We start from the raw sequence: 44656 nt of genomic DNA, 5'->3' as shown, positions 1-44656 counted from the left end.
GCGTGCCCCAAGCCGCGGACACCAACGTCGGGGCGCTCAACACGCTCTCCGGCAATGGCGCCGTGTTCCACATAACTTGAAGGGCGCTCGATGGCCGACCCCACCCCTTATGCCGTGAGCTACTCGTTCTCCGGTTTCCAGGCGACGAGCCCCAACTCTCCGCTCCCGGCGCCGAGGGTCGACGACGAGTACGCCAACATCGCCACGTCCATCGGAACGCTCGTCGGGGCCGTAACGGACGTCCGGCGCGAGGACGGCGCGCTCAAGAACAGCATCGTCACCGTCGACAGCCTGCACCCCAGCGTCGGCGTGCGGCTGGGTGTCGCCTACGCCAACGCCTACGAGGTGGCCGTCGCCGAGGGCTACGAGGGCACGGTGACGGAGTGGCTGGCGACCCTCGCCGCCAACGTGACCGTCGGCAGCGTCACCACCTCCGACCCCGGCAGCGACGCCGAGGTGGTGGCCACGGGCACGCCGCCGAACATGGTCCTGAGCTTCACCATCCCTCGCGGCAACCCCGGCCCGTCCGGCGACGGCTCCGGCGACATGGTGGCCTCGGTCTACGACCCCACGGGCGTCGAGGGCGATGCCTTCTCGATGTCCAACATGGTCGAGGGGTCGAACGCCAAGGTGCTCACCGGGTCCGAGCGCACGGCGATCAGCACGATCGCCTCGAAGCTCGGTACGGGCGACGTGGCGTCCGCGGCCAACATCCGCGCCAACATCGCGGCGAAGGTCGTCGACACCACGGGCGCGTGGGGCGCGACAGAGATGGTAACCCTAGCCGACGCACCGACCATCGCCGTCGACATGAGCACCTTCGTCAACGCGCAGGTGACGCTCGGGGCCAACCGGACCTTGGGCGCCCCCTCGAACGCCAAGCCCGGGCAGTCGGGGTGCATCAAGGTCACCGCGTCCGGCGCGACGCGGACGATCGGCAAGCACTCGGCCTACAAGTCTTCGGCCTCCTTCCCGGTGAGCATCGCCAGCGGCGAGTCCGCGTACCTCTTCTACTTCGTCGTCTCGGCCTCCGAAGTGCTCCTCAACGTCGTCGACGGGGTGGTCTGACCCGTGCTGCCCTTCCTCGCCCTTCCGATGATGGCCGACGCGCGGCACACCGTCGCGCAGGTCGATAGTCGGAACGTCCACTCGAGCGGGGCCGCGACCTACGCTAGCGTGAACTTCGGCGCTCCGGCGGCGACGCGCGGCATCGTGGTCTTCGCGTGGATGGCGGATGTGACGACGCCCGACGCATGGCCCTCCCCGGCCTGCACCATCGCGGGCGTGACGGCGCAGGGCGCGCGGTATCGCACGTGGTCCGGCGCAGGCCGGGCGGTCGGTGTCGCGATCTTCGCGAAGATGTTCCCGACCGGCACGTCCGCGTCCGTGTTCGTGGATATGGGCGGGCCGATGCAAGGCATAGTCGTTCTGCGCGTGACGGGCTACGACCTGTCGGCTCCGGTAGGGCTGTGCGACACTGCCGGGGCGTCCGACGCCATCGAAGTACCCGAAGGCGGGCTTCTGCTCGCCGTCAGCGGCCGGCGCGGACCGAATACAAACGCCGTGGATTTTAACGGAGTGGTGCGGCGCGGCTCCGATGTGGTCCAGGCTAGGCGGGACTGGGGCTGGAGCCATCGTCTCCCGGCCAGCGCGGCGCGTCCGCTCTCATTCTCCCCATATAGCGGCACCCATGGCGACCAGGCGTGGGTCGCCGCCAGCTTCGCGCCGCTGTGAGGATGGAGAGGTGGCCGAGGACAGCATCGAAGTGAAGGTCGCGAGGCTCGAGGAGCGGATGGAAGCCATCGGCGGCCAGGTCACGGTGATCGGCCGGGACGTGCGCGAGGTGCGCGACACGGTGCTGCGCCAGCGCGGCTTCATCGCGGCCGTGTCCGCCGTGTGGGCGGTCGTCGCCGCGGCCGGGCTCGCCTTCTGGAACCACGTCGTCTCGGGGTGGTCGTCGTGACGGCGGCAGTAAAGCAGTCTCGGGCGGGGCGCACGGTCGCAGCCAAGGAGGCGGAACTCCGCGCGCAGCTCGCGCTCATCCGGCGGCAGGAGAAGATCCAGGCCGCCCGGGAGAACCTGCTCGACTACATCGAGTTCACGATGCCGGACCCTGACGCGCCGAACGACCTGACGCGCTCGCAGTACCAGGCCGCGAAGCATCACCGGGCCGTCTGCCAGGCCGTCCAGACCTTCGTCGAGGGAGGCTACGAGGGCTACGACATCCTGATCCTGACCATGCCGCCGCGGCATGGAAAGTCCGAGATCGTCTCCCGGCGACTCCCGGCCTGGTTCTCGGGCAAGTACCCCGACAAGAACGTCGTGGTCGCCTCCTACGGCGACGAGTTCGCCGCGGATTTCGGCGCCGAGGTCCGGCGCATCCTCTTCACGCCGCAGCACAAGCAGGTCTTCCCGAACCACAAGCTCACCCGCGGCGGCACGGCCAAGGACCGCATGAACACGACGGACGGCGGGCTCCTGTTCTTCGTCGGGCGCGGCGCGGCGCTCACCGGCCGCGGCGCGCACCTGTTCGTGGGCGACGATCTCATAAAGGACGACAAGGAGGCCGCATCGCAGGCCATCCGCGACCAGGCGTGGAACTGGCTCACCCGCGTCGCCATGACTCGGCGCATGGGCAAGAAGCTGATGATCCTCACCTTCACGCGCTGGCACAGCGACGACCCGATCGGCCGGCTCACCGACCCGGAGAACCAGTACTTCCGCCGCGAGATCGCCGAGAAGATCAAGGTCATCAACCTGCCGGCGCTCGCCGAGGAGGACGATCCCCTCGGCCGGGAGCCCGGGGAGGCGCTGTGGCCGGACGGACCCGACAAGTTCGACGAGAAGTACCTGCACGACTTCCGCATCATCGACCCGCTGGGCTTCGCCTCGCTCTACCAGCAGCGGCCGACGCTCGCCGAGGGCGACCTGTTCAAGATGGAGGGCGTGCGCCTCTACGATCCGGCCGATCTCCCCGACAACCTGCGCTGGTACGCCGCGTCGGACCATGCGCTCTCGACCGACCACCGCCGCGACCCGTCGTGCTTCGGCAAGGGCGGCGTCGACGAGGCGGGGCATCTCTGGCTCGACGAGCTGTTCTGGCAGCGCGTGCCGCCCGAGGTCGCGGTCGAGACGATGCTGAGCATGGGCACCGGGAAACGGCAGCCGCTCGTCTGGTGGGCGGAGCGCGGGCATATCTCGAAGTCGATCGGGCCGTTCCTCAAGAAGCGGATGCTCGAGACGAACCGGATCTTCAACGTCGTCGAGGTGACGCCGATTGGCGACAAGGCCAGCCGCGCCGCGTCGGCCGTCGCGCGCTGGAACCTCGGGATGATCCGCCTACCCTCCAACGCGCCGTGGACGGAGCGGTTCATCGCCGAGCTCATGGCGTTCCCGAACGGCAACCACGACGACGCCGTGGACATGCTCTCGCTCCTGTGCCTCGGCCTGCGCGTGCAGACCCCCGCCTCGGCGCCGGCGAGCACGGCGAAGGAGCCGAAGTACGGCACGTTCGGGTGGCTCAAGAGACAGCAGCAACGCGACGAGGACGAAGCCCGGCGGCTTCGGTTCGGAGGATTCTGATGGACTACGAGGACGAAGGCGCCAGTGAGGCCCCGATCACCGAGAACGGCACGGCCTCCGAGGAGAAGCCGGGCAACCCCCCGATCTCCGAGGAGGACGCGAAGCTCGTCAAGCGCCTGCTAAAGCGTGTCGAGGCCGATCGTGCGCACCACGAGAAAGCCTTCAAGCGGATGCGCGACGACATGGTGTACGCCCGCGTCGGCGCGACGAAGGAGTGGGTGGACGGGGGGAACTACACGGCGAACATCACCGGCCGGCACATCCGCCAGCAGGTCTCGACGCTCTACGCCAAGAACCCCAAGGCCGTCGCACGCCGGCGCCCCCGGCTCGACTTCCAGGTGTGGGACGAGGATGAGCAGTCGCTTGTCGCCGCGATGCAGATCGTCCAGCAGTTCCATCTGGCGTCCGCGGCCGCCGCAGCGGCCGATCCGCTCGGGGCGGCGATGGGCGTGCCGCAGATCGTCCCGCCCGAGGTCATGCAGGCGCAGGCGCTCGTCGAGGACTTCCAGGCGGGCATGGCCGAGCGGCAGACCATCGACAAGGTGGGCAAGACCCTCGACGTGCTCTTCTCCTACTTCATGAACGAGCAGAAGCCCGTCGCCTTCAAGACGGCGATGAAGCAGCTCGTCCGGCGCACCTGCACCACGGGCGTCGGCTACTGCGAGATCGGCTTCCAGCGCGCCTACGAGGACGCCTCGGCCGCCCCTGCCAGCGGCCTTGCCGACGTGCGCGGGCAGCTTGCTCACGGCCGGTCCCTCGCGCGGGAAGTGCAGAACGCCGACGACGCCGAGGATGTCGACGCCAAGGAGCGGGAGCTCGCCCTAACCGCCGAATCGCTGCAGAACCAGGAGTACGTGCTGGCGCGCGAGGGGCTGGTCTTCGACTTCCCCGAGAGCACCCACGTCATCCCCGACTGCCGCACCCGGAACTTGACCGGATTCGTCGGTGCGCGGTGGCTGACGATCCAGTACCTCTACACCCCCGACGAGGTGCGCGGCCTGTTCGGCGTCGACCTCGGCCGGGACTACAGGCCCTATTCGCAGGACGGCAAGCATCGCGACGACCCCGGGATGCGGGACGGCGAGAAGGAGGCCGAGGAGTACGCCTGCGTGCTCAAGCACTACGACCGGCAGTCCGGGCAGTGCTACTACCTCTGCGACGGCTACAAGGGCTTCCTGCGGCCCCCCGCGCCGCCCGATGTCTACGTCGAGGACTTCTGGCCGGTCTACGCCCTGACCTTCAACGAGGGCGAGGACGATCAGGAACTCTTCCCCCCGTCTGACGTGGCGCTCCTGCGCGACATGCAGAACGAGTACAATCGCTCGCGACAGGGGAAGCGGGAGCACCGCAAGGCGGCCAGGCCGCGCTTCGCGACCCGGCGGGGCTCGCTCGACGACGAGGACAAGAAGCGGCTCGGCAGCGCCGAGCCCTTCGAGGTCGTCGAGGTCAACCCGCAGGGCGACCAGTTCGACATCGCGAAGGAGATCCAGGCCGTCCCGATGCCCGGCGTCGACCCGAACCTCTATGACGTGGGCGAGACCTACACGGACATGCAGCTCGTCGTCGGCACGTCGCCCACGGGCGTAGGGGCCACCCCGCGCTCCGGCACGGCGACCGGGGAGGCGCTGGCGGAGGACAGCCGCACGATGGCGGCGGGCTCCTCGGCCGACGACCTCGACGCTTTCCTTTCGGCCGTGGCCCGCGCATCGGGGCAGGTGCTCCTCCGCGAGATGTCGGCCGAGTCGGTGCGGAAGATCGCCGGCCGCGGCGCCGTCTGGCCCGAGATGACCCTCGAGGACATCGCCGGTGAGATCTACCTCGAGATCGAGGCGGGCTCGACGGGCAAGCCCAACGCGGCGCAGGAGATCAGGAATTGGCGCGAGATGCTGCCGTTCCTCCTGCAGATGCCGGGGATCGAGCCGACGTGGCTGGCGCGCGAATCGCTGCGGCGGCTCGACGACCGCCTCGACCTCACCGACGCCATCGCGCAGGGGCTCCCGTCGATCATGACGCTCAACCGCTCGGCGCAGGTCGGCCCGGCCGACCCCGGCGCAGCGCCCGAGGACCAGGGTGGCGAGGGCGGGGGGAACGGCGGCTCCTCGCCGTCGCGCCCGACCGGCGGTGAACGGGGGATGGGTTCGAATCACGCCGGACCCGCTTGACGGCGTATCCTGTCTGATATACGGTCCTTCGTATGGGATCGAATCAGACAGGAGAAGCCATGCGCGCCCTGACCGGAGGAGACGACCGTGACTAAGCTCACTGACGCCGAAGCTGAGCGACTGGCAATGCTCGCGGAGGAAGCCGCCGAGGTGGTTCAGATCGTGGGGAAAATCCTCCGCCACGGGTATGACAGCTACCACCCGTTGCAGCCGGACGTTCTGAACCGCGAATTGCTCGATGACGAGCTACGCGACCTGCTCACGGTGGCGAAGCGCATGGTCGGCGAGGGCGATGTCGAGGGGAACTTCTTGCTCGCGGATCACAATGCGGCGTGGAAGCGAAAGCTCCGCTACACGCACCATCAGGAGGTAGCCCTGACCGGAGGAGACGGCCGTGGCTGACCTGATCGAGAGGCTGGACTTGGCGATCAGCCCGCTGGGCCTGCGAGATGCCAATGAGGAATTGATGGCGGAGGCCCGCGCCCGCATCGCCGAGATGGAGGCCGAGGTAGCGCGGCTGCGCGGTTGCGACCTGATCGTGGCGCACATCCTCGCACTGGTTCCGGTCAGGGAAATCCTGCGAGTAGGGGCGACAGGTAAAGACCTGATCGAGTGGGTTCGCGCGCAACGTGACCGCGCCGCCCTCGCGGCCCCCGACACGGGAGGGGCGGATGGCGAGTGATCCTCTGACTCTCGAAAAGCTCATCGCAGACCTGCGGCGGCTCAAGGATGAGATCGGCCCGCCTCCGCCGGAGGTTCGCGTTAGCCCCTACGCCACCGGCCTCCCCACCGGCCAGCCGCGCACCGACGACATGCGCGAGATGGTCGAACGGCTGGGTAAGCGGCGCGTGCCGGCAGCCTATCGTCTAGCTGGTGCAGCCCTCGGCCTGACCCGGGATGTCGTCGTGATCCACCCCGATCTTCTGCCCGGAGCCCCCGATGAGCACTGACCGCGAGCGCGATGCCGTCTGAATCGTCGGACTTGTAGCCCGACAAAACGTGCGCTACACTACGCCCCGACTGACCCCCTAACCGGAGGTAATCGTGGGCGTAGAAAACGAGGACGTGGCATCGCCCGACACGTCCGCAGACGACACCCTGGACGACGTTTCTACCGCCGAGGCTGATGCCCCGGCGGTTGATGACGTTGCGGATTCGTCCCCCGCAGCCAAGGACGAAAAGTCGATCCTGTCTGTCGTGCGCGATGCCGTGCAGACCAAGGACGACGCGGACCCGTCCACCGCGGAAGCAAGCGACCACCAGGCCGCTCCGACGCAAGCGGAACCCGACGACGAGAATTTCGCCGATGTTCCGTTCCACACCCATCCGCGGTTCCGCGAGCTGATCCAGCAGCGGAACGACCTCAAGGCCCCGGCCGAGAGCTACCGGAGGATCGAAGCGTTTCTCACCGAGAACGCCATCGAGCCGAACGAAGCCTCGGACGCCATCAGCTGGGTGGCGCTGATGAAGCGCGACCCCGAGAAGGCGTGGGAGCAGATCAAGCCGACGATCCAGAACCTGCTTCTGACGATCGGCGAGGTGCTGCCCCCGGACATCCGCGCTCAGGTCGCATCCGGGCAGATCACGTCCGAGTACGGCAAGGCGCTGGCCAAGGAGCGCGCCAAGGCGACGATCGCGCAGGGGCACCTGTCTTTCCGCGATCAGCAGCTCGAAGCGCAGCGGCGCCGGCAGGAGGCCGAGACGGTCTCCGCGAAGCAGGCGGCGGTCACGGCCGCAGCGCGGGCGTGGGATGCGGCGAAGCGGACGGCGGACCCCGACTACGCGAAGAAGGAGCGTCGCCTCAAGAGCGAGGTGCTTCTCCTGCAGCGCGAGGAGGGCATCCCGGACACGCCGGAAGGTGTCAAGGCGCAGCTCGACAAGGCTTTCAAGGCCATCAACGCCGAGTTTGCAGCCGCGAGACCGAGGCGCCCGGGCGTCACGCCGGTCACGGGTGGGAGCGTTTCAGGAAGCCCACGCGCAAAGCCCACGTCGATCCTCGAGATCGTCCAGCGGGCAGGCGCGTAACGTCCAGGGACCGGACCAATGCCCTTTACGGCGCAGGAACTCGCGAACATCTACAACAGCGCGCTCGACTTCTACCTCGATAAGGGGAAGCTGACCGCGCAGAACATCCAGGACAAGCCCATGCTCAAGGCGTTCGAGAGCGCCTCGGGCACGTTCTCGGGCGGCAAGGGCGACGTGTCGATCGGTATCAAGACCGGTCAGGGCGGCGGCTCGCTCGCCGGCTACACGCACGACGACCCGGTGAGCTACTACAACCCGACGCCGGCCAAGCGCGTGAACTACTCCTGGAAGGAGATGTTCATGGGCCTCGGCTTCACCCACACCGAGCTCAAGCACGGCGGCATCACCGTCATCGAGAGCGGCGCGGATCAGTCGACCTCGATGAAGGAGGGCCGCGAGCAGCACGTCCTCGCCGAGATCCTCGACGAGAAGTTGTCGGCCTTCGACGAGGACTACAACATCTCGAAGGACGCGCTGATCCACGGCGACGGTTCGGGGGATGCGAAGTCTATCGCCGGCATCAAGGCGTTCATCCTCGACAACCCGGCGCTCGGCTCGACCGGCGGCCTCAACCGCACCACGAACGCCTGGTGGCGGAACCGGGCCGCGACCACGGCGGCGCAGTCGGCGGGCACGGGCTTCGCCCCGATCTCGTCCTCGTCGACCGGCGGTGGCGTTCTGCTGACCTTCCTGCAGAAAGAGCGGCGGCAGCTCAAGCGGTACGCGAGCGGGACAGCGATGCGGCACAAGTGCTTCGCCGGCTCCGACTTCATCGCCGCGATGGAGGCCGAGATCAGGGCGAACGGCAACTACTCCCTCTCCGGCTACCGCGACCGTCGTACCAACGACGGCTCGATGGCCACCGAGGAGGGCGTGCCCTTCGGTTCGTGGAACTTCGTGTACGACCCGACCCTCGACGACCTCGGCCTCGAGAAGCGGGCGTACATCATCGACATGGCGAGCATCAAGCTGCTCTACATGGTCGGCGAGAAGAAGAAGCGGTGCAACCCCGCCCGGCCGCATGACCGCTTCGTCATGTACCAGGGCGTCAGCGACACGGCCGTCATGGTCGCGAAGCGGCTCCGCACCTCCGGCGTCTACGACATCGCCTGAGCCCTTAGCGCGGCGCCCCTGCACGGGCGCCGCATTACATTCACGATGGAGGGCCAGATGGCATCCAAGATCATCGAACTGACGCTGGCGGCGGACGTGGCCGACGACGGCACTGTCACCGGCATCGCCTACCCGACCGGCACGAACCAGGCGTTCTTCACGTCAGGCAACGCTTCGGCCACGGGCGTCGCGATCGTCAACGGCAACGACGTGTACCTCGAGACTGCGAGCAAGATGAGCCTCACCTACGGCGGGTCGGACATCACGCTGACCAACAAGTCGGACGTGACCTGGCCGAAGGGGGCGACGGTTCTCGTCGGCCTCGGCTACGCCGCCGCGGACGAGGTGACGGTCATTGCGCAGCCGACCGAGGCCGCCCTCGGCGGGACGCTCACGGGCTCCGTGGACGGCACGATGGCCGACATCGCGGCGCTCGACACGAGCGACTCCTACTCCGACGCCGCGGTCAACGCGGCGATCACCTCGGCCAATCTGCAACTCAAGGAGTTGCAGACCAAGGTGAACTCGCTCATCACGAAGCTGATCGCGGCCGGCGTTCTCGCGTCGTCCTGATCCCCTGCGAGGGGCGCCGCGGCGCCCCTCTCCTCCAACACGAGGCGCCCATGCAGTATATCGACGGCCTTCTCGCCCTTGGCGGCGACATGCGCAACACCGTCCCCCTTTCCGCCGTCAGCGTGGCCGAGGTTCATCTCCTCCGCGCCATCCACGGCCCTGACTCCGTTCACGATGTCCAGCCGCTCCCCGGCGTCAACGAGGTGCAGCCCCGCGGCGAGATCGCCCGGCTGATCGAGAAGTACCCGGCCACCGACGAGGACGGGCTGCAGGTCGCCCGGCGCGTCTTCGCCGGCGGTGCCCCGTCCGTGCCCGTCGAGATCGCCGACCTCGACCTGCCCGAAGCGGCCTTCCGCGTCGTGCAGCGCGTCGCCGCGCCGGCCCCGAAGCGCAAGCGCGCCCCCGCGGCCGAGCCGGGCTCGGCGGTCGTTCCGGTCGGCGAGGACGCCGCCGAAGCGGACGAAGTTTTCGGCTGACCTGACAGGGGGCGAGGATGGCCCGCAACCGCACGCTGCTCTCGCTCCTGCAGGACTACCGCATCGAGACCGGGGCGAGCTCGAACCCGGCGCACAACGCCAACGCCCGCGAGTCGCAGGTGCAGGCGATCCAGAAGGCGCAGGAGCGCCTCTGGCGCAAGCACGAATGGCCGTTCCTTCGCGTCCGCCGCTTCATCGACCTCCAGGCCGGGCAGCGGTACTACGACACCCGCGGCGCCAAGCGCGAAGACGGCACGGCTGCCGCCGACCTCGGCATCGAGCGGCTCGAGAGCATCGAAGTCCGCTGGGGCGAGCAGTGGATTCCGCTCTGCTACGGCATCGGCGCCGCGCAGTACGCCGAGTGGGATTCGGACATGGGCGCCCGGTCGTGGCCGGCGGAGCGGTGGCAGGTCTACGAGGATGAGCAGTTCGAGGTCTGGCCGATCCCCTCGGACAACGCCGACCCGACGACTCTCGAAGGCCGCCTACGCCTGACCGGCATCCGCGACCTGCGCCCCCTCGTGAGCGACGACGATCGCGCCGACCTCGACGACGACCTGATCGTCAAGTGGGGCGCGCTCAAGGCGCTCGCCCGCGCGGGGAGCAAGGACGCGCAGGTCGTGCTCGACGAGGCCAAGCAGATCGAGGCCGGGCTCACGGCCGGCTTCACGAAGTCGAAGACCTTCTCCCTCGCCGGTCGTGACAGCACGCCCGAGCGCCGCCGGCGCGGGCCGTTCCGAGTCCACTACCGGGACAACGAGCCCGGGGTCTCTTGATGGGTAGCATCTGGATCAAGGAGTTCCGGGGCGGCCTCGACACCCGCCGCCTCCCCGAGACGCTTCCGGGCGGCGCGCTGATTCGCGCGCAGGACTGCCACATCACGCAGGGCGGCGAGCTCGAGCAGCGCGCGGTCTTCGCGCCGATCTGGACCGACACGGCCGGCATCAGCGTCGGCCTCGCCGCCGACGAGGACTCGCTCGTGGTGTTCGGGAACGGCGCGACGCCCCCGGCCGACCTCCCGCCGAACGTCTCCTATCAGCAGCTCGTCCATCCCGACGACAGCAACGTCGCGCTCCTCGGTGTCCCCTCGTGGCAGCTATTCGGCGGCGAGATCGCGGCGATCGGGCTGTTCGAGGAGAACGCGAACGAGCGGCGGTTCATGTACCTCAACGGCGTGCATGTCTCCGACACCAACGCACCGCCCCAGGCGGCAGGGAGCGTCGAGCCCACCTCGCTCGGCGTGCATTTCTCGAAGATCTTCGTCGGCGCCGGCACCGTCATGTTCTTCTCCGACAACGAGGACGGCGACGACTTCACAAACGCGGGCGCCGGCTTCGTCGACATGGCCTTCCGTGTCGGCGGCGGCGCCAAGGTGCGAGCCTTCTCCGACTATGAGCGCATCCTCGCCGTCTTCTCCGACCGCGCCATCACGACCTGGAAGATGGACGCCGACCCGGACAACACGGCGATCGTGCAGACCCTTCGCGGCTTCGGCACCTTCGCGGCGCGCACGGCCATCCAGTTCCGCGGCGCCGACGTGCTCTTCTACGACCTCTCGGGCATCCGCTCGCTCCGGGCTCGGGACTCGTCCGGTACGGCGCAGACCGCGGACGTGGGCAGCCCGATCGACAAGCTGACCTCGAAGGCCATCGAAGACCTGTCGGTCGAGCAGCGCGAGTTCGCCGCCGCCATCGTCGAGCCGCGCACCGGCCGCATCTGGTTCGCCATCGGCGACACGATATTCGTCCTCTCGCAGTACGAGGCGACGAAGGTGACGGCCTGGTCGACATACAAGCCGGGGTTCCAGATCGAGGGAATCGCCGTCCTCGGCGACCGTGTGTATCTGCGTTCCGGCGACACGATCTACGTCTACGGTTCGGAGACCGGACCCTACCAGTACGGCAGCGACGTGCAGGCCGAGGCGTGGCTCCCCTACCTCGACGCCAACGCCCCGACCAAAAGCAAGACGCTCATGGGCATCGACGCGGCGGTGCGCGGCGCGTGGGAAGTCCGCGTCGGCTACGACCCGCGCAACCTCGACGCCACCGACCTCGTGGCCCGCATCACCAGCACGACCTATCCCGACCCGCGCGTGCCGCTGGCGCAGGGGCGCGGGACGCACATAGGGCTCCGCTTCCGGTCGATCGCCCCGCCCTCAACCACCGAGCCGGCCGTCGTCTCCGCCGCGGTCATCGTCCACGACCTCGACGACCCCGAGGACGCGGCCGGGTCATGAAGGTGCGCCTCGTCATGGAGTCGGACTACGAGGCGTTCCTGGCGCTCGCGCAGGCCGGCGCAGCGGAGAGCGAGGCCGATCTCGGGTTCACGCGCGAGACCTTCGACGAGACGTTCCGGCGGTTCTTCACCGACATGACGTGCTGGGTGTGCGAGGCCGACGACGGCGCGCTGGTCGGCTTCCTCCTCGCCGTCATCAACGGGTTCTACTTCACGGCTGGACTAGCCGTCTCCTGCGAGGTAATATACGTGACGCCCGCCAAGCGCGGCACTCGGGCACCCGCACTTCTCCTGGACGAATTTTTCCGGTGGGGTGACATGGTGGGTGCTCGACGCAAATACCTCGGAATCAACAACGGCCGCCATCCCGAGCGCACCGCCCGCTTCTTCGAGCGGTGGGGCGCGCGGCGTCTCGGCCTCGTGCTGGCGGCTGACTGATGGCGAAGGGCAAGGGCGGCGGCAGCAACAAGGAAGCCAAACGGGCTCGCGAGGCCGAGGAGGCGCGGCAGCGCAAGATTCGCGCCGGCACCGCGAAGATCAACAAGACCTTCGACACGCAGTTCACGCCGAAGTTCTACGCCAGGCAGGAGCAGGCGTACAAGGACTACGCCCTCCCGCAGCTCGACAAGCAGCACAAGGATGCCGGCGAGGAGCTTGGCTTCGACCTCGCGCGGCGGGGCGTCTCGCAGAGCTCCATCCGAGCCAACAAGGAGGCCGACCTCGGCGAACTCTACGACCTCAACCGGCAGGGCATCACCGACAAGGCCCGCGAGTTCGGCACGACGGCGCGGAGCAACGTCGAGGACGCCCGCAACGATCTGGTGCTGACGCTGCAGAGCACCGCCGACGCCGAGGGCGCCGCCAAGAGCGCGCTGTCCCGCGCCGGCGCACTGTCCCGGCCCCCGGCCTACTCGCCGCTCGAGGACGCCTTCCTGTCCTTCACGCAGGGCCTCGCGACGCAGGCCGACCTCGAGCGCGCCAAGGCCGCGGGCGCTCCGATAAATCTGCGCTACAACACGGGGCTATTCGGCAACAACAGCTCCATGAAGGTGTCGCCGTGATTCCGCTTCTCCCACTCGCCCTCGCTCTTACCGCCGGCGGCATCGGCGCGAACTACATGGGTGCCAAGGCCGCCGACCGCGCGCAGGCCGACGCGATGGCCGCGGAGCGCATCCGGCAGGGCCGATTCGATCAGGAAGCGGACGCGACGAACGCCCGCTCGCAGAATCGGTACGAGAACATCGAGGAGCAGCGCGGCGACAAGGCCGACGAGCTCGCCGACATGTTCCTCGCCGACGCTGGCGCGGCGCCGCAGGTGCTCGACACGCCGACCAACACGATCACCGTATCGCGCACCGATGACGAGAAGGCCAAGCGCCGCGAATACACCGATCAGCAGGGCCGCGCCCGGGCCGAACTTCTATCCCTCGGCGACCTGTTCGGCGACATCGGCGTCGGGCAGGCGCGCGACATGACGCAGCTTTCCGGCATCGGCGGGATGCGCCGCGGCTCGCAGGGCGTGCTCCCTCTCGAACTCGACGCCGCGGCGCAGAAGGGCGCGGGCTGGCGGCTCGCCGGCGACGTGATGGGCGGCCTCGGCTCCATCGCCACGATGGGCGCCCTCGGCGGCGCGTCGCTGCCGGGGATCTTCGGGGGCGCCAAGACCGCCGGGCCGGCGCTCGCCGGCACGAACGCCCTCTTCTCGCTGTACGGGTGACGATGTGGCGACGAGGCTCAACCGCTACTACAACAACCCGATGATCGGGCAGGCGTTCGAGAACATCGCCTCGATGTTCGCGCCGCCGTCCGCGCAGGAGATCGCCGGCTACGCGCAGGCCAACAAGCTGCGCACGGAGAACGAGGGCCTCGAGGCGCTCATGCGACTTGCGGGCGATCCGAACGCCGACCTCAACGCCTTCGATCGGTACGGCGCTGCCACGGGCATGTTCAACCCGAATCAGGGCTTCGGCGCCCGCGACATGGCCGACGCGACGCAGCGGTACGGCTACGACACGGCCTCGGCGGATCGCCGGTATAACACCGACGTCACCGCCAACACGACGCTCGCGACGAATCGCCTCGACAACCAGACTCGGGCGATCGGCGATCTGTTCGGCCCGCTCTCGCAGGGGCAGGTTCGCCCCGAGGTGCCCGACGAGTTCATGCAGGCGATCGGCCTCCCCGGCGCCGCGGCTGTCGAGGGCGCCCCCAAGCCGCTCTCCGAATCGGAAGTCGAGGGCGCCCTGCTCGGGCAGGCCATCGACACGGGGATGCTCGGGCCGAAGGACGCGGCCGACGCTTATCGCGGCGGCATCAACATCGAGCAGATCATCGGCGCAGATATCGACGGCGACGGGGTGGCAGACCCCGTGAACGTGGCGCGCGGCGACGCCATCGGTCGGCAGCCCTACAACAACCCGGGCTCGGCCCCTGCGCCGCAGACCAAGAACTACCGCACGCCGGACGGCCGGACCGGAACGGCCGTGTGGGAGCCGGGGTCGCGGTTGCTCGCCGACGCGGCGACCGGCGAGCCGCTCCCCCAGGGAACTATCACTGGCGACATCGCCGACGCGGGGGGTGGCGTGTTCACGTCCACCACGTCAAACCAGACGGACGCTACGCGCCTCGAATCCGAGGCCAACTACTACCTCGGCCGGGTGAACGCAATGCGCGAGCTTCTCGCGCAGAACCCCGGCATCGCTGGCGTGCCTGGCACGATCCGCGGTTTCGCGCAGGACGCCCTGGCGTTCGTGAACGAGATGTCCGCGGCCTACGGCCCGGAGACCCCGATCCGCCCCGAGGATGTGGCGGAGATGGCCGAACGGTTCGGCGCCTCGGGGAACTACGACCCGTCGATCCGCAAGTTCCGCGCTTTGGCGATCGAGCTGGCCTACGCCCGGGCCAAGGCCGCGGACCCCTCCGGCGAGGTCAACGTCCGCGAATTCGAGCAGCATCTCGCGGCCTTCAACGGCGGGCTCGCCGGCAACCAGGGCGTCATGCCCGCCGTGGACGCGCTGGAGGACAGCCTGCGCTCGCGGCTTGCGACGCAGGTGCAGACCCTTCGGCATCCGGGGCAAGACGCGCCCGCATCGAATCGGGGCGAGTTCGCGCAGCCTGCCGCCCCCGCGGCACGGCCGCGCGCCACGAACGCGCAAGGCGACGTCATAGAGTGGGATGGCACGGCATGGGTGCCGGTCCAGTGACCCCGATCCCGCCGCCCCCGCCCGGATTCCAGATGGTCGAGCAGCCGCAGGCCGTTCCGCCGCCCCCGCCCGGATTCCAGATGGTCGAGCCGGCGCGCGTCACGGTCGGCTCCCCGCCGATGGGCGACGAGATGGCCGACGCCGTGTTCGGCACGGACTACACGACCCCCGCGCCGCCCCCGCCGACCAGCCCGGAACGGGGGCTGCGGATCGGCGTGCAGGGTGCCGGCCGCGGCATCGCGGACCTTCTCGGCACGCCGGTCGACCTTGCGACCCTCGGCATCAACCTCCCGGCAGCCATCGGCGAGGCGGGGACGAACCTGGCGCTTCGGGCGTTCGGGCAGGAGCCGGTCGATTTCCCGCGAATCACGAACCAGGTGGGCGGCGGGGACTGGATCGCCGACATTTTCGGCCGCGGCGCGGAGGCCGCCGGCTACGACGTGCTCGACCCGGAGGACTTCTCCGGCCGCGAGAAGCTCGCCTACAACGTGAACCGATTCGGCACGTCCGCAGGGGTCGGTGCGCTCGGCCTGTCCCGTGCCGCCGTGGCGCGCGTGGCCGCCTCGCAGGCCGGGCAGCGCGCGGCGCCGGCCTTCGGCGATGCGTTCCTGCAGCCCTACTCGGGGCCGAACGTGGCGCGCACCATCTCCGGCGACGTGGCGGCCGGGGCGGGCTCCGGCGCGGGCCTGACGCTCGGGGAGGAGTATTTCCCCGACAACGAGTGGGCGCAGTTCTTCGCGACGCTCGCCGGCGGCGTGGGCGGCGGCTTCGCGGGCGCGGCGGCGCACAAGCCTGGCGACGTGGCGCGCTCGCTCTCGCGCTTCGCCCCCGACCCCGACATTCCCTACGCCGAGGGGCAGATGCTCCCGACCAGCAAGCGCGTGGCCGACACGGCGGCGCGGGTCGTGCAGTCGCAGACCACCGACCCCGCGGCGGCGTCCGCCCGCATCGGCGAGCGGGCCGCGGCGGCGCGGCTGCACGGCGAGCCCGTCCCGACCGCGGGGCTCGCTTCCGACGACATCGGCCTCATCGGGCTCGAGCGCGGGCTGCGGCAGCAGCCGAGCGCCGACAACCCGGCGCTGCGCCGGCAGTTCCTCGAGCGCGACCAGGCGCTCAAGGAGGGCGCCGCGGATGCCGTTGGCCGCCTCGTCGACCCGGACGCGGACCTGCAGGCCGGCCTCGCCACGGCCAAAGCCCGGCCAGATCAGATCGCCGCCGAGCGCGACGCGGCTGCCCTGCCGATTCTCCGCCAGGCCGAGGCGTCCGGCGCGACGATCGACGCGCAGCCCGTGGCCGACACGATCGACGCCATGCTCGCCACCTCGAAGCGGCCGGCGGTCGTCAACGCGCTGCGCGACGCGCGGAAGATGCTCAACGCCCCCGGGACCGAGGATCTCGACACGACGGTCTCCGGCCTCTACGAGACGCGGAAGGCCATCAACGACCTGATCGAAGGCCGCTCGGACAACGCGACGGGCCGGTACGCGAAGAAGGAACTGATCGAGGTCCGCGACGCGCTCGACGCCGCGATCACGCAGCAGGTGCCGGAGTTCGGCCAGTATCTCGACACCTACCGGCAGGGCAGCCGCGCCCTCGACGTGTTCGACGAGAGCAAGTCGGTGTCGCGCCTCGTCGATTCGGACACCGATCTGCGCAACACCGCGAAGCGGCTCCTGACCGGCGGCGAGTACGGCCGTGACCAGGCCATGCGCGAGGTCCAGGGCGTGATGAGCAGCGACCCCGAGGCGGCGCGGGCGTGGCGCGCGGCCGTCGCCGAGGTGCTTTCCGATCAGGTCTCCTCGCGCGCCAAGGATGGCGAACTCTCGATGGCGCAGGTGCGCCGCGTGTGGGACGACCACCGCGACACGCTGGCGCAGGTGTTCAGCCCCGAAGACATGCAGACGCTCGAGCGCACGCACGAGATGCTGGCGCCGCTCGGCAACCTCTCGCAGCAGACCGTTCCGGGCTCCGCCACGGTGGACAACGCCCGCCTCGCCGGCATGGTCGAGGCCGCCGTCCTCGCGGGCACCGGCAACGCCATCACCACCGGCATGATTATGAAGCGGCTCCGCGTCGCCGCGAACCTGATCCCCGGCTTCCGTGAGGTCTCCATGCCGTACAAGACGGCGCGGCTGATCGAGCGCATGATGTTCGACCCGGAGCTCGCGCGCGTGATCCTCGAGCGGCCGATCGACGAGGGCGTGGGGGCGCTGTGGAACAGCAAGCTGCAGTCGGCGCTCGCCGAGGGCGAACTTTCGCGCGGCCTCTACAGCGACGACGACGAGGACGACGAACTGCGGAGAGCCGTCGATGGTGACTGACCTCTACGGCGGCATCCTCTCGACGGCGCAGGCGCTCGGGATCGACCCCGTCGACCTCGCGACGGCCATCAGCTACGAGACCGGCGGCACCTTCGATCCGCTGCAGGCCGGGCCGACGACGAAGTGGGGTCAGCACCGCGGGCTTATCCAGTTCGGCGAGCCCCAGGCGCGGCAGTACGGCGTCGACTGGTCTGACCCCCTAGGCTCGCAGCTCGGGCCGCAGGGCGCCGTGGCACGGTACTTGCAGGACACTGGTGTTCGCCCCGGCATGGGGCTGCTCGACATCTACTCGGCCATCAACGCCGGCGGCGTGGGCCGCTACGACGCCAGCGACGCGGCGGCGGGCGGAGCGCCAGGCACCGTGCGCGACAAGGTGATGGGCCAGATGGCCGGGCATCGCGAGAAGGCGCTGGCGATGTTCGGCGGCGCCGCCCCGCAGACGCCGAACTTCAACCCGAACGTGCCGATGCCTGCGCCGACCCTCGGCCTTGATTCGCTGTTCGCCGCAGCGGCCCCGCAGCGGCCGAGGGCGGAGGCCCGAGAGAACGCCGACGCGGAGAAGCAGCGGCGCCTCGCGCTGTTCGAGGCGCTTCCGGGTCTCGCATAGTGCGCAAAAGAGTGCCCAAAACCTGTCCGTCTGCCGGACAGACGAGAGGGTGAAAGGAAGGGGGATCAACGGCTTGCGGGGTAAGTTGTCCGATCTGTATTCTGTACCCACGGTAGCGTTCCTGTCTGTTGTCTGTCCCCCGTTTTTCCCCGTTTTCGCCGTAGCCGTTGGGCTCACTCCAGGCTGGTGTCGACCATTGTCGGTCGTGTCTGGTGCCCATCTTGCGCACTTGCGCCCATCTCGCGCCCCCAGGCGCCCCCGATGGTCTCGACGGCCTCTCGTCCGAAGTCCGGCTGCCATTTGGCGTAGACGGCCTCGACCGTGGCAAGCGAGTCGCCGAGTAGCTTCGCGACGATCCAGAGCGGCACGCCCCGCCGCGCCATGTGAGTAGCGGCCGTGTGGCGGAGGACGTGCGGCGTGACCCGCGCGAGGCCGGCGTTCCGCGCCAGCGTCGTTAGCGCCGTGTTGACGTTCGCCGGCGAGTCGAGGACGTAGGGGCCGACCCGCTCCTCGTAGGCCCGCAGCAGGACGGCGCGGAGCCGATCGCTCATCGGGACGGCGGCGCGGCGCTTGTTCGACATCTGCTTTCGCCCGGGCGGCAGGAAGTCGATCGCGCCCGTCGCGAAGTCAACCTGGCCGGTGTCCCAGCGCAACTCCTGGATCGCGGTGCGGCGCGCGCCGGTGTCGAGGGCGAGGTAGACGAACCGCTCGGCGCGGCCCATGCGCCCGGGGCCTTCCGCGGCGGCGAGCAGCCGGTCTATCTCGGCGTCGTTCAGCCAGCGGTCGCGCGGGGGGCTGTCCTCGGGCGGGGTGATCGCCGGCACGTCGTCGCTGGTCAGGTGCCGCTCCTTCACCGCCGCGTTCCACGCCGCGACGAGGCAAACGACCTCGAGCCGGATCGTGGCCGGCGCCGCATCGCGGCCGGCGACGTAGCGGTCGATCGTGTCCTGCGTCACGTCGGCCGGGCGGAGCGGGCCGAACGTCGGCTCGAGGTGCCGCCAGAGGTAGCCGTGCCGCTCGGAGGTGCCATACTTCCGCTGCCACAGGTCGGCGCAGGTAAGCACCTGACCGCGGCCCGGGGCGTCGAGCAGGGTCAGCCACTCGTCGAAGTAGGCCGTCGCAGGAGCGATCGCTTTCTCGCGCGTGCTCTCGCGGCGGCTTCGGCGGCCCTCGGACCAGTGGATGTAGAAGACCCCGTTCTCCGCGGGCCGGAGCTCGTACCAGACGCCGGCGTGGAAGCGGCGACCACGAACGCGCGCAGCGCCTCCTCCGCGACCAGCACGGGACGGCCGGGCAGGAAGGGCAGCCGGCCGGAGAGCCGGAGCCGCTTTATCTTGCTCGTCGAACATCTCAATACCTCGGCGACTTCGGGCTCAGGTTCGGGGTGCCCCGTTGATTTCAAGCATGTGTACGGAGCTGTATGTCACGTCCGGGGCGGATATGTCAAGGCCCGACATACGATTTACGCGCCCCACCATACTTAGCGATGGACTTCCGTGGGATTCATCCTTAGCGTGTATTCGTATTTCGTCTTGACATATCAACCATCGGATGTGTAGGACAGGCAGAGTGAGTCGTCAGACAGACGCGACAGGAGCACCGCCGAATGCAAATCCCCCTCGAAGCCCTCGCACAAGTCTACTGGCGCACCAGCCACGAACTGCAGGAGGCCAAGCACGACGGCGACGCCCACGCCGAGGCCGAGGCGATGGTCGAGCTGCTCGACCTGGCCGGGTTCACGCAGCGCGCGAGCATCCGCGCCCGCTGCGGATCGCGAGTGCCGGTAGGCCGCATCGGCGCGCTGCGGCGGAAGTCGAGGGCCGGCGTGTGAGGGTTCTCGGCGTCGATCCGGGCGGGACGGGCGCGCTGGCGCTGCTCGCACCCGAGGAACTGCGAATCAGGGACATGCCTGTCTTCCTCGTGAAGCGCGGCAAGTCGTCGAAGCCCGAGCTCGACGTGCTCGCCCTCGACGACATCCTCGCGGCCTGGCGACCCGACGTGTGCTACTTCGAGCAGGTCGGCGGCATCCCCGGCCAGTCCGCCCCGGCCGCCTTCAACTTCGGACGAATCGCCGGCGCCGCCGAGGCCATCGTCAAGGCCAGCGGCGCCCGATTCGTTTTCGTGCCGCCGGCCGTGTGGAAGCGGGCGATGCACGTCCGCGGCGACAAGGACGAAGCGCGGGCGCTGGCGACCAACATGTTCCCTGCCAATGCGGCAGACTTCCGCCGCAAGAAGGACGACGGGCGGGCGGAAGCCGCGCTCCTCGCCGAGTACGGACGCCGGCTGGAGGCACCCTCGATTTTTTCTTGACCTCCGTGTCTGATGTATGCCACATAGCCGACATACGGACCCGACACTGACTGAAACGGATTTGCCCGCTGTGCAACTGACCTTCGAGGGCGACACGTTCGCCCACCTCCTCTCCGAAATCCGCAGGTTCCTCGACAGCCTCCCGGGCGACGCCGCCACGCAGGGGCTGCTCAACCTCGACGGACCGCTGCCCCCGGCCGTGAAGCGAGCGCCGAAGGAAGGCCGCGGAGCCAAGCCCACCCCCGAGCAGATCGCCGCGGCCATCAACGCCGAGGCCCCGCCCTGCACGCGCGAGGAAGTGGCCGAGGCCGCCCGCGCCTACGTCGCGAAGCACGGCGCCGCGGGGCTGCCCGCGGTGGTCGGGTATCCGAACCTCAACGCCATCCCCACGGCCGAACTCTGGCGTGCCAAGCGCGCGCTCGAGAAGGCCCTCACCGCCTAACCGCAAGGAGATCCCACCAGTGAGAATCGATATAGACGGCTTCTACGGAGCCGACGAATACGACCTGCTCGCCGAGTTCTTCGCCAAGGCGGCGACCTTGCGCCGCTTGCGCGAGGCCGCCGAGGATCAGTTCATCCAGGAGCAGATCGACGCCGCCGACGCCGAGGCCGTCGAGGAGACCGCCCCGCCCGAAGCGCCCGAGGCCCCGAAGCGCAAGCGGCGCACGAAGGCCGAGATCGAGGCGGCGAACGCCGACAATGCGGCGGATGCCGCTGCCAAGGAGCCCCCCGAGGAGCCGGCGCAGAACATCTCCGCCTCGCCCGAGGACCGGCAGGAACCGGCAGATCCCGAAGACGCCCCCGAGGCCGATGAGGCGCGGGCCGACTTCTTCGACGAAGAGACGCCGGCCGCGCAGGACGACATGATCGACGGCTACGCGATCACCTTCGAGGGGCTGCAGGCCATTATGCACGCCTACGTCGCCAAGTTCGACATGGCCGCCGCGCAGAAGAACGCGAAGTCCCTGTTCGGCGGCTTCAACAAGAGCAGCGAGGTCGCAGCCGCCGGCGAGGACGCGCTGCGGACGGCGATCGCCAACTTCGCCCGCGCCATCAAGACCGGCAAGGAGGTCTGACGCCGTGGATCACGGTCAGCGCGCCCATGCACAGTGGTCTGCCTCGGCGTCCGAGCGCAACTTCGCCTGCCCGGGCGCGCTGGCGCTGATCGAGCACCTCGGCCTTGAGGATCGGGAGACCCGCGCCGCCGCCTGGGGCACGGCCTGTCACCAGGTCGCGGAGCGGTGCCTCCGCTCGGGCGTCGATGCAGACGCGCACCTTGGCGCGCGGGAGAGCACGAAGGGGTTCTCGTTCATCTTCGACGAGGAGATGGCCGAATGCACGCAGGTCTTCCTCGACTACGTGCGCGGGCGGCTCTCCGAGTACGACCGCTGGTGTCGAGCGAATGGGGTCGACCCCGACGCGCCCGAGAACCGGGCGCAACTGCTGATCGAGCAGAAGTTCGACCTCGCCCCGATCGAGCCACCCTTCGAGGCGGGCGGGACGGGGGACGCCGTGCTGCTCTTTCCGGCGTGGGGGCTCATCGAGATCGTCGACCTCAAGACGGGCGGCATGTGGGTGGAGGCTACAGGCAACAAGCAGCTCCGCACCTATGCCCTCGGCGCCGCGATCGCAAACCCCGGCCCGTGGAAGCGCGTAAAGAGCACGATCGTCCAGCCGCGCGTGGGCGACACGCCCGTCCGCAGCGAGGAGATCGACATCTGCGACCTCCTCGACTGGACATCCGATCTGGTCGAGGCCATGCAGCGGTCGCGCGCCGCCTACGACACCTTCCCGGAGGGCGGCCTTGTGGAAGGGGACGCGGCCTCGGAGGCGTGGATCGCCGCCCACCTCAACCCCGGCGACCACTGCCGCGGCACCTTCTGCGCGGCGGCGGCGCGGTGCCCCGCGCTGCAGGTCAAGGTGCTGCAGGAGGCGCACACGTTCTTCTCGCCGGTCGAGGCCGGCGTCGAGGCCGTGGCGCCGCCGCCCGATCCGCGGTCGCTGCCGGTCCCCAAGATCGTCGGCATCCTCGACGCCGCCGACATGATCGAGGCGTGGCTCAACGCCGTGCGCCAGTACGCCCGCGAGCTCGTCGAGGCCGGGCAGGAGGTGGGGCCGTACATCCTCGTCGACAAGCGGGCGATGCGGAAGTGGAAGGACGAGGACACCCTCGCCGCCGACCTCAAGCGGCTCGTGCACCTCGAAGGGGAGGCGCTCTACGAGCGCAAGCTCAAGTCACCGGCGCAGATCGACAAGCTGGTCGGGAAGCAGGGGGCGAAGCTGATCGCCGACCTGTGGGCGCAGGAGAGCAGCGGGACGAACCTGGTGCGCTCCGACAAGACGACGCGGGAGAAGGCGTTGCCGCCCGCGCAGAAATTCTTCGAGTCAATCAAGGAGAACTGACAGTGGCGAAGAACAGGATGTACCGAACCGAGCGCTTCCGCGGCCCGCTGATGCGCATAAGCTATGCGTGGCAGCTCTTCACGCCGCGCGAGGCGGGCGAGAACAGCCGCGGCGGCTACGGCTGCACGCTCATCATGCCGAAGAAGGACGACTGGTCGTCGATCCAGGCGAAGATCAAGGAGTGCGTCACGAACCAGTGGGGCGACCGCGGCGCCGAGAAGTGGAAGCAGGGGCTCATCAAGAACCCGATCATCGACGGCGCCGGCAAGGAAGCCCGCAACAAGGAGACGGGCGACCTGCACCCCGGCATGGGCGAGGACGTGCAGTTCATCCGCGTCGCCTCCGGGGCCGATCGCCGGCCGCAGGTCTACGACCAGAATGTCGTGCTGCTGACCGACGCCGACGACTGCCCCTCGGGCTCGTGGGGCTATCCGGTGCTCAACGCCTACTGCTGGCACAACGACCAGAACGGCGACGGCGTGAGCTTCGGGATCGAGATGTTCCAGCTCGTGAAGAAGGCCGAGGGCGACGAGATCCTCGGTGGCGGCGGCCGCGCCAAGCCCGAGGACTTCTTCGAGGCCGTCGCGGGCGCGACGGGCGACAAGCCCGAATCGGCCGGCGATTTCTTCGGCTGACATGGCTGACGTGATCTCCGCAGAGGATCGCGCCCTGATCGACGCGCATATCCGCCGCCACGGCGTTGTGCGCGTCGCAACGGGCGTGTCGGGGCTCGCCCCCGACGACTCCGGCCCGACATGGTTCGCCGCAGCGCACCGCAACGCCGCGGCGCGGAGGCAGGCGCGGCGCGTGAAGGTGCTGCACCGCATCCGCGCCGGCGAGAGCCACGCTTCGATCGCCAAGGCGCTCGGCGCGTCGGCGTGGGCGGTGAGTGAGGACGTCAAGGCGCTGAAAGCGGAGGGGAAACTCCCCGCCAACTTGCGCAAAGGAGGAAAGCATGGCTGAAATTGGCGACAATTCGGAAAGCTACCGCGTCACGGCCGAGGAGCTTCGCGGCTTCATCGACCGCATCGAGCGGCTCGAGGCCGAGCGGAAGGAACTCGGCGAGGGCGTCAAGGAGGTCAAGGCCGAGGCCAAGGCCCGCGGCTACGACGTGAAGGCGCTGACGGCGATCCTGCGGCGGCGCAAGCAGGACCGCGAGGCCGTGTCGGAGCTCGACGCCCTGATCGACCTCTACGAAGACGCGCTCGGGATCTTCTCGTGATGTCGGGAATCCAGATTCTCGCCGGCGACAACCGCGTCTCGCTCGAGTGGCTGCCCAAGAACAGCATCGACGCCGTGGTGACGGACCCGCCGTACCTGCTGACGAGCATTGTCGAGAGGTTCGGGAAGGCGGGCAGCGCGCCCGCGCGCACCGAGAAGAACGATGGCTCGTTCTCCCGCTTGTCGGGGGGATTCATGAACAAGCAGTGGGACTCCCCCAACGTAGCGCTCCCTCCGATGTCGGCTGAGTTCGGACACTATATGGCCGGGTTCGTGGACGGGGAGGGGTGCTTTCACGTCCATAAGAAGCAGGTTAACGGCTGCGAGGCTTACGACTGCCAGTTTAGCATCACCCTCCGCGCCGACGACCGGGATATTCTTCGCGAGATGCAGGTCCGGCTCGGAGGGATCGGGTCGTTGGCAGAACGGACTCGGGACGGCGCAAACCCCCAGGTGCGATACTGCATAAGCTCCAAGGCCGACTGCCAAATCCTCCGCGCCGTTCTGAGCACCTTCCCCCTCCGCGCGAAGAAAGCACGGGACTTCGAGATCTGGTGCCACGCGCTAGACGCGTGGGTTAGCCATGAGCCGAAAAGCTCGTGGAGCGACGTTGCGTTCTACCGCGATCAGCTTATGCTCGTTAAAAGGTTCGGATCGCTCTACAAGCCCGAGCTGCTTCTCCACTATCAGTGGGCCAGCGGGGTCTATCGCGTCCTCAAGCCCGGCGGGTTTGTGTTCGCCTTCTCGGGCGCGCGGACGGGCCACTGGCAGGCGTGCGCGATGGAGCAGGCCGGCTTCATCATGCACCCGATGCACGCCTGGCTCTACGGCCAGGGATTCCCCAAAGGCCACGACGCCAGCAAGGCGATCGACAAGCACCTGGGCGTCGAGGGTAGCAAGGGCGGCGTTAAGCCCGGTCATGCCGACTTCCTTGGGCGCGACAATATCAAGTCGCTGCGCGAGGGCGGCGCGCTCTCCGGCAAAGGAGGCTACACGCGCCCGTGGATGTTCGACCCGGAGAAGGTGGAGTCCCAGCACTACACATACCTCCCCGGCTCCCCCGAGGCGCAGGCGTGGGACGGCTGGAAGTACGGCACGCAGACGCAGAAGCCGGCAATGGAGCCGATCTACCTCGCGCAGAAGCCCTACGACGGCAAGCCCGTCGAGAGCATCCTGAAATGGGGCGTCGGGGCGTTCAACATAGACGGCTGCCGGGTGGCGCTGCTGGACGGCGACTCACTCCATGCCGGAGTGCAGCACAGCGGCGGGGCGATCGACACAAGCGACACCGAAGGCGAGTGGGGGTTCAAGCGCGTCGACCGCGCACCAGGCCTCGGCCGCTACCCCGCCAACGTGCTGCACGACGGCTCGGACGAGGTGGTGGCGCTGTTCCCTGAGACGAAAAGCGGACAGTTGCTCCCGACGCACAACGTCAAGGCGTCGGAGAACGGCTCCATGTCCGGGGGCAACTATGCGGGTCGCGTCAAGAGAGAGTTCGGCGGCGACTCCGGCAGCGCCGCCCGCTTCTTCAACAGCTTCCCCGCCGACGACATTCCGTGGCCGCTGGCGTTCTACCACTCGAAGGCCGGCAAGGCGGACCGGGCGGGGTCCAAGCACCCCACCGTCAAGCCGATCGGCCTGCTGCGCCACCTGATCCGGCACATCTGCCCGCCGGGAGGCACGGTCCTCGACCCCTTCGCCGGCAGCGGCACGACGGCCGAGGCGGCGCGGTTGGAAGGCATGGCGTGCATCCTCATGGAGCAGGAAGCGGAGTACCTGGCGTTCCTCCGCAAGCGTTTTGCCGTGCCCGCCGTGTCTGATCCGTCAGACGACAAAGAGGACATCTTCACATGACGATCGACGACATCCAGGCCGAGATGACCGCGCACGACATGCAGGCCCTCACCGTCGCGTACGTCACGCTGCGCGGCGAGTGGCAGGCGAGCCTCCGGCCGCGGGGCGGCGCCGGGTGGCGCATAGCGACGGGCGCCACGATCGCCGAGGCCGTCGCCCGCTTGCTGGGCGTGGCGGTCGTGTCTGATTCGTCAGCGGACATTTTCGACTAATGCCCGCCAAGCGAAAAGACGAGCAGGCCGCGCGCATGGCTGCGGCGTACCTCTCGGGGCTGAGCCTGGCGGAAGTCGCGCAGATGTTCGGCGTGACGCGCCAGTCCGTACACCGGATGCTTGCCCGGCGCGACGTGCCTATGCGGCAGGCGACCCCCCGGCCCGCCGTCATCCGGGGCGGGGTCAAGTACACGCAGCGGCCGAACGGCTACTACGCACGCACGACCGGCGCGCGGGAGTACCTGCACCGCGACGTTTGGGAGGACACCAACGGCCCCCTCCCTCCGGGCTTCGACGTTCACCACGTCGACGAGGACAAGGCGAACTGCGCGCCGAGTAACCTCGACGCGCATACGCGCTCCGAGCACGGCCGGCGCCACGGATTCGGAGGGAACCAGTACGTCCCCTCACTCGGCCGGAGGCCGGGCAAGTGGTGAAGGCGTGGGCGTACTATAACGAAAAAGAACCGTTCTGCGTAGAATGGTTGCGGAACCTTATTCGGGCAGGGCACATCGCCCCCGGATACGTCGACGACAGGAGTATAGTGGATGTCGAGCCCGCTGATCTTGCCGGATTTACTCAGGCACATTTCTTCGCCGGAATCGGTGTCTGGTCCCTCGCGTTGCGGAGCGCCGGCTGGGGCGACGATCTCGCGGTATGGACGGGGAGCGCACCCTGCCAGCCTTTCAGCGCGGCAGGCAAAGGCGCTGGGTTTGCTGACGAGCGGCACCTCTGGCCCGCGTTCTTCCACCTCATCCGCGAGTGCCGACCTGAGCGAATCCTTGGCGAGCAGGTTGCGAGCAAGGACGGACTTGGATGGCTCGACCTTGTATTCGCTGACTTGGAAGACGCGGGTTACGCCCGCGGGGCGGTCGATTCCTGCGCTGCGGGGTACGGCGCCCCGCACATCCGACAGCGCCTCTACTGGCTGGCCTACGCCCACGACGCGCGACTGGAAGGACACGGCGGGGATGGCGACAGAGGCCGTCAACCCGGACGGCTCGCGGCGGAACCGCCTCGATCGCGTCGGGATGGTGGCGCAGCTCGCGGGATGGCCGACCTGCACGGCGCAGGACACGGGGCTCCCGTTGCCCCAGCACGCAGCCTTGGCGGGCTGGCCGACCCCGAACGCGGGGCCGCAGAACGACACGGATTCCCGCTGGCAGGACCGGCGGGCGGCGATCAAGGCGAAGGGGACCAACGGCAACGGATTCGGGATGACTCTGGGCATGGCGGCGACGCTCGCGGGCCCGGCCCGACTAACGGTTTCTGGCGAGATGCTGACTGGCTCGGATGCAGGGATGGAAAGTGGCGGCCAGCTAAGCCCGGATCATTCGTTCTGGCTCATGGGTATCCCGGCCGAGTGGGTAAACTTCGCGCCGCAGGGAACGCGATCGTTGCGCCGCAAGCGACTGCCTTCGTCGAAGCCGCCATCGACGTCCTCGATCTTCGACTAGCGGACATCTTCTCGTGACCACCAGGGAGTTCCTCTACATCGATCTGGAGACGAGAAGCGCCTGCGAGCTTCGCAAGTCGGGAACGCACCGCTACTTCGAGGACCCCACCACCGAGATCATCGTCGCCTGCTACGCCCTCGGCGACGGCCCGGTCGAGATTTGGTGGCCGGGGCAGGGCTGCCCCGAGGCCATCGCCGAGCACGCCCTCGCCGGCGGGAAGATCTCTGGCTGGAACGTCGGGGGCTTCGAGAAGATCGCCTGGGACGCGCTTCTAGGGCCACGTCACGGATGGCCGGTGCCGACGCTCGACCAGTACGACGACACGGCGGCCGCAGCGGCGGCTATGGGGCTTCCCCGCGGCCTGGGCGACGCGGCGCGGGCGCTCGGCTCTACGGCGCAGAAGGACGACGCCGGGCACAGGTTGATGCTCCAAATGGCTCGGCCGCGACGCCCGCGGAAGGGGGAGCCGACCGACCAACTCTTGTGGTGGGAGGACGACGACCGCCTCGCCCGCTTGGCCGCCTACTGCGCCGATGATGTCCGCGCAGAACGCGAAGTGCGGCGTCTGCTCGTCCCGCTCCCCCCGGACGAAATGGAGGCGTGGCGGTTCGACTGGCTGATGAACTCGCGCGGCGTCCGGCTCGACCTCGACCTGATCCACGCCATGCGCCGCATCACCGACCAGGCCAAGGAAGACCTCGACAAGCGCATGGCCGAGGCTACCGAAGGCGCAGTGACCGCCTGCACGCAGGTCGCCCGCATCGTCGCATGGCTGGCCGAGCAAGGCGCCGACATCCCGAGCCTCGCCAAAGCCCCGCTGGGCGATGCGCTCGAATCCAACGATCTGCCGGAGCACGTTCGAGCAGTGCTGGAGCTTCGCCAGTCGGCCGCCAAGAGCTCGACGGCGAAGCTCGACGCCATGCTGGCCTGCGTCTCGGCCGACGGCAGGGCGCGCGGGCAGCACCTCTACCACGGCGCCAGCACGGGCCGCTGGAGCGGCCGGTTGATCCAGTGCGTGACGGGCGAGCACGAGGTTCTGACCCGCGACGGCTGGCGGCGCATCGACGAGGCGGTAGGCGCTGCGGAGATCATGTGCTGGCGCCCCGGGGGGATGTTTTGGGGCACGGGGGAGATCAACCGCTTCCCCGCGCCGGAACGCATCGCCGTCGTCTCGGGCACTATGATCCGCGGGCGGTACACGCCCGACCATCGGATGCCGAACATCCTGCGCGGAGCCGTGGACGACTGGACCCCTGAGCGGCTCACGGGCGTCGTTCGCCGCGACGGGTTCCTCGTGGTCGACAGGGTGAACCAGCCTGAGTGCGAGATCCCCGACGACGCCCTGCGTCTGGTCGTGTCGTTCCAAGCGGACGGGCATTTCCGGGGCTGCCGGCCCCGAAAAGCAATCTGGCGCTTCGTCAAGGAGCGCAAGATCGTGCGCTTGCGGTCGCTGCTTCGGTCCTGCGGAATCCCCTTCGTCGAGAAGCGTCACGACTGCGCGCCGGAGGTGACACAGTTCGAGGTGGACGCCATCCCCGCCTGGCTCGTCAAGCGTTTCGGGCCGTGGGTGCTCGGCCTCTCCGCCCGGCAAGCGAAACTAACCTTCGAGGAGCTGGCGGAGTGGGACGGCTTCCGGCACCAGAAGAACGGCGCGGTGTGCCTCATGTCCCCCGACAAAGACCAGGTGGAGTGGATGGCCACAGTCGCGGCCTTGGCCGGTGTGCAAGCTACGCTTGCGCACTACCCCTCCGCTAAGTCCTTGCTGGGGCGCTGGGCGCTCTACGAGAGACAAAGCCGCACGACCAGCCTGCACCGGCGAGAGGTGGTTTTCGAGGCGAACGACGCTCCGGTCTACTGCCCCACGGTCCCCGGAGGGTACTGGCTGTGCCGCTACGGAGACCGCATCTACATTACGGGAAACACTCAAAATTTTCCTCGGGGCACCGGCACCGTCGACGACCCCGAGACGGCCGCGCCCGACTTCATGCTCGGCTCGGCCCCCTGGATCGCCCTCAACTACGGGGAGCCCATGTCGGCCGTCTCCGACATGCTGCGCTCCTGCATGGTGGCCTCCCCGGGGCACAGGCTGCTCGCTGCGGACTTCGCCAACATCGAGGGCCGCGTGACGGCGTGGCTGGCCGGGGAGCAGTGGAAGCTCGACGCCTTCCGCGCCGCCGACGAAGGCCGAGGCCCCGGCCTCTACGAGCTGACCGCCAGCCGCATCTTCAACTGCTACATCGGCGAGGTGTCGAAGCCCCGCCGCCAGGTCGGCAAGGTCGCCGAACTCGCCCTGGGCTTTGCCGGCGGCGTTCCGGCCTTCCACGCCTTCGCGCAGATCTACAACACCGACATGGCCGCGGCCTACGAGTCCCTGCGCGCATCCGTCGACGCCGAGACCTTCGACAAGGCGCAGCGCGCACACGCCCGCTGGTCGGCGGAGGGGCTGCTCGCCACCGACGTGATGAGCCGCGAAGCCTGGATCGCGTCCGACGTGACGAAGCGCATGTGGCGCGAGAAGCACCCGGCGACGACGGCCTGGTGGGATGCGCTCGCAGAGGCCGTGTTCGACGCCGTGGTGCATCCCGGGAAGATCACGCGCTGCGGCCGGCTCTCCTACGTCGTGCAGCGGGGGTTTCTCTGGTGCCGCCTGCCCTCCGGCCGATGCCTCGCCTACGGCTCGCCCGACGTGCGGCAGGTCGCGACGCCGTGGGGCGAGAAGCAGGCGACCCCGACCGCGCTGGGCGTCGACAGCAAGACGAAGAAGTGGCGGCGCTTCCCGCTAACCCGCCAGATTCTCTCGGAAAACCCCGTCCAGGCCGTGGCGCGCGACTGCATGAAGGACGGGATGCTCAACTGCGAGCGCGCCGGCTACCCGATCGTGCTGACCGTTCACGACGAGGCTGTGGCCGACACCCCGGAGGGCTTCGGCAGCCTCCCCGAGTTTGAAAGGCTCCTTTCAGACATGCCCGCCTGGGCCGAGGGGCTGCCTGTCGTCGCTACGGGCTTTGAAGCTAGGAGATACCGCAAGTGATGCACACGCAACAGCTCGAGGCTTTCGGCTACGACGCTTACGGGAACGCCCCGGACCTACTCGCTCCGAAGGACGCGGAAGCCATCGAAAACGGTAGCTGGCAACGAGCAGACCAGCACGCAACGTGCGAGCATTGCGGCCTGTTCTACCGGCAACACCCCGAGGTGCAGGGCGCACGCTGGCTGCGGCGAACTTGTCGCGCGGGGCTTGTGAAGCTCTGACGGATATTCGGTTGACGAGCGCCATACACCCGACATACATTATCTTAACGAATCAGACAAGAACCGGACGCAACCCATGGCTCTCTCCCCTCGCAGCATCACGACGATGCGCCTGCCCGCCGACCTGCTCGACGCGCTGACGCAGATCGCCACCCGCCGCGGCATGAGCCGCACGCGCCTGGTCGAGAAGGAGCTCGCCGCGTTCATCAAGCGCGAGCAGGCCCGCCCCGCCGACGACGCCGATCCGTTCGCATAGGAAAGCGCCCGTGCCTCATTTTCGAAAGAAGCCCGTTGTGATCGAGGCCCGACAGTTCCGCGCCGAGGACCTGGCGGAGATGGAGAGCCTGGCGAGATGGTGTGGGGGGCGACTGCGCGGGTACGCGCTTCCGTTGGATCAGCGAGTCATTCAGATCGACACCCTCGAAGGTGAGATGGAGGCGGACCCCGGGGATTGGATCCTCCGCGGGGTGAAAGGGGAGTGCTACCCCTGCAAGCCGGACATCTTCGCCATGACCTACGACCCGGCCGAATGACCCTCGACGACATCCGCGAAGCCTGCCCCGACCTTGGCTTCGCCCTCTATGCCTATGACCCTCGAGGCCCCGTGACGCTCGAGGTTCACGCCGCGGAGGGGATCTTCACCTTCCACGGCACCACCGAGGCCGAGGCGATCGCAGCGGCCTTTCCGCAGCCCAAGGAGGAACCCCATGTCGACATCTTCTCGTGACAGCCGCGCCATCGGCGTCATCGCCGCCCTCGGCCTGATCGCCTACGGCGTCGTCGTCGGCTTCGGCCTCGCGTGGCTGGTGCTCTAATGGCCCGCCGCCCCCGTCTCCGCAAGGACACCAAGGCCGATCACGTCCCGCCCGATCTGGAGGACGAGATCATGGTGCTCGCCCCGGACATAGGCGCGCGCGTCCTCGTCAGGTGCGCCCGGCTCCACGCGATGCTGTGGCTCGACAAGCTGCGGAAGGAACAGGCATGAGCCGCGTCCGCATCCAGGCCAAGGTCCGCACGAACCCGGACTTCTGCGCCGTGACCGCCGAGCTCGACAGGCTCGGCCTCCCGTGGGAGGTGCAGCCGCCGCGGGGGAAGGGCCACCCTCGGATGCTCATCGAGATCGCCGGCGTCACGCATCGCCGCCACATCGCCTGCACGCCGAAGCAGAATACTCCCGCAGCCGCGGCGCTCGTCGACCTGCGCCGCTGGCTGCGCGAGCGTGGAGTGGCGGTGTGACCGCTTGTCCCGGTCCATGCAGGAGGTGTATGGTATGCCGGCCAACATTCGGGCACTGCAGATGATGATGCGCCTCTCCCGCCTGTTGAACGGCCTGACCGGCGGCAGCTTCGACGAGATGTTCTGCTCGCGAATCTGGCGTGCCAGCTACGGCGATAGCCGCCTCGTGCGCACGATCGACGCGATCATGTTCCGCATCTACGGCGAGCGCGACCACTGCCGCAACTGCACCCTGTACGAGTTCCTGCGCAAAGCACCCGCCGACGAAGGCGAGGAGTAAACGTATGCCCACACCTAGACTGCCCCCCGAACGCCGCCTCCGTCTCAAGGAAGCCCTCGAAGCCGCGCTGCGCGACGGCTACCAGCCCTTCCGCCAGTCCGGCAGGGGCCGCGGATCGAGCGCGATGGAGGCCGCGCGTCGGGCGCCGGGCGAGACGCGCGGATCGGTGGAGAGGTTCATCCGCACCGAGGAGACGCGCGCGGCGCGGGGGGAGCCCAACTACCTCCCCGACTGGTCGCTCTTCGCGCTGCCGAGCGTCGCGCCCGCGGCCCCCGCGAGCCCGGTGCGGCGGTACATCCTTACGAGCGCGCAGGACGACACGGACGTTCACAAGGGCTTCCTCGCGAACCTGCGCGTCTACGCCGCCCGGCTCAACGCCGAGATCCTGATAGGCGGCTTCACCTACCAGAAAGCCCTCTACACCGACCACACGACGCGCACGGCGCTGTTCCGCGAGGAGCTGCAACCGTACATGCGCTTCGAGTCCGTCGACCTCGGCCCTGTGCTGTTCGCCGCCGAGATGAACACGCTGCCCACGGCCGACCGGCCGCTCTCCGGGCTCCAGACCTACGGCCGGGGGAAGTCGGTCGTCTTCCCGCACGCCAAGATCGCCCTCGAGGCCGTGCCGTCCATGCCGGGGACGCATCCCCCGATCGTGATGACCACGGGCGCGGTGACGGAGCCCAACTACATCCCGAAGAAGGCGGGGCTCAAGGCCGAGTTCCACCACGTCCTCGGCGCCACGGTCGTCGAGGTCGATCCGGTGGGCAACCACTTTTGGGCGCGCAGCGTCTCGGCCGACCGCAACGGCGACTTCCAGGATCTCGACGTGGTGGTCAGCGGCGGGGTGGTCCGTCCGGGCAACCGGGTAGCCGCGATCACCTGGGGCGACATCCACTGCCCGAGCGTCGAGCCCGCGGTCCTCGAGACGCTGTGGAGCGAGAGCGCCGGCAGCATGATCGAGGCGCTGCGCCCGCAGGTGCAGGTCTTCCACGACCTGATGAGCTTCGAGATGACCAGCCGCCACGTCGACGGCGACGCCATCCACCGCGCGCAGATGGTCTACTCCGGCCGCTCGAGCATCGAGGGGCAGGTGGCGCAGGGCGCGCAGTTCCTCCGCGCCACCGAGCGACCGTGGTGCCGCAGCGTCGTCGTCGAGAGCAACCACGACGAGCGGCTGCTGCGCTGGGCGAGGCGCGACATCGACCGCAACGACACCGAGAACGTTGCCTATTGGCACGCCGCGAACCTCGCACTCCTACTGGCGGCCAAGGCCGGGGACGAGGACTTCAACCTCGTGCGGCATTGCCTACGCTCCGCCGACGAGCGCGGCCTCGACACGATCGACTTCATCCCGGTCGGCGGGTCGATGGTGATCTGCCAGGACTCGGGCGGGATCGAGATCGGGATGCATGGGCACGCCGGGCCGAATGGCGCCCGCGGGACGCCGACCGGCTTCGCCCGCATGGCCTCGCGCCTGACGATCGGCCACATGCACGCCCCGCAGATCCACGATGGCGTCTACATCGCCGGCATCACCGGGGCGCTCGACCAGGGCTACAACCGCGGTCCCGGCGCGTGGCTGCACGCGCATGTCGTCCACTACGCGAACGGCAAGCGCACCCTCATCATTCAATCGGAGGACGGAAGGTGGAGACCTTGAAGCTGACGGCTGCCGTGCTTTCCCTCGGGCTGCTCGTCGCCCCGGCCTACGCGCAGGATGTCGGAGCCGGCGCGCAGGGGCAATGCGCCCCGCGTGACCGGCTGGTCGAGGCGCTGGGCGAGACGTTCGGTGAGAGCACGCGCGGTCTCGGCCTGTCCGACACCGGCAACGGCAACGTGATCGAGGTGTGGACCTCCGCCGAGGGATCGTGGTCGCTCGTCGTCAACCGCCCCGAGGGCACGTCCTGTCTCGCCGATTTCGGGCAGGGGTGGGCGCTCGTCCCGCAGGGGGAACCGGCGTGATCTACCTCGCATCCCCCTACTCCCACCCCGACCGGACCATCGAGCAGCTTCGCTACAAGGCCGCCGCCCGCGTCACGGCCAAGCTCATCACCCAGGGCCAGATCGTCTACTCGCCCATCGTCCACAGCCATGTGCTCGCCACCGAGTACGGCGTTCCCAACACGCACGAGATCTGGATGCCGCATTGCCTCGCCATGCTCGAGCGCGCCGACAACCTCTTCGTCCTGATGCTCGACGGCTGGGAGCAGTCGAAGGGCGTCCGGGAAGAGCTTGCCTGGTGGACTAAGCACCGGTCCATGCGCGCCCGCAAGTGGCTCAAGATCGAGGAGCTGGCGGCGTGAAGCGGCTCCTCTGGATCGCCCTGTTCTTCGCCATCGGCGCGCAGGCCGCCCTGGCGCAGCCCGTCATGGCCGACGCCGTGCCGCCCCTCCTCCGCGAGTTCATCCCGCCCGAGGAGGGCGAACGCATCGGCCGCATCGTCATCGAGAACGGCCTCGAGCAGATCGGCGTCCCCGAGCAGGACACCGCGTACCAGATCGTCGTCCCGACCGAGTGGGGCGACGTGACCTTCGACTACGTTTCGACATGGAACGGTCGCTGCGTCCCGGCCTGCCCGGATGTCGTCTCGGTCGCCGAGACCCCGCCCGGCTACATCGTCCGCCCCTTCGAGCTCACCATCGACGAGTTCGACACCGGCGTCTTCGAGATGCTCCGCTTCGAGGGCATGTGACGGTGCGCCTCGTCGCCTTCACCATTCGCAACGGCATAACGTGGAAGGTGCGCGTCGCGAGCGACTTCGTGACCGCGCTCCTCGCCCACCACGGCCACGAGGGCGCCTGGGGCTGGCAGATCCAGCCGAACGGGGACATTCGCGTCACGGTCCTGCGCACCTCGTTCGGCCCCGAGTTCATCGCGCCGACGCACAACATCGTCGGCAACGCATAGTGAGGAGAACAAAAACGGTGCCCGAACTTCCTGACGGAAATCCCAAGACCGCCTTCGGTCAGGCCAAACCCGGGCTGTCCGATGTCCCCACAACCGCGCTTCGGGAGCTCGGGGTCGTCATGCGACTAGGGGCGACGAAGTACGGCAGGTTCAATTGGCGGGCGGACGCGGTGTCGGCCACCGTCTATTACGACGCCGCACTCCGGCACATGATGGCGTGGATGGACGGAGAGGAATCCGACCCCGAGAGTGGGCAATCCCACTTGGCGCACGCTATGGCCTGTTGCGTAATCCTGATCGACGCCGCCGCCTTCGGGAAGCTGAACGATAACCGTGCCTGATCTGTCTGGAATGGCGGCCGACAACGGGCTACGGTAGGCCCTCCCGAAAAGAAAGAGGCGGCCCCCGCTGAAAAAGGCCGCCTCCCGTAGAGCGGAGCCGCTGATCTCCAATGCAAGATGTACCCGATGCCTCGTCCGCGTTCAACCATATATGGGGGCTCGGCTATCATCGCCTCGTTCCGATCATCCCGCCCGACGCTCCGCTGCACCCCGACTCAGGCATGGCGAAGCGCGCTGCGCGCGGCAAAGACCCCCGAGGGAAGGCTCCGGGCATTCAACGGCACGGCGGCTGGTGCGGCTTCGATTGGGTCCGGCACGAGAGCACAGCCGAGGACATCGAACGCTGGGCGGCCCAAGGCGCCGGCGTAGGCATCAAGCTGGGCGACGGCCTCCTCGCCATCGACGCGGACATCCTCGACGCCGATACGGCCCGCCGCGTCAGGGAATTGGCGCACGAGCGGCTGGGCGTGACCTCCCGCCGCGTGGGCCGTGACCCGAAGGCCCTCCTGCTCTACGCCCTCAACGGCGACCTCCCTTACCGCAAGCTGCGCCTGAACGACGGGCAGGCCGTCGAGGTGCTGACCGAAGGACGGCAGTTCGTGGCGGCGGGCATCCACCCGAACACCCGCAAGCCCTACGCCTGGCCGCGCGCCCTGCTCTCCCGAGAGGAACTCCCCGTCGTCACACCCGAGCAGGTCGACGCCTTCCTCGACGAGCTGGCCGAGATGCTGGGCGGTGAGGTCTACCAGGGCCACGAGGCGAGCACGGCCGACGCCCCGCCGCAGGAGCATCTCGTCGGCGACCCCGAGCTCGTCGCCAAGGCCATCAACAACCTGCCCAACAGGGACGCCGACTATCCGACCCGCGACGACTGGCTGCGCGTGGGCTACGCCATCAAGGCGGCGTTCGGCCCGGAGCACGAGCAGGACGCCCTCGACTGCTTCCACCAGTGGTCGGCACGCTGGGACGCCGGCAGCACCGATCCCGGCGACCTCGAGGCCGAGTGGGCGAGGATGAAGCCGCCGTACCGCGCTGGCGCCTCGTGGCTGTACGAGGAGGCCGAGAGGCTGGGCGGCTGGCAGGGTCGGGCGCTTGAGTTCTTCGAGCCCGTCAGCGGCTCGCTCAGCGGCGCTACGGGGGTGTCCGAAAAACGGACCACCTACGAGCTTCTGTCCGTCGACGACATCCTCAACCTCCCGGCGCCTGTGTGGCTCCTGCAGCGGCACATCCCCGAGTCCGGCCTCGGCTTCCTCTACGGCCGCCCCGGCTGCGGCAAGAGCTTCGTCGCCCTCGACATGGCGCTGCACATGGCCTACGGCCTCGAGGAGTGGCACGGCGACACGATCCGCACCCCGGTAGGCGTCAAGCAGCCCACGGTCCTCTACATCGCCAGCGAGGGCGTCTCGGGCTTCAAGGGCAGGGTAGGGGCGTGGTTGAAGTCGCGGTCGCTGCCCGAGGCCGAGAGCCGCTTCTACCTGATCCGCGAGAGCATCAACTTCATGAAGGCCGAGGATGTGGGGAAGCTGGTTGAGACCGCCCGCTCCGCCGGCCTCCCGCGCGTAGACCTGACGATCGTGGACACGGTGAGCCGCGCGCTGCCCGGGGCCGACGAGAACTTACAGAAGGACATGACGCTCTTCGTGTCGGCCTGCGACGCCGTGCGGCTGGAGCTGGGCGGCGGCGTGCTAGGCGTGCACCACGCGGGCAAGTCGGGCGACATGCGCGGTTCCACGGTGCTCCTGGGCGCAGGCGACTACGTGCTGCGGCTCAACCGCGGCGAGGGCGAGACGGTAGGCTCGTTGAAGTGCGAGAAGCAGAAGGACGGCCCGGACGGATGGGAGGACAGCTACGCCTTCCTGCCCGTCTCGGGGAGCCTCGTCGTCTCGCGCGTGGACGGCGAGACGCCCGTTGAGGACGCCGAGGTGGTCGACCCGTTCGCGTAGCTTCGCGACTGAAAATCGACCCCCGGCCCTAGCGTTACTCTCTCGGGGGCAGCCACGACCACAGGACCGTCCGGCCTCCCGCAAAGTAGATGACACATTCCTCGATCAAAAAGTAGATAACAAGAATCTGCACTATAGGGTATGTGGAGACCATGAGTTTACTCCCGGGGGGTGTCTGAATTTTTGGGGCAAACCTTTTTATACTTTTTCGGGCGCTGTGCGTCCAGCCGGAGGCCGGTGCGGCGCGTGTGCGTGATCGGCCGGGCACGCTCGAGGCGGGCGCCCGCGCGCCACTTCGCTCGGTAGCTCACTGGCAAGCCTCCGCTTCTGCCCGGACCGCCGCCCAGGGGATGCGCGGGCCAGGGCGCCCCGTCCGCGCCATCCATCGCGCCGTGAGCGTGTGCGCTTCGAGCTCGCGGGCGCCAAGGCAACCGGCCGGTTGCATCCAATGCGCTACCTCATGTAGCAGCACCGCATCGCGGTGCGCAGGCGGCAGCCATGTGGCGAGATAGACGACTCCACGGCTGTAGGCGCCATAGCGCGCCGGCACGTCGACGTAGGCGCCAGGGTCAGATACGAGCTCGACACGCGGCAGGGGCTTTCCTGCCGGGCGCTGCAGCCCCTGCGCCTCGAGCCATGCAACGGCGCGAGCTGGCGTCAGGGGCGCGGCAGCATGAACGGCGGTAGCCGCGCCCAGGAGCGCGGCAGCCGTTGCGATCGTGGTGAGGCGCATGTCTGGCGACTCCTCTTGTACGGAATCCACTATCGCACAAATGACATACAAGCGCAACAGGGGAAAAGAAAAGCCCCGCATGCGGGGCTTTCCTGCCGTTGCGGCATGGCGCGGTCTAGTCGTCAGGAAGGGTGTAGTGTACGGTCGCGACTCGATCGCAAAGCCGCTCCACATCAGCGATCGTTTCGGGGTCCTGCCCGTCCCGCACAAGCGGCACGGCCTCACTCCCGCCTATGTCGGCCCGATAAACGATATATCCGGTATCTCCCGGTAGGCGCGGAACCTCAGCATAGGTCCGACCAAAGGCTCCTAGACTTTCGTCTAGCCGCTGGCAAGCCTCGATCGGTGCCGGGCCGTCAAGGTCGCCTGTATCGCCCCATATGAAGCCCGAGTAGGCGTCAACGATGATGAATCGCGGCATGGTCTTTATCTCCTCTTCCGGCCCACCAGCGCCAGCACAACGGCGCAGGCGAGCGTTACGGTAGCGCCGGCCAGGATGGCCGGCAAGGAAAGCGCCAGTAAGGCGCCAAGGGAGAACAGCAGGATCATTCCCGCAACCCCTGCGCCAGCGCCGCGGCAAAGCCGATCGGAACATGGGTGCTGCGGTATCGCGTGAACTGCATTCGCCCGGCGCGCGCCCGCGCGGCGTAGATCCGCGCGGCCTGGTACGCCTCCCTGTCATTGCCGTAGAACGTCTGCAGGTGGTGCAACACGGGCGCCCCGTCGCGATCGGGGAGGTAGAGCGCCACCGCCCAGGCATGGCGCGAGAACGCGGCCAGGCCCTTCACCACGCGAGTCTCGTATCTCGGCGCCTTGCCCGCCGGAACCTCCCGGTAAACCTCGATTCGCGGCGCGGCGTGGTAGTCGAATCCATACATAGCGAATTGGTCTCCCGTGATTTCAGACGGCTTGCCACACGGCAAAGCCGGCGGTCTCGAGGTTCCGATCCCAGTGATAACCGCCGTCCTTGATGAGCGTGTCGCGGAACGCGCGCCACAGAGCGAGCTCGGATTCGCTGGCGCCATGCGTCAGCGGCGCAATCCGCGCCAGATCCTCGCGCTTGAGCTTGCGCGCCGCATCGGCACACGCGGCGGAACGCTTGTCGTACCCAAAGCCTCCGGCGAACCCCCGCACCATCGGCTCTCCGAGCCAATGAACGTAGGCATAGAGCCTCCCGGCGCCATCGGCCGGGAACTTGAACGCGATGGTTGCGACTCGCTTCCCCTCGTGCGCGACCACGAAGGCTGAGACGCGCGAGAAGGCCTTGTCGTGCTGGTCATAGATGCCCATGAGTCTTTCCCCCTTTTCAGACTTCGAACCGACGCAATGTCAGGCGGTGCATCGCATCCCGGCCGCGATCATACGCGCGGCTTCGCGGCGACTCCGGGTCTCCGTCGAATGTCAGGCCACACGAGTCGCGAAACTCGTAAGCCCCGAGAATGAAAGCGTAGAACACGGTTGTCTCTCCTCTTTTCAGACGTTGCGGGCGCGTTTGCTCGCCGCGGTCTCGCGCAGCACAACCGCCATGCCTTCACCAAAGGTCCGGCCGGTGAACTCCCGCCCGCCGACGCGCGCATAGGCTTGGTACATCCTCGATCCGACATAGCTGTTGACACGCCAGGACGTCCTGAGCGTAACCGTGCCGATCACGTCACCGGCCCAGGTGGTCAGGTCCCGCCCAAAGGCCGCTTGCGTGCCGCCCCACTTGCCCACATAGGCGACGAACGACTCGGGCGTGTTGTTGACGATCTCGTACTGCGCGACTCGGCCGCGCATGGCGTTGTCCACGGCCTTGTAGTCGGGATGCTCGATCACGGCGGTAGGGCAGGCGCCGCCCTTGCGCCAGTCGGGCCAGTTGGCACGCTTCGCGGCTTCGGCCTTGTCGACCAGCGCTCGTTCGCGCTCGTAAGTTTCGCGGTCAATCATTGGTCTTCCTCCCCTCAGAGATAGCGGCCGGCGGCGCGGTCGGTCCGCCCGTAGCGCCGCACAACGTCTAGCCGGTGCTCGGCGTAGCGCGCATCAATGGCGGCCATGCGGCGGTCATGCCCGGCCATGGCAGCGTTGGCCCGGCGCGTCAGCTCCTCACGGGCGCCCGGGACGGCGCGGCGGATGGCGGCCATCAAGCCGGGAAGCGGAATGGTCTGCAGGTTGTTCATGGTCAGAATCCTCTGTCTCTCGTGATTTCAGACGGAATCGGCATAGGCGCGGTAGACGGCGCGCGCTTCTGCGGTTGCGTTGGTGGCGTTCTCTGCGAAAAACCTCGCCATGCTACGGCGCTTGCTGGCGGAGCGCACCTGCGACTCCATCTCGGCTAGAATGGCGCGCGCATTGGCAGCGGTAAGCGGCTCCCGACGGCGCGCGGCTTCGATGGTACGGGGTTCGGCCGGACCGTCCAGAACGTTCATGGTCTGATTCTCCTCTCTGTCTGCCCGACCATCATAGCCTTATGACATACAATTGCAACGGCTATCGACGACGGCGCATGTGTATGTTAGACAAGTCATGTCAAGTGATTAATCACGCGGAGTGAGCAAATGCCCGTCAAGCCAATAACTCGCAGGCAAAAGGCGTACATCAACGCCTTGGCCATGACTGGCGTCCAGGAGTACGCCGTTGGCGTTGCTGGATATTCTGCCAGTCCGCCCATGACCGATCGCATGCGCCAGGAGCTCGACTCCGTAGTCATGAACTATCTTGTCAAGGAGGGCGTTCCCGACGCTATCGGGGTGCTCAAGCGGGCGATGAACCCGGAAAGCGATATGCGGCACCAGATTGCAGGAGCCGCCAAGGTCTTCGATATATATCAACGAGTTACGGAGAGACTGAAGGATGGGGCCGATGTTGGCACGGATCTTGCATCGGCCTCGCCTGAGGATTTGGCGCGTCTCGGCGCGGACCTCGAGGCGCAGTTGCAGGCACTCCACACGGCTAAAGCTGACCGAGCGGTCGACGTTACGCCATCAACGGATGTGATAGATGATGCCGAAACTATCACGGATGTTGATCCATTCGAGTGATGTGCGCATAGGGGGGTGCGCATCGTCGTCTAACCCTTTGATGGGGTTGAGAAAGCTACTGTACTGACGATACTGTTGCAGGCGCATCGAGCTTGTCGAGCTCGGCTCCGGCGCGGCGTCGACGCCAGGCGCGGCGGCCTCGAGGCGCCAGCCACCCCCCGGGCTACGGCCTCGATTTTCCCCGAAAGCGGGCGCTGGACACCCATACAAAAATGCGCCCGGAACGACCTTTTCTGACATACACGGCCGTTACGACCGCCCCCGGTTGACAGCGTAGGGTAGGGCGATTTTGGGCTACCCTACCCCCTACGCGGCGGCCTCCTCGAGAGCGTAGGGTAGGGGCTTTCTTATGGCTCCCCCTTTAGGGGGCCAGAAGCCCTAGCCCTATCGCCGAGGCCCGATCAGCCGTAAAGGAGTGCGAACCCCCTTGCCCGACCCCTACCCCGTCTGGTATGTATGATGTATAGCAACAGACAGGAGATGGACGTTGGCCGACGAAGCGATGGTCTGCGACGACTGCGGCGCCTCGACCGGGGTGCGCAACTACGTGAATTACACGACCAAGGTGCGGTCGAAGCTCTGCGGCCCGTGCTGCTCGATCCGCAACCACCCACGCAATCGCATCCCCGAGGAGTGGGCGGCTTGGCAGGCGTCGCGGAAGAAGAACGCCGAGACGTTCGCCCCCGAAGCGAAGCCTCTCCCCGCGGTGCTCGACCCGAACGTGATCGCCGCGGCAGCGCAGCGGCTCGTCAGCGAGGCGGCCCGGCTCGAGCACCCGGCGCCGCACCCGAACAGCCCGCTGTGGGTGGGGCGCGACCTCGAGGTGGAGGGCTGGGAGCGGCGAGTGCTCGTCAAGGCCGTGCAGCAGGCGATCGACGATGGCCTCCTCGAACTGGCCCGCTACCGCGACGATTGGGGGAACCGGAAGCGGGAGCTCCGCGCGGCGACCGCAACGCCCGACCCGTTCGCCTAGGCTTGACGCCGCCCGATTCGTCTGCCATACAGCCCGGACCCACACTGGGCCACCAACACTGCCTCCCTGACTTGCCCCGCGGCTGCCACCGCGGGGCTTTTTCGTGCCCCGTTGACGCGCAGCCCCGTGTCGGATTATGTTGGCCGACGAATCCAGCCAAGGACCAGACGCCGTGGCCCGCCGAATCGCCATCGTCATCGGACACAACTCGAAAGCGCCGGGCGCCGTGCGCGCCTCGGACGGCGTGAGCGAGTACGTCTGGAACGGCAGGCTCGCCGACGAGATCCAGAACCTCGACCCGGCCAACGTGAGGGTGTTTCGCAGGCTCCCCGCGGCCTCCTACGGGGCCGAAATCCGCAAGGTCTACGCCGAGGTCGACGCATGGCCGGCCGACGTGTCGTGCGAGCTGCACTTCAACTCCTCGGTCCGCGGGGCGAGCGGCACCGAGACGCTCTACGCGACCAATTCGGGCAAGGCCGTCGCACTGGCGGTCCAGGCGCAGATGGTTTCGGCGCTCGGGCTCAAGGATCGGGGGCTCCTGCACCGCGCCACGGGCAACGGCTCGCAGGCGCTGCTTGCAGGCAAAGCGCCTGCGGTGCTCGTGGAGCCCTATTTCGGGTCGAATCTCGCCGATTGCGCCCGTGCCGACGAGCGGTTCGTCCTGCTGGCGCGAGCGATCTTTTCCGGGCTCGGCGGAGAGCCCGCCCCGAGCTCCGCGCCCATCCCGCCCGTCCAGGCGACCCTCGAAGAGCGCGTTTCGGCGCTCGAGGATCGCCTCGACGCCGCCGGAATCTGAGGAGGAAAGCCTCGTGATTACCAATTTCGTCGCCGGCCAGGAGAAGTTCTTCGTCACCGTGCTCGGGGCGCTGCAGGCGCTGCTCGCGGCCGACGTTTTCGGCCTCGACCCGAACATCAACACCGGCCTGATCGGGCTCATCGTCCCGATGATCGCGTGGCTGACCGCCAACACGAAGAAGGAGGGCTGATCGTGCCGAACCTGATCCTGCTCTGGATGGCCGGGGTCGCCGTCGCGCTCGGCGCCTGCTCCGGCATCGACCTGGCCACGCCCGAGGGGCAGTGCAAGGCGTCGCGCATTGGCAACCTCGTGCTTGACAGCGAGGCTCCCGCCGACGCCGACATGCAACGCCGCGGCGATCTCGTCGAGACGATCGCCTGCCCGCCGGAGGAGTGATCCAGTGGCCGTCTCGACGCCCTCCACGATCGACGACCGCGACTGGTACACGGCCGCCGTTGGCGCCGCCGAGACGCTGCTGACGAGCAACGGCAACGGGTTCTACTACCTGATCGCCGAGAGCAAGCCCTCCGACGCGCTCAGGATCGGTCACGTCGTCGATGGGTTCACCAACGAGCCCGTCGTGACCCTCGCCGGCGAGACGCTCTACGTGCGGTCGCGCTCCGGCGCGATCACGCTCGTAGCCACCATCGACACGGGAGACTGATATGGGCCGCTTCGGGGGCTTCAGGGGCGGCGGGGCGCTGGGGTCCGTCAGCCCGAGCAGCGTGGCCGCCGCAATCGTAGCCATCGACGGGGGCGGCGACGGCGCCGTGGCCGTAGATGACGGCGAGGTCGTCAAGAAGCCCATCTTCGACACTACAGGCGCGACCAACTGTAGCTGGGGCTTCGACGCCGCGGGCGACTTCTGGCTGCCGACCTATGCCGAAACGCTCACCGCCCTCGCATCGGTCGCTGCCACCGTGCCCGTCACCGGCTCCGGTGAGAAGGACGTCACCGTCACCGCCGCGACGACGAACATCCGCATCGCCCCGACCGGCGGGAACATGACGATCGACCAGGTGACCGGCCTCTACATGGGCCAGGCCATCAACGTCACGCTGGTTCAGGACAGCACCGACCGCACCCTCGCCCTCGCCGGCGGCTCGAACGCCGTGCTCGGCCACGCTGACGCGCTCGACATGCCCTCGGGCTCCGGCGAGGTCGCCCGCGGTCTCCTCGTCGGCATGGACGACGGCACCGGCGCGATCGTGCCGCACTTCTTCGCGGTGGATCTCGACTGATGCCCACTCCCGGGAACAGCGCGCGGCTCCTGCAACTGGTGCGGCGCGGCGGCGGCACCCCCGCTGCGCCGACCTTGAGCAATGCGGTCGACGCCGCCAACGGACCCACGGCCGCCACTGGCTCGGTCGATACCACCGGCGGCGACGGGACGCTCTACGTGGTCGCGATCCCGGCGGGGG

64 protein-coding genes and 1 pseudogene are annotated in these 44656 nt (G+C 68.3%); 56 read left to right on the top strand and 9 right to left on the bottom strand.

The window, feature by feature from the left end; genetic code table 11:
• The first annotated feature begins 90 nt into the window (after positions 1-90).
• The 20 genes from PLC66_RS15675 to PLC66_RS15580 all read left to right on the top strand — a co-directional run bounded on the left by PLC66_RS15675 (position 91) and on the right by PLC66_RS15580 (position 18297).
• Positions 91-1068 carry a hypothetical protein gene (locus tag PLC66_RS15675; RefSeq protein ID WP_324542056.1) on the top strand — a complete coding sequence of 326 codons (978 nt, stop codon included), beginning with the start codon at positions 91-93 and terminating at the stop codon, positions 1066-1068.
• A gap of 3 nt (positions 1069-1071) precedes the next feature.
• Positions 1072-1734, top strand: coding sequence for a hypothetical protein (locus PLC66_RS15670; RefSeq protein WP_324542054.1), 663 nt, complete (start codon positions 1072-1074; stop codon positions 1732-1734).
• Positions 1735-1765: 31 nt separating this feature from the next.
• Positions 1766-1963 (top strand): hypothetical protein, encoded by a 198-nt coding sequence (locus PLC66_RS15665; protein ID WP_324542052.1) that lies wholly within the window; start codon positions 1766-1768, stop codon positions 1961-1963.
• On the top strand, positions 1951-3582 hold the full coding sequence (terL, locus tag PLC66_RS15660) for a phage terminase large subunit (protein ID WP_324542050.1): 1632 nt from the start codon (positions 1951-1953) through the stop codon (positions 3580-3582). The genes PLC66_RS15665 and terL overlap by 13 nt, the downstream gene beginning before the upstream one ends.
• Positions 3582-5744: a hypothetical protein gene (locus PLC66_RS15655; RefSeq protein WP_324542048.1), complete on the top strand. Its 2163-nt coding sequence runs from the start codon at positions 3582-3584 to the stop codon at positions 5742-5744. Before terL ends, PLC66_RS15655 begins: the two co-directional genes overlap by 1 nt.
• An 87-nt stretch (positions 5745-5831) precedes the next feature.
• Positions 5832-6146: a hypothetical protein gene (locus PLC66_RS15650; protein ID WP_324542046.1), complete on the top strand. Its 315-nt coding sequence runs from the start codon at positions 5832-5834 to the stop codon at positions 6144-6146.
• On the top strand, positions 6139-6426 hold the full coding sequence (locus tag PLC66_RS15645) for a hypothetical protein (protein ID WP_324542044.1): 288 nt from the start codon (positions 6139-6141) through the stop codon (positions 6424-6426). Before PLC66_RS15650 ends, PLC66_RS15645 begins: the two co-directional genes overlap by 8 nt.
• A complete protein-coding gene (locus PLC66_RS15640; protein WP_324542042.1) occupies positions 6416-6694 on the top strand; it encodes a hypothetical protein in 279 nt (92 codons plus the stop codon). The genes PLC66_RS15645 and PLC66_RS15640 overlap by 11 nt, the downstream gene beginning before the upstream one ends.
• A 94-nt stretch (positions 6695-6788) precedes the next feature.
• The gene (locus tag PLC66_RS15635; RefSeq protein WP_324542040.1) at positions 6789-7769 is read left to right on the top strand and encodes a hypothetical protein; all 981 of its coding nucleotides are present in this window, start codon (positions 6789-6791) and stop codon (positions 7767-7769) included.
• A gap of 18 nt (positions 7770-7787) precedes the next feature.
• The gene (locus PLC66_RS15630; RefSeq protein ID WP_324542038.1) at positions 7788-8882 is read left to right on the top strand and encodes a phage major capsid protein; all 1095 of its coding nucleotides are present in this window, start codon (positions 7788-7790) and stop codon (positions 8880-8882) included.
• Positions 8883-8939: 57 nt separating this feature from the next.
• Positions 8940-9455, top strand: coding sequence for a hypothetical protein (locus tag PLC66_RS15625; protein ID WP_324542036.1), 516 nt, complete (start codon positions 8940-8942; stop codon positions 9453-9455).
• Between the two features lie 50 nt (positions 9456-9505).
• The gene (locus PLC66_RS15620) at positions 9506-9931 is read left to right on the top strand and encodes a hypothetical protein (protein WP_324542034.1); all 426 of its coding nucleotides are present in this window, start codon (positions 9506-9508) and stop codon (positions 9929-9931) included.
• Between the two features lie 17 nt (positions 9932-9948).
• The gene (locus tag PLC66_RS15615; protein ID WP_324542032.1) at positions 9949-10707 is read left to right on the top strand and encodes a phage adaptor protein; all 759 of its coding nucleotides are present in this window, start codon (positions 9949-9951) and stop codon (positions 10705-10707) included.
• Complete coding sequence (locus PLC66_RS15610; protein WP_324542030.1) at positions 10707-12167, top strand: hypothetical protein; 1461 nt, start codon at positions 10707-10709, stop codon at positions 12165-12167. Before PLC66_RS15615 ends, PLC66_RS15610 begins: the two co-directional genes overlap by 1 nt.
• A complete protein-coding gene (locus PLC66_RS15605; protein WP_324542028.1) occupies positions 12164-12604 on the top strand; it encodes a GNAT family N-acetyltransferase in 441 nt (146 codons plus the stop codon). Before PLC66_RS15610 ends, PLC66_RS15605 begins: the two co-directional genes overlap by 4 nt.
• Complete coding sequence (locus PLC66_RS15600) at positions 12604-13227, top strand: hypothetical protein (RefSeq protein WP_324542026.1); 624 nt, start codon at positions 12604-12606, stop codon at positions 13225-13227. The genes PLC66_RS15605 and PLC66_RS15600 overlap by 1 nt, the downstream gene beginning before the upstream one ends.
• Positions 13224-13883: a hypothetical protein gene (locus tag PLC66_RS15595; protein ID WP_324542024.1), complete on the top strand. Its 660-nt coding sequence runs from the start codon at positions 13224-13226 to the stop codon at positions 13881-13883. The genes PLC66_RS15600 and PLC66_RS15595 overlap by 4 nt, the downstream gene beginning before the upstream one ends.
• Before the next feature lie 4 nt (positions 13884-13887).
• A complete protein-coding gene (locus PLC66_RS15590) occupies positions 13888-15369 on the top strand; it encodes a hypothetical protein (RefSeq protein ID WP_324542022.1) in 1482 nt (493 codons plus the stop codon).
• Between the two features lie 32 nt (positions 15370-15401).
• Positions 15402-17690 (top strand): hypothetical protein, encoded by a 2289-nt coding sequence (locus PLC66_RS15585; RefSeq protein ID WP_324542021.1) that lies wholly within the window; start codon positions 15402-15404, stop codon positions 17688-17690.
• Positions 17680-18297, top strand: coding sequence for a hypothetical protein (locus tag PLC66_RS15580; RefSeq protein ID WP_324542019.1), 618 nt, complete (start codon positions 17680-17682; stop codon positions 18295-18297). The genes PLC66_RS15585 and PLC66_RS15580 overlap by 11 nt, the downstream gene beginning before the upstream one ends.
• A 173-nt stretch (positions 18298-18470) precedes the next feature.
• On the opposite strand, the gene PLC66_RS22915 is transcribed toward PLC66_RS15580, so the two are convergent.
• Positions 18471-19121 carry a tyrosine-type recombinase/integrase gene (locus PLC66_RS22915; protein WP_503012223.1) on the bottom strand — a complete coding sequence of 217 codons (651 nt, stop codon included), beginning with the start codon at positions 19119-19121 and terminating at the stop codon, positions 18471-18473.
• Between the two features lie 269 nt (positions 19122-19390).
• Positions 19391-19651, bottom strand: a complete 261-nt coding sequence (locus PLC66_RS22910) for a hypothetical protein (protein ID WP_503012222.1) — start codon at positions 19649-19651, stop codon at positions 19391-19393.
• 252 nt (positions 19652-19903) lie between these two features.
• Between PLC66_RS22910 and PLC66_RS15570 the strand changes: the two genes are divergently transcribed.
• From PLC66_RS15570 to PLC66_RS15435, 28 genes and pseudogenes are all read left to right on the top strand, one after another.
• Positions 19904-20128, top strand: a complete 225-nt coding sequence (locus PLC66_RS15570) for a hypothetical protein (RefSeq protein ID WP_324542015.1) — start codon at positions 19904-19906, stop codon at positions 20126-20128.
• Positions 20125-20607 carry a RuvC family protein gene (locus PLC66_RS15565; RefSeq protein ID WP_324542013.1) on the top strand — a complete coding sequence of 161 codons (483 nt, stop codon included), beginning with the start codon at positions 20125-20127 and terminating at the stop codon, positions 20605-20607. The genes PLC66_RS15570 and PLC66_RS15565 overlap by 4 nt, the downstream gene beginning before the upstream one ends.
• Before the next feature lie 70 nt (positions 20608-20677).
• A complete protein-coding gene (locus PLC66_RS15560) occupies positions 20678-21049 on the top strand; it encodes a hypothetical protein (RefSeq protein ID WP_324542012.1) in 372 nt (123 codons plus the stop codon).
• Positions 21050-21068: 19 nt separating this feature from the next.
• The gene (locus PLC66_RS15555) at positions 21069-21683 is read left to right on the top strand and encodes a hypothetical protein (RefSeq protein WP_324542010.1); all 615 of its coding nucleotides are present in this window, start codon (positions 21069-21071) and stop codon (positions 21681-21683) included.
• A gap of 4 nt (positions 21684-21687) precedes the next feature.
• On the top strand, positions 21688-23010 hold the full coding sequence (locus PLC66_RS15550) for a DUF2800 domain-containing protein (RefSeq protein ID WP_324542008.1): 1323 nt from the start codon (positions 21688-21690) through the stop codon (positions 23008-23010).
• Between the two features lie 2 nt (positions 23011-23012).
• Positions 23013-23645, top strand: a complete 633-nt coding sequence (locus PLC66_RS15545; RefSeq protein ID WP_324542006.1) for an ssDNA-binding protein — start codon at positions 23013-23015, stop codon at positions 23643-23645.
• A gap of 1 nt (position 23646) precedes the next feature.
• Complete coding sequence (locus tag PLC66_RS15540) at positions 23647-23973, top strand: hypothetical protein (protein WP_324542004.1); 327 nt, start codon at positions 23647-23649, stop codon at positions 23971-23973.
• The gene (locus PLC66_RS15535; protein ID WP_324542002.1) at positions 23966-24232 is read left to right on the top strand and encodes a DUF2312 domain-containing protein; all 267 of its coding nucleotides are present in this window, start codon (positions 23966-23968) and stop codon (positions 24230-24232) included. Before PLC66_RS15540 ends, PLC66_RS15535 begins: the two co-directional genes overlap by 8 nt.
• Positions 24232-26085, top strand: a complete 1854-nt coding sequence (locus PLC66_RS15530) for a DNA methyltransferase (RefSeq protein WP_324542000.1) — start codon at positions 24232-24234, stop codon at positions 26083-26085. Before PLC66_RS15535 ends, PLC66_RS15530 begins: the two co-directional genes overlap by 1 nt.
• The gene (locus tag PLC66_RS15525) at positions 26082-26297 is read left to right on the top strand and encodes a hypothetical protein (protein ID WP_324541998.1); all 216 of its coding nucleotides are present in this window, start codon (positions 26082-26084) and stop codon (positions 26295-26297) included. Before PLC66_RS15530 ends, PLC66_RS15525 begins: the two co-directional genes overlap by 4 nt.
• Positions 26297-26734, top strand: coding sequence for an HNH endonuclease (locus PLC66_RS15520; RefSeq protein WP_324541996.1), 438 nt, complete (start codon positions 26297-26299; stop codon positions 26732-26734). Before PLC66_RS15525 ends, PLC66_RS15520 begins: the two co-directional genes overlap by 1 nt.
• A pseudogene (locus PLC66_RS22905) lies at positions 26728-27237 on the top strand (DNA cytosine methyltransferase); the annotation flags it as partial. The gene PLC66_RS15520 and the pseudogene PLC66_RS22905, both read left to right, overlap by 7 nt.
• Before the next feature lie 31 nt (positions 27238-27268).
• On the top strand, positions 27269-27754 hold the full coding sequence (locus tag PLC66_RS15515) for a hypothetical protein (RefSeq protein ID WP_324541994.1): 486 nt from the start codon (positions 27269-27271) through the stop codon (positions 27752-27754).
• Between the two features lie 13 nt (positions 27755-27767).
• On the top strand, positions 27768-30785 hold the full coding sequence (locus tag PLC66_RS15510) for a DNA polymerase family A protein (RefSeq protein WP_324541992.1): 3018 nt from the start codon (positions 27768-27770) through the stop codon (positions 30783-30785).
• Positions 30785-31006: a hypothetical protein gene (locus PLC66_RS15505; RefSeq protein WP_324541990.1), complete on the top strand. Its 222-nt coding sequence runs from the start codon at positions 30785-30787 to the stop codon at positions 31004-31006. Before PLC66_RS15510 ends, PLC66_RS15505 begins: the two co-directional genes overlap by 1 nt.
• 76 nt (positions 31007-31082) lie before the next feature.
• The gene (locus PLC66_RS15500; RefSeq protein WP_324541988.1) at positions 31083-31262 is read left to right on the top strand and encodes a ribbon-helix-helix domain-containing protein; all 180 of its coding nucleotides are present in this window, start codon (positions 31083-31085) and stop codon (positions 31260-31262) included.
• Positions 31263-31299: 37 nt separating this feature from the next.
• Complete coding sequence (locus tag PLC66_RS15495) at positions 31300-31539, top strand: hypothetical protein (protein WP_324541986.1); 240 nt, start codon at positions 31300-31302, stop codon at positions 31537-31539.
• A complete protein-coding gene (locus tag PLC66_RS15490) occupies positions 31536-31733 on the top strand; it encodes a hypothetical protein (RefSeq protein ID WP_324541985.1) in 198 nt (65 codons plus the stop codon). Before PLC66_RS15495 ends, PLC66_RS15490 begins: the two co-directional genes overlap by 4 nt.
• Before the next feature lie 87 nt (positions 31734-31820).
• Positions 31821-31991, top strand: a complete 171-nt coding sequence (locus tag PLC66_RS15485; protein ID WP_324541984.1) for a hypothetical protein — start codon at positions 31821-31823, stop codon at positions 31989-31991.
• Positions 31988-32242, top strand: coding sequence for a hypothetical protein (locus PLC66_RS15480; protein WP_324541983.1), 255 nt, complete (start codon positions 31988-31990; stop codon positions 32240-32242). Before PLC66_RS15485 ends, PLC66_RS15480 begins: the two co-directional genes overlap by 4 nt.
• A 34-nt stretch (positions 32243-32276) precedes the next feature.
• Positions 32277-32522, top strand: coding sequence for a hypothetical protein (locus tag PLC66_RS15475; RefSeq protein ID WP_324541981.1), 246 nt, complete (start codon positions 32277-32279; stop codon positions 32520-32522).
• A gap of 4 nt (positions 32523-32526) precedes the next feature.
• On the top strand, positions 32527-34185 hold the full coding sequence (locus PLC66_RS15470) for a hypothetical protein (RefSeq protein ID WP_324541979.1): 1659 nt from the start codon (positions 32527-32529) through the stop codon (positions 34183-34185).
• Positions 34173-34487 carry a hypothetical protein gene (locus tag PLC66_RS15465; RefSeq protein ID WP_324541977.1) on the top strand — a complete coding sequence of 105 codons (315 nt, stop codon included), beginning with the start codon at positions 34173-34175 and terminating at the stop codon, positions 34485-34487. Before PLC66_RS15470 ends, PLC66_RS15465 begins: the two co-directional genes overlap by 13 nt.
• Positions 34484-34828 carry a DUF1937 family protein gene (locus PLC66_RS15460; protein WP_324541975.1) on the top strand — a complete coding sequence of 115 codons (345 nt, stop codon included), beginning with the start codon at positions 34484-34486 and terminating at the stop codon, positions 34826-34828. The genes PLC66_RS15465 and PLC66_RS15460 overlap by 4 nt, the downstream gene beginning before the upstream one ends.
• On the top strand, positions 34825-35217 hold the full coding sequence (locus PLC66_RS15455; protein ID WP_324541974.1) for a hypothetical protein: 393 nt from the start codon (positions 34825-34827) through the stop codon (positions 35215-35217). Before PLC66_RS15460 ends, PLC66_RS15455 begins: the two co-directional genes overlap by 4 nt.
• Positions 35214-35432, top strand: coding sequence for a hypothetical protein (locus tag PLC66_RS15450; protein ID WP_324541972.1), 219 nt, complete (start codon positions 35214-35216; stop codon positions 35430-35432). Before PLC66_RS15455 ends, PLC66_RS15450 begins: the two co-directional genes overlap by 4 nt.
• A 17-nt stretch (positions 35433-35449) precedes the next feature.
• Positions 35450-35773 carry a dATP/dGTP diphosphohydrolase domain-containing protein gene (locus tag PLC66_RS15445; protein WP_324541970.1) on the top strand — a complete coding sequence of 108 codons (324 nt, stop codon included), beginning with the start codon at positions 35450-35452 and terminating at the stop codon, positions 35771-35773.
• A 110-nt stretch (positions 35774-35883) separates the two neighbouring features.
• Positions 35884-37716 carry an AAA family ATPase gene (locus PLC66_RS15435; RefSeq protein WP_503012221.1) on the top strand — a complete coding sequence of 611 codons (1833 nt, stop codon included), beginning with the start codon at positions 35884-35886 and terminating at the stop codon, positions 37714-37716.
• Positions 37717-38023: 307 nt separating this feature from the next.
• Here the strand turns inward: PLC66_RS15435 and PLC66_RS15430 are convergent, their stop codons facing one another.
• The 7 genes from PLC66_RS15430 to PLC66_RS15400 all read right to left on the bottom strand — a co-directional run bounded on the left by PLC66_RS15430 (position 38024) and on the right by PLC66_RS15400 (position 40854).
• Positions 38024-38449 carry a hypothetical protein gene (locus PLC66_RS15430; protein WP_324541964.1) on the bottom strand — a complete coding sequence of 142 codons (426 nt, stop codon included), beginning with the start codon at positions 38447-38449 and terminating at the stop codon, positions 38024-38026.
• A gap of 426 nt (positions 38450-38875) precedes the next feature.
• Positions 38876-38998, bottom strand: a complete 123-nt coding sequence (locus PLC66_RS15425) for a hypothetical protein (RefSeq protein ID WP_324541962.1) — start codon at positions 38996-38998, stop codon at positions 38876-38878.
• Complete coding sequence (locus PLC66_RS15420; protein ID WP_324541960.1) at positions 38995-39327, bottom strand: hypothetical protein; 333 nt, start codon at positions 39325-39327, stop codon at positions 38995-38997. The genes PLC66_RS15425 and PLC66_RS15420 overlap by 4 nt, the downstream gene beginning before the upstream one ends.
• Before the next feature lie 22 nt (positions 39328-39349).
• Complete coding sequence (locus tag PLC66_RS15415) at positions 39350-39739, bottom strand: hypothetical protein (protein WP_324541958.1); 390 nt, start codon at positions 39737-39739, stop codon at positions 39350-39352.
• Between the two features lie 183 nt (positions 39740-39922).
• Positions 39923-40375, bottom strand: coding sequence for a hypothetical protein (locus PLC66_RS15410; RefSeq protein WP_324541957.1), 453 nt, complete (start codon positions 40373-40375; stop codon positions 39923-39925).
• A gap of 14 nt (positions 40376-40389) precedes the next feature.
• On the bottom strand, positions 40390-40605 hold the full coding sequence (locus tag PLC66_RS15405; protein ID WP_324541955.1) for a hypothetical protein: 216 nt from the start codon (positions 40603-40605) through the stop codon (positions 40390-40392).
• A 27-nt stretch (positions 40606-40632) separates the two neighbouring features.
• Complete coding sequence (locus PLC66_RS15400) at positions 40633-40854, bottom strand: hypothetical protein (protein WP_324541952.1); 222 nt, start codon at positions 40852-40854, stop codon at positions 40633-40635.
• A gap of 129 nt (positions 40855-40983) precedes the next feature.
• Here PLC66_RS15400 and PLC66_RS15395 point away from each other — a divergent pair, with 129 nt between their 5' ends.
• From PLC66_RS15395 to PLC66_RS15360, 8 genes are all read left to right on the top strand, one after another.
• Positions 40984-41466 carry a hypothetical protein gene (locus PLC66_RS15395; RefSeq protein ID WP_324541950.1) on the top strand — a complete coding sequence of 161 codons (483 nt, stop codon included), beginning with the start codon at positions 40984-40986 and terminating at the stop codon, positions 41464-41466.
• Between the two features lie 487 nt (positions 41467-41953).
• Entirely contained in the window at positions 41954-42439 is a 486-nt protein-coding gene (locus PLC66_RS15390) for a hypothetical protein (protein WP_324541948.1), read from the top strand.
• 172 nt (positions 42440-42611) lie between these two features.
• Positions 42612-43235, top strand: coding sequence for an N-acetylmuramoyl-L-alanine amidase (locus PLC66_RS15385; protein ID WP_324541946.1), 624 nt, complete (start codon positions 42612-42614; stop codon positions 43233-43235).
• Positions 43236-43248: 13 nt separating this feature from the next.
• Positions 43249-43425 carry a hypothetical protein gene (locus PLC66_RS15380; protein ID WP_324541944.1) on the top strand — a complete coding sequence of 59 codons (177 nt, stop codon included), beginning with the start codon at positions 43249-43251 and terminating at the stop codon, positions 43423-43425.
• Positions 43426-43427: 2 nt separating this feature from the next.
• Entirely contained in the window at positions 43428-43631 is a 204-nt protein-coding gene (locus PLC66_RS15375; RefSeq protein WP_324541942.1) for a hypothetical protein, read from the top strand.
• A gap of 4 nt (positions 43632-43635) precedes the next feature.
• Positions 43636-43899 carry a hypothetical protein gene (locus tag PLC66_RS15370; protein WP_324541940.1) on the top strand — a complete coding sequence of 88 codons (264 nt, stop codon included), beginning with the start codon at positions 43636-43638 and terminating at the stop codon, positions 43897-43899.
• A gap of 1 nt (position 43900) precedes the next feature.
• A complete protein-coding gene (locus tag PLC66_RS15365; protein WP_324541938.1) occupies positions 43901-44476 on the top strand; it encodes a hypothetical protein in 576 nt (191 codons plus the stop codon).
• On the top strand, positions 44476-44656 hold a 181-nt coding region (locus PLC66_RS15360), incomplete at its 3' end, for a hypothetical protein (RefSeq protein WP_324541936.1). The genes PLC66_RS15365 and PLC66_RS15360, both read left to right, overlap by 1 nt.

It is taken from the genome of Thauera sp. (assembly GCF_035444905.1).
Classification (GTDB): domain Bacteria; phylum Pseudomonadota; class Gammaproteobacteria; order Burkholderiales; family Rhodocyclaceae; genus Thauera.
The sequence above is the reverse complement of the archived record's forward strand: the minus strand, read 5'-3'. Positions and strand labels throughout refer to the sequence as shown.

Coding starts and splice junctions, on each gene's coding strand:
- PLC66_RS15640 (WP_324542042.1), top strand. CDS start 6,416: ATGGCGAGTGATCCTCTGACTCTCGAAAAGCTCATCGCAGACCTGCGG.
- PLC66_RS15515 (WP_324541994.1), top strand. CDS start 27,269: ATGGCGACAGAGGCCGTCAACCCGGACGGCTCGCGGCGGAACCGCCTC.
- PLC66_RS15395 (WP_324541950.1), top strand. CDS start 40,984: ATGCCCGTCAAGCCAATAACTCGCAGGCAAAAGGCGTACATCAACGCC.
- PLC66_RS15540 (WP_324542004.1), top strand. CDS start 23,647: ATGGCTGACGTGATCTCCGCAGAGGATCGCGCCCTGATCGACGCGCAT.
- PLC66_RS15430 (WP_324541964.1), bottom strand. CDS start 38,449: ATGCGCCTCACCACGATCGCAACGGCTGCCGCGCTCCTGGGCGCGGCT.
- PLC66_RS15520 (WP_324541996.1), top strand. CDS start 26,297: ATGCCCGCCAAGCGAAAAGACGAGCAGGCCGCGCGCATGGCTGCGGCG.
- PLC66_RS15425 (WP_324541962.1), bottom strand. CDS start 38,998: ATGATCCTGCTGTTCTCCCTTGGCGCCTTACTGGCGCTTTCCTTGCCG.
- PLC66_RS15505 (WP_324541990.1), top strand. CDS start 30,785: ATGCACACGCAACAGCTCGAGGCTTTCGGCTACGACGCTTACGGGAAC.
- PLC66_RS15475 (WP_324541981.1), top strand. CDS start 32,277: ATGCCGGCCAACATTCGGGCACTGCAGATGATGATGCGCCTCTCCCGC.
- PLC66_RS15405 (WP_324541955.1), bottom strand. CDS start 40,605: ATGAACAACCTGCAGACCATTCCGCTTCCCGGCTTGATGGCCGCCATC.
- PLC66_RS15600 (WP_324542026.1), top strand. CDS start 12,604: ATGGCGAAGGGCAAGGGCGGCGGCAGCAACAAGGAAGCCAAACGGGCT.
- PLC66_RS15500 (WP_324541988.1), top strand. CDS start 31,083: ATGGCTCTCTCCCCTCGCAGCATCACGACGATGCGCCTGCCCGCCGAC.
- PLC66_RS15435 (WP_503012221.1), top strand. CDS start 35,884: ATGCAAGATGTACCCGATGCCTCGTCCGCGTTCAACCATATATGGGGG.
- PLC66_RS15410 (WP_324541957.1), bottom strand. CDS start 40,375: ATGATTGACCGCGAAACTTACGAGCGCGAACGAGCGCTGGTCGACAAG.
- PLC66_RS15605 (WP_324542028.1), top strand. CDS start 12,164: ATGAAGGTGCGCCTCGTCATGGAGTCGGACTACGAGGCGTTCCTGGCG.
- PLC66_RS15570 (WP_324542015.1), top strand. CDS start 19,904: ATGCAAATCCCCCTCGAAGCCCTCGCACAAGTCTACTGGCGCACCAGC.
- PLC66_RS15525 (WP_324541998.1), top strand. CDS start 26,082: ATGACGATCGACGACATCCAGGCCGAGATGACCGCGCACGACATGCAG.
- PLC66_RS15585 (WP_324542021.1), top strand. CDS start 15,402: ATGGTCGAGCAGCCGCAGGCCGTTCCGCCGCCCCCGCCCGGATTCCAG.
- PLC66_RS15470 (WP_324541979.1), top strand. CDS start 32,527: ATGCCCACACCTAGACTGCCCCCCGAACGCCGCCTCCGTCTCAAGGAA.
- PLC66_RS15615 (WP_324542032.1), top strand. CDS start 9,949: ATGGCCCGCAACCGCACGCTGCTCTCGCTCCTGCAGGACTACCGCATC.
- PLC66_RS15480 (WP_324541983.1), top strand. CDS start 31,988: ATGAGCCGCGTCCGCATCCAGGCCAAGGTCCGCACGAACCCGGACTTC.
- PLC66_RS15485 (WP_324541984.1), top strand. CDS start 31,821: ATGGCCCGCCGCCCCCGTCTCCGCAAGGACACCAAGGCCGATCACGTC.
- PLC66_RS15620 (WP_324542034.1), top strand. CDS start 9,506: ATGCAGTATATCGACGGCCTTCTCGCCCTTGGCGGCGACATGCGCAAC.
- PLC66_RS15400 (WP_324541952.1), bottom strand. CDS start 40,854: ATGAACGTTCTGGACGGTCCGGCCGAACCCCGTACCATCGAAGCCGCG.
- PLC66_RS15625 (WP_324542036.1), top strand. CDS start 8,940: ATGGCATCCAAGATCATCGAACTGACGCTGGCGGCGGACGTGGCCGAC.
- PLC66_RS15415 (WP_324541958.1), bottom strand. CDS start 39,739: ATGGGCATCTATGACCAGCACGACAAGGCCTTCTCGCGCGTCTCAGCC.
- PLC66_RS15630 (WP_324542038.1), top strand. CDS start 7,788: ATGCCCTTTACGGCGCAGGAACTCGCGAACATCTACAACAGCGCGCTC.
- PLC66_RS15535 (WP_324542002.1), top strand. CDS start 23,966: ATGGCTGAAATTGGCGACAATTCGGAAAGCTACCGCGTCACGGCCGAG.
- PLC66_RS15420 (WP_324541960.1), bottom strand. CDS start 39,327: ATGTATGGATTCGACTACCACGCCGCGCCGCGAATCGAGGTTTACCGG.
- PLC66_RS15580 (WP_324542019.1), top strand. CDS start 17,680: ATGGTGACTGACCTCTACGGCGGCATCCTCTCGACGGCGCAGGCGCTC.
- PLC66_RS15365 (WP_324541938.1), top strand. CDS start 43,901: ATGGGCCGCTTCGGGGGCTTCAGGGGCGGCGGGGCGCTGGGGTCCGTC.
- PLC66_RS15610 (WP_324542030.1), top strand. CDS start 10,707: ATGGGTAGCATCTGGATCAAGGAGTTCCGGGGCGGCCTCGACACCCGC.
- PLC66_RS15490 (WP_324541985.1), top strand. CDS start 31,536: ATGACCCTCGACGACATCCGCGAAGCCTGCCCCGACCTTGGCTTCGCC.
- PLC66_RS15530 (WP_324542000.1), top strand. CDS start 24,232: ATGTCGGGAATCCAGATTCTCGCCGGCGACAACCGCGTCTCGCTCGAG.
- PLC66_RS15655 (WP_324542048.1), top strand. CDS start 3,582: ATGGACTACGAGGACGAAGGCGCCAGTGAGGCCCCGATCACCGAGAAC.
- PLC66_RS15675 (WP_324542056.1), top strand. CDS start 91: ATGGCCGACCCCACCCCTTATGCCGTGAGCTACTCGTTCTCCGGTTTC.